The organism is Larsenimonas rhizosphaerae (genome assembly GCF_023700005.1).
Taxonomy (GTDB): Bacteria; Pseudomonadota; Gammaproteobacteria; order Pseudomonadales; family Halomonadaceae; genus Larsenimonas; species Larsenimonas rhizosphaerae.
Genome location: NZ_JAMLJK010000001.1, coordinates 1347096 through 1404766, shown reverse-complemented (window position 1 = coordinate 1404766; position 57671 = coordinate 1347096). Strand labels below are relative to the sequence as shown.

The window sequence follows — 57671 nt, the reverse complement described above, 5'->3', positions numbered from 1 at the left end:
CTGGTATCCAGTGGTGATATCGGCATCTTCGCCATGGCAACGCTGGTGTTCGAGCTGCTCGACAAGGCCAACCAGGGCGAGGAAAACGGCCGGGGATGGGAAAGGATTGATATCCGGGTCATCCCCGGCATCAGTGCCATGCAGATGGCTTCTGCCCGACTGGGCGCCGCCATGGGACACGATTTCTGTGCCATTTCACTCTCGGACCTGCTGACGCCCTGGCCAACCATCGAGCGACGCATCGAGGCTGCTGCCATGGGCGATTTCGTCATTGCCTTTTACAATCCGGTGTCAAAACGCAGGGACTGGCAGCTCAATCATGCCCGTGACGTGCTGCTCACACAGCGCTCGGCGGATACGCCGGTCATCATTGCCCGCGACCTTGGCCGAACCGATGAGGCTGTTACCGTAGTACGGCTGGCAGATCTGGATGCAGCTTATATTGACATGTTGACGCTGGTAATGGTCGGCAGCACTACGACCCGGCACATCCGCTTTGGCCGCAACGAGTGGGTCTATACCCCACGCGGCTACGAACAGAAACGCGCTGGAGCCTCTTCATGACCGTGTTCTTTATCGGTGCCGGCCCCGGCGACCCGGAGCTGATGACCGTCAAGGGGTTACGCCTGATCAAGCGCTGTCCGGTCATTCTTTACGCCGGCTCGCTGGTGCCGGTGGAAATTCTGGGTGAAGCCGCAGAGGGGGCAGATGTCATTGATACGGCCTCCATGTCACTGGACGCCATTATTGCCCGAATGAAGCAGGCGCATGCCGATGGTCAGGACGTGGCCCGTGTGCATTCAGGCGATCCATCCATTTATGGCGCTGTAGGTGAACAAATGCGTCGACTGGATGCATTGGGAATTGCGTGCGAGGTCGTCCCGGGCGTCACCTCCACCAGTGCCTCAAGTGCTGCATTGAAGCGTGAACTGACGCTATCCGGTGTGACCCAGACGGTGATCATGACCCGTTTTGCCGGCAAGACGCCGATGCCCGAAAGGGAAAATCTGGATGCACTCGCACGCCATGGCGCCACACTGGCGATTCATCTGGGCATTACCCGCATTCATCGCATCGTCGAGACCCTGATTCCCCACTATGGTGCCGAAGCGCCGGTTGCGGTCTGTTACCGCGTGGGCTGGCCTGATGAACAACACCTTGTCGGCACCCTGTCGAACATTGTTGAGCAGGTGCGTGCGGCGAAGATTACGCGTACGGCCCTGATTCTGGTCGGTGAAGTGCTCGACCCGCAGGACTTCCGCGACTCCTATTTGTACGACGCCGACCAGGCCCACATTTATCGCCCTAAATTCAGTACGCAGACCCCTCGCCGGGTCAAGCGTTGATACTCCAAGGATTCCCCCATGCATCTCAACAAGATTCCCGCCACCGTGGTAACCGGTTTTCTCGGCAGCGGCAAGACTACCCTGCTGAGCAATGTCCTGCGGCAAGCCAGTGGCAAGCGAATCGCCGTGATCGTCAATGAATTCGGCGAGATGGATGTCGATGCTGATTTGCTGAAGAACTGCCAGCTCGATCATGGTGACGCTGCCTGTGCGGCAGTCGACGATGATGATGGCATTTATGAATTGGCCAACGGCTGCATCTGCTGCACGGTAGAAGAGGAATTTCTGCCTGTCATGAAGAAGCTGGTCGCTCGGCGTGATCGAATTGACCACATCGTGATCGAAACGTCAGGGCTGGCACTACCCAAGCCGCTGGTACAAGCCTTCAACTGGCCGGAAGTCAGGCAGTTCTGCACGGTCGATGCGGTCATTACGGTCGTTGATGGCCCGGCGCTGGCCGATGGGCAGGTAGCCCATGATGAAGCACGAGTGGCCTCCCAGCGTCTGGCGGATGAAAACCTGGATCATGACCCTTCCCTGCAGGAATTACTGGACGACCAGCTCGCCTCCGCTGACCTGGTCGCCATCAGCAAGACCGATCAGATGTCAGAGGAAGATATCGACCGCGTGGAACAGATGCTGTCATCAAAGCTGGCTGATCACGTCAAGACCCTGCGCATCCGTGATGGCCAGGTAGATGCCGAGGTTCTCATGGGGCTGGGGCTCGCCAGCGAAACCCGAATCGAGGATCTATCCACCCATCACGACCATCACCATGATCATGGCCACGAGCATCACCATGCCCACGATGACTTTGACCATGTTGTTGTTCGGCTCGGCCAGGTCGATCCGGTGGCACTGGAGTCTGCCCTTGCGAAGCTGGTTGCAACGCATCGCATCTTTCGGGCCAAGGGCTTTGCCGATGTCGGCAAGCCGATGCGTCAGGTAGTCCACGCCGTGGGCCAGCGCCTGACGCAACACTTTGATCGTCGCTGGCACAGTGACGAACCTCGAGAGACCCGCCTGGTACTGATTGGCAAGGGACTTGATGCCTCGATCCTCGAGGATGCACTAAGACAGGCCGAGTGCTGAACCACCCGGCTCACTGCCTGTGAAAACAGGCAGTGAATTTTCCGAATGAAAGTCTAAAGCCGCTACACGTTATGCCGTTAACTGCACCATGGAACTTCGCTCATGTCGCGCGAAGATAATACAGCCAATCAGTTCTTCATGTGCTGCAGGGGACATCATGCCTTCAATTACATCGCTCGGCGTTGGCTCAGGGCTGGACCTGACCACCCTTCTCAAGGGACTTGAAAGGTCAGAGAGTTCTCGTCTGGAGCCCATCAAGATTCAGGAAAAAAGCTATACCAACAAGCTGGACGGCTACAACCGCCTCTCCAGTGCCCTGGAAGGTTTTCAGGGAGCTGTCGATGCGCTGGCAGACCCGGCGCTTTATGAAAGCAAGAGTATTACCACCACCAGCACCGCCTTTTCCGCTACCAGCGGCACAGATGCCCAGGAAGGCAATTACAGCATCAAGGTTCAGAACCTGGCGTCTGCGCAGTCGCTGGCCACTACAGGTCAGGCCAGCCGCACGGACACCATTGGTACTGGCGGCAACAGCACACTGACGCTGTCGATCACTGATGGCGCTGGCAATGTTTCCAGTACGACAGATATTGCGCTGGACAGCACCAACAGTTCCCTCGAAGGTATCCGGGATGCCATCAATACTGCTGATGCAGGCGTGACGGCCTCGATTATCAATGATGGCAGCGGCACGCCCTATCGGTTGGTCATGACGTCTGACAAGACAGGTGAATCCTCTCAGATCAACATGTCGGTCACCAATGACGATATCCTGAATACAGACACATCACTTCAGGATCTGCTCAATTACAACAGTGCCGATAATAGCGGTAATCTGACGGAAACCAGTGAGGCCAAAAACGCCAATCTTGAGATCAACGGCCTGGCGATTACCAGCGATACCAATACCGTTGAAGAAGCCATTCAGGGTGTGACACTTACGTTGAATTCGGTCAATGACACAGCTGAAAACATGGTGGTGGCTCAGGATGATGGCACGATACGTGAAGCGTTCGAGACGCTGGTCAGCAGCTATAACTCCATGCAGGACCTGATCGATATTCAGACCTCCTATGATGCCGAAAGCAAAAGCAGTAACGGCTCACTTTTGGGGGAATCCACGGTTCGCTCCATCCAGAACCAGATTCGGGGTGCCTTCAATACCAGTGTCAGTGGCGATAGCCTCAACTATCTCACACAGGCCGGTATATCCCTGAACAAGGACGGCAAGCTGGAAATCGACGATACTCGTTTTGACAAGGCCATGACGGATGTCTCCAGCCTTTCTACCCTGATGATCGGAGCAGATGGAGAATCCGGAGTAACGTCAGTATTGAGCACTACACTGGGTAGCATGCTGGATGAAGGAGGGGTACTTGATACGGTCACAGGCAGTATTGATAGCCGACTGGAGTCGTTGAAGGACCGCAAGGAAACCATTCAGAAAAGCATTGACTCTACCGTGGATCGTTACAGGAAGCAGTTCAATGACCTGGATTTGCTCCTGTCGAATATCAACTCCACTAGTAGCTATCTAAGTCAGCAGCTTTCAGCACTGAATACGCCTCAAAATTAAGGGAGAGTTGCAACATGCTTGCACGTACTCGAGCCAGTGCATACGCCGATATCGGCCTTGAAACCGGTGTCATGAGCGCTACGCCACATCAACTGATTGTCATGCTGTTTGATGGCGCCCAGGCGGCATTGATGAAAGCCACCTGGGCCATCGACAACAAGGATATCGCGCTCAAGGGAACATCACTGTCCAAGGCCATTCGCATTATCGAAGAAGGATTGCGCGCCAGCCTCGACAAGGAACAGGGTGGCCCATTGGCGGAGCAGCTCGACAGCCTTTACGATTACATGTCCCGAGAGCTTACAAAAGCCAATGTTCGTAATGATGCTGACGCAATCCGCAGGGTCAGCGCCCTGTTGAGCGATATCAGTGGCGCCTGGAAGGAAATAGGCCAGACCGTCGATGGCGCGGTGTACTCATGAACGACGTGGAAAAAAGCTACCAGGCGCTGGTCAGGATTACCAACAGTGTGCTGGATGCTGCTGATAATGAAGATATGGAGCGACTGGCGGCCCTTCGAACACAGCATGATGACGCCATCCAGGCAGTAAAAGCTGCCGACGAGGCGGCCGGTACAGATGCTGAATTTCCGGACAAGGCACGTGTTCTGGCGTTTCTGATCGCCAAAAACGAGCAGATCGCAGTGCTTCTGAATCAGAGCAAGGACCATCTGACCAGAGAGTCCACACGACAGCAGCAGCAGGGCAAGGCGCAGAAGGCGTACCTGTCACAAAGCATATAATTACCAGATATCGCATTGACGGCCCCCTCCGAGGGGCCGTTTCGGTATGGTATGCTCAACGTTTTGGTGGCCTTCCCCCGCGACGCTGAGAGCACTACTTCCCATGCATCTTTTTGCTGCCCAACCCGGCGGTTTTGGCGACGACGACGGCATTATCGATCTGGCTCAGGAAAGCGCCGAAATCATCATTCTGGCCGCGGCCGACAGCCTTCTTGCCGGCCTGGCCGACTGCATTGATCAATATGATCGCCCCTTGCCGAGCATTCGGCTGGCCAACTGGCTTAACCTCTCCAAACCGGCCTCATTCGATCTTTATGCTGATAATGTGCTGACTCAGGCACGGATCGTGGTCGTTTCCCTGCTGGGCGGCAAAAACTACTGGCCGTACGGTCTGGAGCAGCTCCAGTCATGGCAGCGTGCTCAACCGGAACGCCAGCTGATACTCGTACCCGGTGATGACCAGGATGATCCCGAGCTCTGGGCCGATGGATCGGTACCCATGGAAATGGCGCACACCTTATGGCGGTACTTTCGGGAAGGGGGTGCCTGGAACCTGAATCAGGCCATCGGGTATCTTTGTCATTGCCAGGATAACAGCCTGCCACTACCGCCACCGCCTCGTGCCTTGCCCCCGGCACTGATTTATCATCCCGATCACGCCATGGGAGCCACCTTCAGTGAATGGCAGCAGCACCGGGAGAAGAATCAGGCAACAGCATTACTGATTTTTTATCGAAGCCATCTGCAGGCTCTGGACACCGGGCTGTTCGATGCACTACTCGAGGAAGCTCGGCAACAGTTGCTGACTATCTTGCCGGTGGCAGTTACCTCGCTCAAGCGCGATGACTGCATGGCACTGATTACCGATCTTGCCGAGCGCGCCAACGTGCAGGTTATTATCAATACCACCGGATTTTCCCTCGCCCAGCACGGTAATGCTGCCATGTCTTCGCTGCCTCGAGAGGACCAGCGCGTCTTCAAGGCCGATATTCCTGTTATCCAGGCGATTCTTGCCAGTACCACCAAGGAAGACTGGCAAAGTCAGACCCGCGGGTTACGCAATCGGGATCTGGCAATGCAGGTCGCCCTGCCGGAAATGGATGGCCGGATCATCAGTCGTGCCATGGCCTTCAAGCACGTTGAACGTTATAGCACACGGACACAAAGCCCGGTCATTCGCTTTCGCCTTCAGCCCGATCGCGCCCGTCACGTACTGACTCTGGCCGCCCGATGGGCTGCATTATCCACACTTCCCAATGAAGACAAGCGCATCGGGCTTGTCATGGCCAACTACCCTACCCGGGAAGGGCGCATCGGCAATGGCGTAGGCCTTGATACGCCGGCATCGACTCTGGCCATCATGAAAATGCTGTCCCAGGCAGGCTACAGGACAGGCCACCTTCCTGATGACGGGGATGCGCTGATCCAGCGGCTATGCGAGGGCATCACCAATGACCTCGATACACTCGACCAGCGCCCCTGCTTTCAAAGCATGACCCTTGATGCCTATCACATGCGTTTCAAGCGCCTGCCGGCTGCGCTCCAGCAGGCCGTGAACGAGCGCTGGGGCACACCGGAACAGGACCCTAAATATCGTGCCGGCTGCCTGATGATTGCCGGCCGCCTTTTTGGCCATGTGTTTATCGGCATTCAACCGGCCAGAGGATTTGATATTGACCTTGATGCCAATTATCACGACCCGGATCTGGTGCCCCCCCATGCCTATCTGGCCTTTTATTTCTGGCTGACGGAGACCTGGGGGGCAAACGCCGTGGTTCATGTAGGCAAGCACGGCAACCTGGAGTGGCTGCCCGGCAAGGGAACGGCCCTGTCATCCGAATGCTGGCCGGAAGCCGCGTTCGCTCCCCTGCCCCATCTATACCCTTTCATCGTCAACGACCCGGGTGAAGGCGCTCAGGCCAAGCGACGAACTCAGGCCGTTATCATCGACCACCTGATGCCTCCCATGGCCAGAGCAGAGCTCTATGGCCCCCTTTCGGAACTCGAAGAGCTTGCAGATGAATATTACCAGGCGCTGGGCATGGACGACCGCCGAGCTGAACACCTGAAAAATGCTCTGCTGGACAAGGCCAGGGAATCTCACGTACTGGCAGAGTTATCACCGTCCACTGAAGAAGACGATACGCTGGCAGCACTGGATACCTGGTTGTGCGACATCAAGGAATCGCAGATTCGGCATGGCCTACACCGTCTCGGCACTCTGCCGGAGCGTGACAAGTTGATCGAGACACTGGTTGCCCTGCTCAGATTACCCAGAGGCGATGGCAATGAAGATCAGGGAATCCTGCATGCACTCGCTTCGGACCTGCTGCTTCCCCCCGACTTTGACCCATTGACAGCGACAGCCGCTCCCTGGGCAGGCCCTCGACCGCAACGGCTGAGTGACGTCAGCGGTGCGGCCTGGCGCACCGAATTCGATACTCGGGAACGGCTTGAGCAACTGGCCATTCAGGCGATCGAGGCCTGGCTTGACACTGGCGGGCTATCAGTTGAAACACCCCTGCAGGGGCCGGCAATGACCCATGTAATCCACCTGCTGGAAAAACAGCTGATGCCCGCGCTGGAGCGTAGTGCAGAAAACGAGCTTTACGCCATCAGACATGCGCTGAGTGGAAGATTCGTGCCACCAGGCCCCAGTGGAGCCCCGACGCGCGGACGGCTGGATACCCTGCCAACCGGGCGTAATTTCTTTTCGGTCGACAGCCGCGCCGTGCCCAGCAAAATGGCATGGACACTCGGCCAGCAGTCTGCCGAGCTGTTGATCGAACGACATTTGCAGGAACACGGTGACTATCCGGAACACATTGGTATCTCCGTATGGGGCACCTCGACCATGCGCACCGGCGGCGACGACATTGCCCAGGCACTGGCACTGCTGGGCGTCAAGCCCCGCTGGGCCGCAGGCTCTCAGCGCGTTACCGGTTTTGAAATCATCCCCGGGTTTCTGTTGGGAAGGCCCCGTGTAGACGTTACCCTTCGTGTCTCCGGACTGTTTCGGGATGCCTTTCCCAATCTGATGCATTTAATGGACGCGGCCATACATCAACTGGCCGAGTTTGAGGAGCCACCGGAGCTCAATACGATTCGGCGGCATGTCACGGCTCGAGAAGCGGCATTGAAGGCTACACTCCCTGCTGATCAGGCTCGGGAAACGGCACGCCATCGTGTTTTCGGTTCACGACCCGGAACCTATGGTGCCGGCCTGCAGGGACTCATCGACGAACGTTGCTGGTCGGATCGCAGCGACCTGACCGAGGCATACCTGAACTGGGGGGGCTATGCCTACGGCGAGCACGCCTTTGGAACTCCGGCACGTCAGGCACTGGCCTATCAGCTGAGCCAGTTGGACGCCGTCGTACAGAATCAGGACAACCGCGAGCACGATCTGCTTGATTCCGATGATTACTATCAATTTCAGGGCGGTATGACCAACGCCGTTACCACGCTGAAGGGGAATGCCCCGGCTGTCTATCATGGTGATCACAGCCAGCCGGCCCATCCCAGGATCCGAACGCTCAAGGAAGAGCTTGACCGGGTGCTCAGGAGCCGCGCACTCAATCCAAAATGGCACAGCGCCATGCGTGAACACGGTTACAAGGGCGCCTTTGAAATGGCTACCACGGTTGACTACCTGTTTGCCTACGATGCCACCACGATGCTGATCGCCGATTATCAGTACGAAGCGGTTACCCAGGCTCTGCTGTTTGATACTGACAATCGCCACTTTCTGGAAGCGCATAACCCACAGGCCCTTCAGGAAATGGGCGAGCGGCTGCTGGAAGCCTGCCAGCGAGGCCTTTGGCAGACCCCGGGGATCCGGGAGGAACAACTAGAACACCTACTGCTTACCCTCGATCAACGCCAGGAACAGGCTCAATGACTTCAGATGTATCGAAGACCCGCTTTCGCTCCCCCACCACGCTGATGATTCAGGGAACGACCTCTGATGCCGGTAAAAGTGCGCTGGTCACTGCATTGTGTCGGCTCTTTGCCCGTCAGGGTTACCGCATTGCGCCTTTCAAGCCGCAGAACATGGCGCTTAACAGTGCAGTAGCGATTGATGGTGGCGAAATCGGGCGGGCCCAGGCAGTACAGGCAATGGCGGCGTGCATTGCGCCAACCACCGACATGAACCCGGTCTTGCTCAAGCCCAATTCCGATACAGGTGCTCAGGTCATTGTGCATGGCCAGGCCGTTGGCAATATGAACGCAAAGCGTTATCACTACTTTAAACCCGAACTGCTTACGAAGGTCGTTGAAGCACACGACCGTCTGGTACATCAGTATGACCGGGTATTTGTTGAAGGTGCCGGAAGTGCCGGTGAGGTTAACCTGCGAGAACATGACATCGCCAACATGGGGTTTGCCGAAGCCGTGGATTGCCCGGTAATTCTCATGGCAGATATTGATCGCGGTGGGGTGTTTGCCCACCTCACCGGCACCGTTGACGTACTGTCTGCCACTGAGCAGAAACGCATTATCGGCTTTATCATCAATCGCTTCCGCGGGGATATCAGCCTGCTTGAACCAGGCCTTAAATGGCTTGAAGAACGCACCGGTAAACCGGTACTGGCCGTGCTTCCATTTCTGGAAGAATTTCATCTTGAAGCCGAGGATGGGCTATCCCGGGGTGGCAATACCGGCGACAGTACACGTGCCCTGCAGGTCGTGGTGCCTCTGGTGCCCAGGATATCGAATCATACTGACCTTGACCCGCTTCGTCGCCACCCTGAAGTGGCCGTACGTTTCTGTACTTCACCCAATGAGGCCGGAGAAGCGGATCTGATTATTCTACCCGGTAGCAAGAATACTCGCGCTGACCTTGCGTGGCTCAAAAGTCATGGATGGGAAGAACACATTGCACGTCATTTACGCTATAGAGGAAAGGTCATTGGAATCTGTGGTGGGTTTCAAATGCTGGGGCTTGCCATTGATGACCCTGATGGCGTTGAAGGTACCGCCGGCAGCAGTACAGGGCTGGGATGGCTTCCCCTGCATACGACCCTGAGCAGCAGGAAGGCACTGGCGCGAGTAAAGGGAGCATTCATCCACGACCAGACGCGATGTGAAGGGTATGAAATTCATGTTGGCCAAAGCAGGGCAACCGAGACCATCAGACGATTGATCAAATGCGACGATGGCCATGAAGACGGCATGCTATCAGCAGATAACCAGATTGCCGGCACTTATCTTCATGGCATTTTTGATACGCCCGATGCACTGAATTCATTACTTGCATGGGCAGGTCTAAGGCAGAGAGAACAATACGATTATGAAAAGGAGCGCGAAGCTCAGATTGACAGGATCAGCCATGCCCTGGAACAGGCATGGCCTTCAGCTATAAACGTATTCGAAAATATTGCTCAGGACACGCTTTTACGCAGGAACCGCTGATACACCAGCGCCAGTAACCACTCGGGTGCCAAACGAAGAGGCGCCCGTTTGGCAGCATTCAGAACACACTCACCCGTACTGATGAACCCCATTTTGCGAAACTTGTTCTGCAAGATGACATCCTGCTTGAAATAGTGCCAGCCACGCCGACGCGTAAGCATTCCATTACCTACACGTGCATCAACCAGGATGTCAGCCATGTTATCCATGACCTGACCTGCGACCAGTAGTCTTGCCCACAGATAATAATCCTCCATCCCCAGAAACGGCTGGTAGCCCCCGGCCGCATCAATGGCCGATTTCCGGAACATAACGGTCATGTGATTGACCGGGCAACGTGCCTTGGCAAATTCACGTACCTTGTCCCGACCTACCGGCAACTCACGAATCGCATGAGGCTGTTGAGGCGTCACATTGAATTCGGAGATGGCCCCACCCAGCACATCTGTATCAGGATACTGCTCAAAATAACGCACCTGCTTTTCGAATCTGTCGGGCCGACACAGATCGTCTGTATCCATACGCGCCACCAGTTCATGATGACACTGCGCCAGACCGGCATTCAGGGCAGCGCCAAGACCCACATTGGTTTGAAGTGGCACGGAGACGATGGAAATTCGTTCACGATATTCATCAATGATACGCCGAAGATCGTCACCAATCGGGCCATCTTCAACAATGACAACCTCATCGGCCTTCAGGGTTTGAGCATCAAGACTTTCAAGGCACAGTCGGAGATAATCCGGCTTTTCCTTGACATAAATGGACATTAAAACGGAAAACGGCATTGTTTCAGGCTCCTGCATACTTCTTGATGGCCTCGTCATAGACCGTCTGATAATGACCGGCCATGACGCGGGCACTTAAATGATCCCGAACAATGGAAAGTGCACACCGGGAACGATAATCGACCTGTTCTGCATCAGAAAACAGGCCCTTGTTCAGCGTCTGGACAAGAGACGCGACATTGCCGGTTTCAAAGAGCGCCACCGCGTCGTTATTAAGCTCATGAAGCTCACGATGTGCAGGTATATCAGAAAGAACTGCTGGCAAACCGCAGGCCAGGGATTCGATAACTCCCATGGGCAGCCCCTCCGTAAACGAAGCAGAAAGGTAGGCATCAGCGGCATGAAGCCATTCAATGACATTGGACTGATAACCAACAAACCTTACCTTTTCACCACCATAACGCTGTTCCAATGACTCTCTGAGTGGCCCATCACCCAGGCAGACTAAAATATTATTGCCACTGGATTCAGTAATGGCGCGAGCTGCTGTTTCAGGATCCTTGAGTTCGGTTAGATGCGCGCTGACGATATAAACTGTCGCATCTTCCGGTAACCCCTTGTCACGTCTGAACCGGGTTTTAACATCATGGGTGGAAGGCATGAAGTACGTGTCATCAACTCCATTACGTATAAATGTAAACCTGGGATCATCAAGCTTGTTCAGAAATTTCAGAATACTTCTTGAAACAGTTATACAACGCTGCTTCCTGCTGAAGATACGTAAATGTAACCATGCGAGCCCCCTTCCCTTGACCTTGCCAAAGGAGTAAGGGTAATCGCCATAGGGATAATTATGCACTGTACTGACACAAGGAATCCCGTTCAAAAAAAGCGAGTAAAAATCGCTTCTCAGATCCTGAGTATGAACAAGATCAGGCTCAACTCTTTCTACCGCACTCCTGAGGGAATTTCTTGACACGAAAAAGGATGAATATCTGGACAAGCCCAGGCAGGACATTGTCAACATGAAAGGTTCAAATTTATCCTTTATGGAATTATCACCCTCCTCTGAAAGAGAGATCATATGTAATTCATAACGCTCCGGATCAAGATTTGAAATCAGCTGAAAAAGCTGATTTATAGGCCCAGAGCGTTTCATCGTAGTAACGATGTATAGAATACGGGTTTTCATTTCAGCTACCAGTCAAAAGGAAGTTAAACGCCGATGAAAATAAGAATGATGGTGCAATACCCAACAAGACAAATAAAAGTCGAACGGTTATACGTAATGTTGGTTGCCTGAAAATACCATCAAGCTGGGTAACAAACATAGGCACTATAATGATCAAAAGCATCATGCCAACGCGCTCCCCTTGAGCACCACCCAGGACTGGCCATATCAACAAAAACGAGAAGAATGAGTAGACGATATACGCATACTGAGAGAACAGCTCCTTGACCTTGAAGCGAGCCATGAAGATGGATGCTATAAAAAATGCTGCAAAGAGGGCTGCATAAGCCGGCCCCAGAGAAATGCCGGTACTGTCGGAAGACTTCGACAGATCTGTATCACTAAGAGAGGAATAGTATATACCGCCCACCATGACCACATATGAAAGGGCAAACATCCCCTTCTGCAGGATATTGAGCTTGCCTGTCGGCGATGCCTTTCTAGCTGCATACAAGTACAAAAGTGGCAGGTAAATTATGGCAGAGTTATGGATAAAGAAAGCAACCATGCTCAGCAGGTAAACAACATATTTGTTTCTGAAGCCATAAAAGGCAAAAAGAACGAAGATAGAGGCCAGGAACTGCCGATAAATATTTTGATACCCCATCAATAGAGGAAAAAACACTATCATGAAAGGAGCACAAAACAATGGGATTCTTGAGCTGTTCTTCTTGTTCAGCAACGCATAAAACAGCAATGACACCCAAATAATGTCTACAACAATAAATGTCCACTTCTGATCCTGAACCAGATCAAAAATCTTCGGAAGCCCAAACCAGAAAACAAATTCCCGGACGTAATATACATTGTCAGCACTGAAATCAAGGCCTGCATCCAGCATCCTTGCATACAAGTACATGTCATAGTCATATCCAGCAAATCGTACAGCTATCATATAACCAATAACTGACAGATAGATAAGCAGAATTGACAAAACATTGCGCGTTGATAGTGTTGCAAATATTGTCAGAGCACAGATCAACAGATAGCCTGCCAGTTCAAATGTCATAGCAGTTCCTAGCGATTGGATCGTAGTTGGCGCAGCAAGCCTGAAAACGACGAAAAAAGGCCAAGTTTAAGGCTTGCATCGCCCAAAATCTTGATCGCCTTGAGCTGCGTCGAAAGACAGGACAACGTCATGCGTTGAGTAAAGAAACGGTAGCTTTGCTCATCGTTGCTGACAATGGCGCTCAAAAATTGCCTTTTACAAAACCCTGTAATATGAGCATTCTGAAGCAAATAGGCATCGATGAAAAACTGGCTGGCTTTCGTATTGGCCGAACTACTCATATTGGTTGTTCGGTCGACATACAGAATGACCGTAGGACGATCATCATATACCCATTTGACCTGGGCATCGTCTACATCCAGAAAAAAGCCCCAGTCCTGATGCTTGTCAAGAGAACCATTCATCAATAGGGCATTACTGGCCAAGGATATGGTAGATGTCCTTATGTCGCCATCATGTACGAACAGGTAATCACGCGCAGAACAGTCCTTGTGCCTGTCAATGAAATGACGATCCCTGCTGCCCCGCTCTGTGAAGGCGCCAAAAATAAAATCTGCACCGGTGTCGGCGTGCAGGCTTATGCGGTTCCGAATATGATCCGGTGCAAACGCATCGTCCGAGTCAAGCAGAAAGATATGTTTACCAGTAGCATTCATGATTCCGGTATTTCGTGATACAGCAGCATTCGACTTGCTCTCTTTCAGGATCAATCGAGCGCTGGCATACCCTTGAACCACTTCCTTGAGTTTATCGATATCGTTGGAAAAATCATCGACAAGAATGACCTCAAACTGAAGCCCTTCAGCCGCAACGATGACACTATCGATCGCTTTGTATATAAATTCCGAACTATTATATGTTGGAATAACAACACTGACGTCCATATCAGAAACCCACCCAGAAAAAGTAAACCAACGACAAAGCAATAAAGCCAGCCAACCAACTGATCGTATATTGGAATAGACCCACATTAATCAGTCGATTCAGAAAAAGTCGACGCTGCATTATGGTCAGCACTACCTGAACGGCAAGAATGGCAAAGGCGAAATAGCCAACACCGACAAATACGGTTAGCACCAGCACTGCACAAAGAACGATCGTGGAAATAATATTCCAGTAAAATTCGATATTTGTTTTACCCATGGCCTGAGCAAGTACGCCAGTAGGCAGCCCAAGACAACGCAGATAGGCAATAAGAATAAATATTGAAAAGAACTGATCGGCTTCAATATACTTATCACCATAAATAACACTCAGGAAGAAACCTGAAAATATTATCCCTATGGCAGCAGGAATACCGAATGCTGCCGTAATACCATAGAGTGTAGTGAGATATGACTTCCTAAGCTTATCAGGGGTACTCTGCTGTTCCGCAAAAATAGGCATTACCACTTTCTGAATAACAGGCCGAATAATCATCATGGAACGCAGTGCCAGCTCCTTACCCACTGTATAAAGCCCGAGTGTGTGAGCAGGCAAGAAGCGAGCCGCCAGAAACACATCAAACTGTTTACGGAACTCACCAATAAGCACACTGCCAAGATGATAGCTACCGAACGCCAGAGGCTCCTTGAGATCCGTCAAACAGTCACGGCCAAAATAAAACCGTATCGGATAACTTTTGTTCACCTTGAAAAAGCACAGAAGACTCATGAACAGATTTGCAGCAATCATTCCCAGCAGCTGGGAATAGATACCATAGCCGACAAATAGCAGTGCTACGGTAACACCAAGTCCCAGAAATTTGGCCGACATATCAAACTGGGCCATCGTGTTAAGGGCCTTGCTCTTTATCATCAAGGCCTGAGCCTGGCTACCCAACCCCAATGCCAGAAAATTCAGTGCTCCAACACAAAACAGTGCTGCAAATCCTGGCTTATTAATCAAATCCTCAATAAATCCGGAAGAAGCAATACTCAGACCAAAGAGTAATATACCAAGCAAAATATTCAGGCTAAAAAGGAGATGGCGTTGACGATCTTTTATATCCTGCTTATAAATAAGAAAAGATGAAAACCCCACGTCCTGGAAAATAATACCGATATTTACAATAGCAACAACGACCGACAGCAGGCCCATGTCGGAGACAGCCACATAGTGCCCGACAATCCCCAACTGAACAATTTGAACGATGGAATTGACTATTGTAGCAAGAAAAGTCCATGAGACATTTCCTGCCAGCCCGCCTGCTTTCATGATGCAGCCACCCTGCTCAAGATCTCCTCAAGCTCGTCAATAAGATGCACCTTGTTAAACTCCTTATTGACTTTCTCCCGCGCTGCATCACGAATGATTTCAATCCTGTCCGGAGGTGTATCTACAGCTTCCTGAACAACATTGGCTAGAGAAGCACTATCGTTTTCGATGGCAAGGAACCCGGTAACACCATGCTCAATCAGTTCAGGTATACCGCTATGTGTAGAAGAGATCACAGGCAAACCCAGGCACATGGCTTCCATCAAGGCCACAGGAATACCTTCCATATCACCATCAAATGCAACCTTGCTGGGCAAAAGGAAAAAATGTGCCTTCGCCATTTTTTCCCGAATAACCGTTTGAGTCCGCTCACCAAGAAAGGATACTTCTTCAGACACATTCAAAGAGGCTGCAAGTGTCTTGTAGCGATCCAGCTGGTCGCCACCACCAATCACTTCATATTCAAATGTGTACCCACGCACCTTTAGCTCGGCAAGAGCTTTGATAGCGTCATCAATTCCCTTTTTAGGAGCCAGCCTGGCAACACTCAGAAAGCGAAGAGCTTCCCCCGATTCATGCTTGCAACGATCAATCCAGGCAAAGTTTTCGGGATCAACGCCCATGCGATGAAGCATGATTTTGTCAGGCGGGCAGCCCAGTGACTGCAACCTGTCAGACCAAAGCTGGCTGATAGGTAAAAACAACTCACCTTCTCTGAATAATTTCCTGTACCGCTCCGTGTACGTTTCAAGTACCTGATATCGTGAAATATCATAGCCATGAAAGACGGTAGCCAGTTTACCCGTAAAGAAATCATCCAGCCTGAGATTCAACGCCTGCACGCCAACAGGCCCGAAATGAGCTATCACCACATCATAATTCCCCACCCGGGAATGCTTACCCAGGGCGGCATAATGATTCACGGTTTCCCGAAGGGAGCCCTTGCGTGCTACACCCTTTTTCAACATTCCTGAAAGTGACCAAAAAGCCAGTTTCAGTACTTTCATATACCTGCTTTCACTTTCAGGTAGTAAATACGTCGTTTTTTCAACCAGACCGTATTCTGCGATCGTATCATGTGAAATGCCGTACTCCTTTTCAAAGGAAAGGATACGCACATCATGTCCCTTATCCAGCAAACCTACGATCTGGTTAAGAATAAAAGTTTCTGAAAGCTTGGGAAAGCCAGTAACAAAAAAAGCAATTTTCATCAAAGTACCGTATTTTTTATCGTGCACCGAAGCCGGTCAACATGGTTTTAATTGTGCGCGCAACAATCAAAATATCCAGCCAGAATGAAAAATGCTTGATGTAATAAAAGTCGTATTCAAGTTTCTTGGTCATACCTTCAACTTCGGCGGCATACCCCTGCTCAACCTGTGCCCATCCGGAAATGCCGGGGCGCACTACGTGACGATAATGAAAGAAAGGAACATCCTTTTCGTACCATTCCGCCAGGCTGAGTGACTCGGGTCTCGGCCCAATCAGGCTCATATTGCCCTGCAATACGTTAAAAAGCTGCGGAAGCTCATCGATACGGTATTTTCGAATAACCTTGCCGATACGTGTAATACGTGGATCTTCACCTTCAGCAGTAAAGGTAGTACCTGGATTGACGTACATACTGCGAAACTTATAAACCTTGAAGGGTTTACATTTGAACCCCATACGGATCTGGTTGAAAAAGACAGGGCCCGGATCATCGCGACGAATAAGCCACGCAGTAACCAGCATGACCGGGATTACGGCAGGTAACACCAGCAGCACGGCAATAACGTCAAAGACACGTTTAAGCAACTCGTAATCTTCGCGCGGCAGCAGGCTGCCGAATTTGTTTTCGTACATATGATCAAGATGTACACGGCCGGTCACGGACTCATGGATCTGGCGGGCGTTGTACACGGGAATTCTGTGTATGGCGCATTCAGCCAGAAATTTTTGCCACTCGTCCGGGATTTCAGCACGGAGATCCGCCACGACCCCATCCACTCGCATGGAATGCAGATCAGGAGTTTCAAGGAAGCGCCAGTCAATATCACTACTGACACAAAACTCACTAATGCGTCCAAAGGGAACAACAGCCAGCTTTCTGGACTGATATTTTATTCCAACATAACTACCCGCGAAGCAGTAGATGATCGAGCAGACCAGAGAAACGATAACAACAGACTCCAGCACTGGCAGATTGACGACATAAGCAACCAGATACGCCAAACCAAATGACACCAGAGCCACGGGGAGAATATAAAAGTACGAGCGCGCACCGGGATATGAAGCTATTTGTCGAACAACACTTACAGTGGCCAATAATGCAGCAGCACACAAAAACAACGTTATGAACGTAGCAGATTGCGGACTAGTGGCAAATGAATCCCTGAAAAACCAGAACGGCAGAATGACGCATAACACGACGCCAAGAAGAAGATTCACGCTGCGGCTGAATAAAATTCTTTCGTACCAGAGGGAGTGGCGCCGATTCCTGCCAGGGTTGTCCTTGAACGATTGCATGTCATATCCCTTTACAATTTAAAAAGGCCGGCCCAATGAGCCGGCCCTGATGCTTACTTATAAGAGTAATTATAATAGCTGTACTGATTGCGCATATTCTTTTCAACAGCGTTGAAAATGCACCCTTTCACATCGATGCCATTCTGCTCAAGGCGACGACGAGAGGTATTCACTTCCTTGAGAGAGTTGCCCTCATACTTGACAACCATCATGGTGGTACCTGAGTGCTTGCCAATGACAGCTGCATCAGTGACAGCCAGAACCGGCGGAGTATCAATGATCACGAGATCATAGTTCTTGTTTGCCCAGGCTGAAAACTCAGCAAATCGTTCATTGGCCAGAAGCTCTGACGGATTAGGCGGCGTTTTACCCTTGGAAACAAAGTGAAGATTTTCATGTGATGTTTCCTTGATAACGCTTGCAGGCATGGCTGCACCGCTAAGCACATCACTCAGGCCGTTTTCAGACTTGGTGCGGAAAGCGTGATGGACATGGCCCTTTCGCATATCTGCATCCACCAGCAACACCTTTTGACCGGCCTGAGCACAGACAGCCGCCAGGTTCGAGGTCAGGAAGCTCTTACCGATATCAGGGCTTGCACCAGTGATCATCAAAATGGAGTTGGGTGCTTCCATCATTGCAAACTGCAAGCTGGTGCGCAGAGAGCGAATGGCTTCAATGGACATGTCCGTGGAATCGTGGAATGCGAGCAGACCAGTATCGACCGTGATTCCCTTGGACACCTTGGACTTCTTGACCTTTTTGGTCAGTTGCTGCTGTTTTTCTGCCAGAGGAATAGTGGCATAAACCGGCAGACCAGCCTTTTCAATATCATCTGGATCTTCGATCCCCTTGCTGAGGGCGGACTTGATGAATACGTACAGCACACTCAGCACAAAGCCCAGTACGGTAAAGATAAAGACAATAAGGGTTGAGCGCGGAGCTACCGGACCGGGCCTTACAACCGCATCGTCAATCACACGCACACTACCTACAGCGCCGGCCTTGGCGATATTGAGTTCCTGCAACTTGTTAAGCAGCTGAACATAAATATCCTGCGTCACTGATACATTACGTTGAAGGCGCAGAATTTCCTGCTGTGTTTCAGGCAGGTTACCAATGCGTTTCTGCAGATTCGCCTTTTCATTTTCAAGCTGCTTCTTCTTCTCGAGCAGTGACTGATAGGACGGATGATTCTTGGTGAAACGCTGTGATAGATCTGCCTCATCGAACTTGAGCTGATTAAGCTGTGATTCAACGTTAACCAGCTGATTCAAGGTCGACTGAGTTTCCTGAGTAAGATCAACGGAATCCTGACGGACACGATAATCGTTCAGCTTGTTTTCTGCATCAGCCAGGTTTGCACGCACTTCCGGTATCTGCTTTTTAAGAAAGTCGATACTGTTTTGCGCTTCTGCAGACTGACGGTTGATATTCTGCTCGAGGTAAACTTCATTGATCGCCTGAAGACTGGCTTCCGTCAGGGCCGGATCCGGTCCCAGAAGCGTCAGCTGCAGAATACCTGTTCCGGAGCGACCGGTTTCCTCTACACTAAATCTGCTTTTAAGGCTTCCAACCGCAGACAATTCAGAACGCTTGTACATTATGAATTCAGCACCGGCCGGAGCATCGATATTCATCACTCGCAACTCAACCGTGCCATCAGACGACTGTGCAAGCTTACCGACCTCACCACTCAGTACACGCTGCCCGTTCGACAACAGCTCGTACTTTGTCTTTCCTGTTACACGCAAGGTAAGTGGACGACCTACCAAACGAGAGGGAAGCACCAGTCGAGTTACGTTGATGCCCTCACCACCGAACACATATGACCAGCCATCAGCAAATCCGGGGCGCTTGACACCCTTGCGGATAAGCAACTCACCGATGAGCGGCATTTTCTTCGGACGAACAACCGTTTGCAGATTAACGCGATCCGCAGCAGTACCAAGTACCTTCCGCGACTGAAGGATTTGCATCTCTGCCACTGATTTAGGGCCAGTGTTACCAAAGATATTTCCCATGTCACCAGCAGCATTGCTGGCATTGGGACGAGACTCGATTTCTATCAGCGAGTTAGCCTGATAAATGGGAGTCGAAACAAACGCATATACAATACCGATTACTGCAAAGAGCAAAGTAACCGCAACAATCAGCCATTTCCGATCGAATAAAAGGCCTAATATCCGGCCGATATCCAGATCTTCACCGCCCGCGGCGTTCTCGCTTTTTTCGTATGAAGCCATTTATGCACACCTGGGAAAATTAAAAAAAGCGCTCGCTGCGAAATGCAGCGGGCGCCTTATTATCGTCACGTTAGAAGTCGTTGTTGATACTGGTTCCCTGACGCGTGATATTGGTGCTGGGCAGCAGCAGGCTGATAACCTTGTTCCAGCGCGCCAGAGGCGCTGCCGTCACGTAGACAATATCCTTCGGCTGAAGTTCGAATTCCGTACCCAGAACAAAGGCAGCCGAGTTGGAAATATCCAGCTGATAAACCGTTGCTTCCTTGCCGGATGTATCGGAATCAGCATTACGACGAATGACAAAGATTCCGGAAGGCTGCGCCTGAAGCTCATCAATACCGCCAGACTGGGCGATGGCGTCAGTCAAGCTGAGGTTATAGCCACCCATCGGCAATGCCTGGGGACGATTGACCTCACCCATTACATATACTTTCTGGCTGCCTACATCAGGTACGTGAATAATATCCCCGTCCTGAATAAGTCCGTTGATGCCCTGATAACCGTCTTCGAGCAGATCGTAAAGGGAAATAACCTGGCGCTTGCCATGACGCGTCAGGACAATATGGTGCCAGTCGGCTTCGTTGGTAACACCACCGGCCTGGGTTACCGCATCAACCAGCGTCAGCGGTATGTTGGTAATTGGCTGCGGCCCCGGATTTTGTACTCGGCCGGTAACATACGCCTTCTTGGCACGATAACTGGCAATATTGACATTCACCTGCGGGTCGGCCACGTAGTCCTGCAGTGCAGATGAGATAATGCTGCGCACCTGAGTAACGCTCTTGCCCTCTACGCGAATGCGACCAACATAGGGATAGAAAATGGTGCCATCACGCTGTACCACATAACCGGAGTCGCTCGAGCTACGCTCTGCACCTGCCGGGATAGTCAGTTCCGGGTGATCATATACGATAATATTAAGAATATCACCGCGACCAATCTCATACTCGTATGAACTCAGCTTATTGGCAAAGTCCAGTGAGACGGTCTTGTTGTCGGTTTGCTGAGACTCGACTTTCTTGCGCTCGGCTTCCTGCTGCCGGATCAGGTCAAAGGTAATCCCTTTTACTTCGACATGCTCGTCCATGGACGGGCCCTGATCGGCGCTGTAATCAATATCGCCACCAGGAGCCATCACACAGCCGCCCAGCAGAAGCGCTGAACTCAGTACCGCACAACCGTATATTTTTTTCATTGGGTCAGCTCACTATCCTTTGAAAAGCCATTCAACACACACCCCGAAACTGCGGATATTCACATGGAGATCATAACGGCGCATGGGGATTAAATTTGAGGGTACGATATCAGAAAGGGGTGGCAAGGCATATGCCGTTTCGATCACATCAAAAAAAGGCGCCTGCGGCGCCTTTTTGAACATTCAATCCTGAAGCCAGGACTCTACCGTTTCGGGGCCAAACTCTTCTTTCCATACTTTCAGGGTTTTTTGATTCCCCCCACGAGTTTCAACAACTTCACCCGTATGAGGATTTTTATATACTTTCAGTTTTCTTTTTTTACGCTGGGTAGTGCTGGCCGGTGCCGACTTGGCACTGGCGCCTGCGCCACCCGGGCTGAGCAGCTCGATAACATGCTCGGAGCGCTTGTCATATTCATCCATCAGGGATTCAAGCCGGGACTTGAACTCAAGCTCCTTCTTGAGCCGCTGATCCTGCTCAAGCGAACTGAGCTCATCCTGCAGCTTTTTCAAAAGCTGCTCTTTTTCCATATATTGATTCAAAAGAGACATGATTTTACTCTCAAAGCTCACAGGGTTAATTTTTCAATAATAATATTGCATTGCTTATTGTTGATCAACCCATAGTTTTTAAATTTCCCGGCCAACTTTATTAATCTTTTCCTTATCCTTCTTCTGGCAAACCAGGAAGAATAATTTGCTATAGGAAATAGCGCAGGATTGGATACACCATCAATCAAGTAAAGACGGCACCCTTCTTGATCAGTAAAAACACATACAATATTTCGATCATTTATGTCGGAAGGAACAATCCAGTAGTTCATCAGGAAAACACATAATGCTTCAAAAGCCCTGCAAAAGGCATCGCCCTGGAAAACGTCAAATTGATTGGACCGGTAATGGCGTATGGTTCTGGCGACGCCACCCTCCTTATCGAGAATCAGATCATAGATGAGCCCTTCACCATGATTTCCTACTACCATTGCACCATGATATCGCGGGATATATTCCCAGTAAGGGATGCCACGAGCTTCAAGTCGTTCGAAGTATTTTTTTTCACGTCGACTTTGTTCACTGCCTCGCAAAGGGTAGCGAGGCAGTTTTATACACCGCTCTGGACAGGCTGGTAATCGATATACCACGCGATCATTCCCCTTGCCTATCGGGACGGCAGTACTCAGATATTGTTCAAAAGCAGAAGAATTCAAGACAGGTGCACCAAATCAAGCCACCAATAAAACAGGTCTGTACCTGAAGCTGCTGCCTTGTACCGGCAGGCTGCACGTCCCCATCACTACCTACCCCCCGGTCATGTTCATCATTCGAACAACCTGGACATCACCATCTGTCGTGAAATGGTGGCGCTCGGGCTTGAGCGACATGGCATCGACTATTGTCTGCTTCAGGTATTCAAGGTTGCCTGGATACTCCCTGATCACCTGCTTGAGGTCAACCGAATGCTCATTACCCAGGCATAGTAACAATCTACCCTCGACAGTTACCCGTACCCGATTGCAGTCGGCGCAGAAATTATGCGAGTGCGGGGATATGAAGCCAATCTTGCTGCCCTCGCCGACCAGTCGATAGTATCGCGAAGGCCCCAGCGTTGTTTCAGCCAGGGGAAGCAAGTCATACCTTTCCTCGATACGGGCGCGAACTTCGTCGTTGGACATGAATGTCTCATCACGACGATGGTCTGACACGTCTCCCAGAGGCATCTCCTCGATAAAGGAAATATCAATCCCTTCGTTACAGGCAAACTGCACAAGATCAAGGATTTCATCATCATTGCGATTTTTGAGGATAACGGCATTGAGCTTGATGTGTTCAAACCCGGCCTTTTTGGCCGCTCTCATCCCCGCCAATACCTTGTTCAGATCACCCGTACGTGTGAGTGCCTTGAAGCGATCGGGCCTGAGCGAATCGAGACTGATGTTGAGCCGGTCCAGCCCGCCCTGCCGAAGTTCCTCGGCGTATCGGTCCAGCATTGACCCGTTGGTCGTCATCGCAAGATCGCGCACACCCGGCAACTTGCCGATGCGGCTGACAAGATCACTGACACCGCGCCTGACCAGTGGCTCTCCCCCGGTCAAACGAATCTTTTCCACACCCAGTGATGCAAATGCCTCCGCCACAAAAGCCAGCTCATCAATGGACAACACCTGGCTTCGAGGAAGAAACTCCATCTCTTCGCTCATGCAGTACACACAGCGAAAATCACAGCGGTCAGTAATCGAAATGCGAACATAACGGATCCTGCGATCAAAGCCGTCAATCAAGCTACTCATTTATCTCTCCATCTGGACACGGCCTTGTCATCCAGCTCTTTTGCAGCAACCCAGCAGACCTCTTCCTGCGTGTGCTCTTTTTTCCAGAAAGGCGCCCTGGTCTTCAGATGATCCATGATGTAGTCACAGCTTTCGAACGCTGCGTGGCGATGCGCGGATGCGGTCATGACGAGAACAATATCTTCTCCACGCCCCAGGTAGCCTGTGCGATGAATCACACTGACGCCCTCAAGTGACCACCGGATCATGGCATCGTCAACAAGTTCAGCCAGCACGCTTTCCGTCATGCCCGGATAATGTTCAAGCGTAAGCCCACAGACCTGTTCATCGGCCAGGTCCCTGACACGACCCACGAAACTGACTACCGCGCCAATACTGCCTGTTTCGCCCACCAGTACGTCATACTCATGAGATACATCAAAGGGTTCCTGCTGGATACGGATCATTCAGCCCCCGGTTACAGGTGGGAAAAAGGCAACTTCATCACCCGGGGAAAGGAGATGGTCTTCACTGGTCATTTTTTGATTGACAGCGACCATCAGACGCCCTGCCTGGAGGCGAGAGGGATCAAAGTCCCCCCGAGCGATCAGGCAGGCTTTCAGCCCTGCAACGGTCAATGGCTCGACGGCTTCAATATTGATATCCAGCATGCCGGCCCGAGCATGATCACGCGCCTCACCAAAGAACCGAACACACAGCAGCGCTGTCGACATACTGCTGCCAGCAGCATCCTCCTTTTCCTCGGGTACCGCATTCCCTGGTGCGACAGTATCCTCCCTGCTCCAGCTACCGCTCTTGCCGCCGGTCTTTTCATTTACACGAATGTCACCAATCACCATACGACGATCTACAGCCTTGCACATATCGAACAGGGTAAGACATGTAGCACTGACTGCCGTCAATGCCTCCATCTCAACACCCGTCTTGCCATCAGTACGGCATGTCGCCATCACATGAATACCCCCTTTGGTCATATCGATATCCATGTCGATACTGACATGCGTCAAGGGCAATGGATGACACAATGGAATCAAGTCAGACGTTCTTTTGGCGGCCTGAATGCCGGCAATTCGTGCCGTTGCCAACACATCGCCCTTGGGAAGCGCCCCATCAACCAGCAGCTGTAACGTATTCGGCTGCATGGTTATAAAGCCTGTTGCCGTAGCGGAACGTGAAGTAACCGACTTGTCGCCCACATCGACCATGTGAGCCTCACCGCGGTGATTGATATGTGTCAGGGACATTTACCTACTCATTCGTTGATGTAAAACCTGCCCGCCAGAGCTGAACCCAGCGCGCCACTTCGTCAGGGTTGTCGAGGGGTAATCGTGTCAACGCAGGAAACAATGCGGGATAATCGGTGACTACCGCCAGCGACCTGGCCAGGTACGCTTCTTCCTGCTCGGAAGGCAGATGATTTCCCCGGTGCAGCCACAGCCGTGGCAAACCCGCCACGTCCTTGAACCCTTCGAGCAGTACAAGATCAGGAGCAGATTTGCCAGCATAGTTCAAAAGTTCCTTCAGCGTTGGCAAAACGCCGGGGCACCATTGCCCCTGCTGCTCAAGCCCGTTGGCAGCACTCAAAAGCACATCGCTGGCCCCTGCAGAGCGAAAGCGTTCACTGTCGGAACCAAGCTGAAAGGGAACCACATGATGATGCGAATGCTTGATAACAACGACAATGCAGGATGGCCCCGTCATGCGTGAGATCATTGCTTCGATCAACGTGGTTTTTCCGCTGTTGCTGAATCCCGAAATACCCAGGGTGACTACCGGCGCTGGACTACTGTCATGTGGCAAGACGACACCCCGGCAATATTGAAAGCATGCTAACCATTGTAGCAGATACCTGACTTTTCAACTCAAGTATCTGGCGACCAGCTCGACATCCGCTGGCGTATTCACGTTCATGAATTCATGAGTAGCCGAAACATTCACCTCAATCACGGCATGACGTTCATACCAGGCCAGAATGCGGCGCCCCCCCGCATTCAGGAATTTTTCAAGGTCTTCCACCAGGCAGGAACGCACCATGGCCACGGCAGGGTGGCTACGCTCACTGTCACAGGCATAGGCAATATCGACATGCGACTCGGTTGCTGCGCGGCAAAGCTGTTCGAGAACAGGCGTGGTGATCAGCGGCACGTCACAGGGAACGACCAGTACCCACGCACACTCACTGGCACTGAGTCCGGCATGCATACCCGCCAATGGGCCGGCAGACTCGCCGACACAGTCCTCGACAACATCCAGCCCCAGCGTGTGATAGACATCGATGGAGCGATTGGCACTGACAAGAACATTGTTTACCAGGGGCACAAGCGCGGCTGCAACATGGCGCACCATCTCGCGCGACCCGATCCTGACAAGCCCCTTGTCTACATGACCGAGTCGACGCGCCTGCCCACCTGCCAGGATCAGCCCACTGATAGAATGCGCCGCCGGATCAAATCTCTCGCTCATGGGCTACATCACCTTAAATCAACGCGTTATCCTGTTCGAAAAGAAAAACGCTTTAACATAGCCACCCCTACAGGACATTTCTCTACTCATGCAAGAAAAGCCTCCGGTGATGGACGTTGGCAAACGTCTGAAGCAGCTGCGACAACATCACAATCTCTCACAGCGGGAACTGGCCAAGCGTGCCGGCGTGACCAACAGCACCGTCTCGCTGATAGAGCTCAATAATGTCAGCCCCTCCGTCAGCTCACTGCGCAAGATACTGGACGCCATTCCGGTATCTCTCAACGATTTCTTTACCGATGAACCCGCAGAACACTACCGCTTCTTCTACCATGCCGATGAACTTGCCGAGCTTGGTGATGGTCATTTGTCATTCAGACTGATTGGAGCCTCGAGGCGCAACCGCAAAATGACCATCCTTCACGAGCACTATCCGCCAGGAGCAGACACCGGTGACGACATGCTTGCTCATGAAGGCGAGGAAGGCGGCGTCATCGTAGAAGGCGAAATAGAACTGACCGTGGACGGCGAAAGCCGGCACCTGTCAAAGGGAGATGGCTATTACTTCGACTCTACCCTGCCACACCGGTTTCGCAATACCAGTAACGTCACCTGCATCATTGTCAGCGCCAATACCCCGCCCTCCTTTTCAGAAGGCCTCCGCCATCATGGCAGTGAGTCGACCTGACAAAAAAAAGCGCTCATGACAGGCATGAGCGCTTCTTGACATTCACAACACGCCGAAATCAGCGCGTTCCAAAAATCTTGTCACCCGCATCGCCAAGACCAGGCACGATGTAGCCGGCTTCATCCAACCGCTCATCTACCGAAGCGGTGTAGATTTCGACATCAGGATGGGCCTTCTCTACCCGCTCTATTCCTTCCGGGGCTGCTACAAGTACAATCACCTTGATCTGCGTACACCCCTTGGCCTTGAGCATATCAATGGTGGCAACCATTGACCCGCCGGTGGCAAGCATTGGGTCAATGACAATTGCCAGACGCTCATCGAGATCACTGACGAATTTCTCGAAATAAGGCACTGGTTCAAGCGTGTCTTCGTTACGGTACAGTCCCACGACACTGATACGTGCACTGGGGAGCAATGCCATGACACCGTCCATCATGCCCAGGCCGGCACGAAGTATCGGGACAATCGTGACCTTCTTGCCCTTGATGTGTTCGACTTCGATCTGCTGGCCACTCCAGCCATCCACCATGGTTTTCTCGACTTCAAACCCCTTGGTAGCCTCATAGGTCAGCAGTTCTGCGACTTCGGAGGCCAGCTCGCGAAAGTTCTTGGTACTGACACGAGCTGTACGCATCAAGCCAAGCTTGTGCTTGATCAGTGGGTGATCGATTTCATGTACGCTCATGCGGCGTCCTCTTTAGATATATTTGACGTTAGTATCATGCATAAACGAGATCATGTCCGTGCCGTTCATGCTGTAGTGGCCGTATCGGGCACTGTCGGCAACCGCCAGTCCACTGGCGCAATATCATGCTCAGTCAGAAACTGATTGGCTTTTGAAAAATGCCGGCACCCAAGAAAGCCGCGATGGGCCGACAACGGTGAGGGGTGCGGTGCATGAAGCACGAGGTGTTTCTCCTGATCAACAAAGGCAGCCTTTTTCTGGGCATAGCTGCCCCACAGTATGAACACCACGTGATCACACATTTGGTTGACAGTGCCGATCGCCTGATCGGTAAAGGTTTCCCACCCCTGATTTCGATGCGAAGCAGCCTGCCCCTGCTCTACAGTCAGCACACTATTGAGCATCAGCACCCCCTGCCGGGCCCAGGCTTCCAGAAAGCCATGATTGACCGGCTCGAAATCAACCGCATCCGCCTGCAATTCCTTATAGATATTGACCAGCGACGGTGGCACCCGGACACCTGGCCGCACGGAAAAGCATAATCCATGTGCCTGACCCGGGCCGTGATAAGGATCCTGTCCGAGGATAACAACCTTGACCTGATCAAGCGGCGTAAGGTGAAAGGCATCAAACCAGTGAGCGGAATGCGGATAGATCACCTTGCGAGCCTCTTTCTCTTCGGCCAGAAAATGGCGAAGCGCTTGCATGTAAGGCTTTTCCAGCTCATCTCCAAGATGGCGCTTCCAGCTCGGCGGCAGCGGGTTGGGCATGACTCAGGACTCCGGCTCACCATGCTGGCGAGACACCAGCGGCTCGATATAGGAAAGCCCCATATCCCAGGGAAACTGAATCCAGGTATCCTGCCCCACATCTTCAAGGCAATAATCCACCAGCGGCTTGCCTTCGGGCTTGGCATAAATGGTGGCAAAAAAGGCACGGGGCAGCATGTCACGTACCGCGCGAGCGGTCTTGCCGGTGTCCACAAGGTCATCGATCAGCAGCCAGCCGTCACCATCATGGTCGATGCCTTTCAGTACCTGAAGGCCGCCCTGATCCATATGGTCATAGCTTTTGATGCATATGGTATCGATCAACCGGACATCAAGTTCGCGCGCAACCAGAGCTGCCGGTATCAACCCGCCCCGCGTAATGGCAATAATCCCCTTGAAAGAGGTTTGCCGGGCCAGCAATCCATGGCAAAGAGCGCGTACATCACGATGCAGGCGATCCCATGAAATAGTCAGGTGTGCTTGATAACGTTCAGTACTCATGGACACTCCGCGCCAATGTATCTGTCATGACAATTACTTTTACTCACTTTCCAGAAAACTGCATACCGCAAAGACGTTGTGGCCTTCTTCACGAATCCTGCGGGACCCACCCAGCTCGGGAAGATCTACAATCGTGGCGGTTTCCACCACCTGTCCACCACTGCGCTGTATCAGTTTGGCCGCTGCCAGCATGGTGCCGCCGGTGGCGATCAAATCGTCCATCACAAGGATTCGATCCCCTTTCTGAAAGGCATCAGAGTGCAGTTCAACCGATGAATGGCCATACTCCAGCGAGTAGGTTTCACTGATGGTCTTGAACGGCAACTTGCCTTTCTTTCGTACCGGTACAAAGCTGCAGCCCAGCTCATATGCCAGTGGCGCGCCGATAATGAAGCCACGCGCATCGATCGCAGCAATCGCATCCAGATCAAGCTCCTGATAGCGATGTACAAAACTGTCAATCAGTTTCCTGAAGGCCGAACTGTTCTGCAAAAGCGGCGTAATATCGCGGAAATTGACACCTTCCTGCGGCCAGTCAGGCACGGTACGAATCACCGACTTGATGTAGTCACCGTAAATACTCATTCGTCGAGCACCTTCCCTATATCGATCCATACCGGATGAAAAACCGAGCATACTACCCAAAACGGGCGTTTTAATCGAGCCGATCAAACCATACTGCGTGTCTTGAGCACTCGCTCAACGGTTTCCACGATCGCCTGAGTCTGAGGATCAATTTCGATATTGACCTCATCCCCCATTTCCTTGTCAGCCAGCGTGGTACGCGCCATCGTTTCCGGAATCAAATTGACGCAAAAGGCGCCTTCACGCAGCGCTCCCACGGTCAGGCTGATGCCATCAATACCAATATATCCCTTGTCCAGAATAAAGCGCTGAAATCCGTCCGGCACACTAAACCAGATACGGAGGTTATTGGGCGCCACATCCAGCTCGGTGATGGTGGCACGACATGAAATATGTCCGGACATCAAATGCCCTCCGATATCCTCACCGAATCGAGCCGCGCGTTCGACATTGAGAAGATGACCAGGCTCGCACTTTTCAAGTGTCGTCAGGTGCAGCGTTGCCCGCATCAGATCAAATGTGACTATCGCCCCATTCATCGATGTCACGCTGAGGCAGCATCCATCAACCGACACCGATGCCCCGAGCTCCAGACCCTCCAGCATATGCTCCGGCAGGCGCAGGCCAAGCCGGGAAAGTCCGGGCAGCAACTCAACGCTCACTACCTCGGCACATCCTTGAACGATTCCTGTAAACATCGCACTCTTCCCCGCATGTTTTTGAATAAGGCCTATCCATGTATCCGGCCAGTGACCGCCCTTTAGCCCACTACAACCGTGTATACTTGCCATTCTGCCACGCGTTGACAGGGCGAGACGAGCCTCCTAAGATTGCGCTCCAATTTTAGCGCCGATTTGTACCTGGATTGCGGGGCGCATTATCAAATACTGCTAAAAGGGTGTGTCCAGCGTTGAGCCACCCTTCACGGGTGGCTTTTTTTATGCTCAAACACCCATTCAAGAACAGGGTTTCCCTCAGGCACCATGATACGACTTGAACATCTCAGTAAATTCTATGGCTCCGGCCAATCAGCGGTTGCTGCCCTGCAGGATGTGGAGCTTCACGTCCCCGAAGGAAGTATTACAGGCGTCATTGGAGTATCCGGAGCGGGCAAAAGCACCCTGATCCGCTGCGTCAATCTTCTTGAACGCCCCACCAGCGGCAAGGTATGGGTTGACGGTCAGGATCTGACCTGCCTCGATGAACAGGGCCTTAGAAAGGCACGCCACGATATTGGAATGATATTTCAGCATTTCAATTTGCTGGATTCCCGTACGGTCTACCGTAATATCGCCTTTCCTCTGGAACTCATGGGACTCGACAAGGCGGCAATCCAGCAGCGCATTACGCCCCTGCTTGAGCTGACCGGCCTGACCGACAAGCGTGACAACTATCCATCAGCGCTTTCCGGCGGGCAGAAACAGCGTGTAGCCATTGCACGAGCGCTGGCGAGTCGACCCAAGGTACTGCTGTGCGATGAAGCAACATCAGCGCTTGACCCTCAGACAACAACCTCGATTCTTGAATTATTGCGTGAGATCAACCAGGAACTGGGGCTGACAATCCTGCTGATTACACATGAGATGGAAGTCGTTAAATCGATCTGCGACAGCGTGGCACTGATCAGTGATGGGCGTCTGGTGGAAACCTCTCGTGTCGGCCCCTTCTTTACGCGGCCGGGTACCGAGCTGGGGCGCGCCTTTCTGGAAGACTTTCTGCGTATCGAGCCGCCACGCTCCCTGCGCGAACGCCTGGAAAGCAGCGCGCCGGATAAACCTCACCCCATCGTCAGGCTGGTCTTCAACGACGAGAATGTCTCTTCACCGCTGATCTCGCAGCTGGCACGAGAATTCGAACTCGACATCAGCATCCTGCAGGCAAGAATCGAAGACATTCAGGGCCACACTCTGGGGCTGATGATCGCCGAATTCAGAGGCAGTCCTCACCAGATTCAAACAGCACTCGCCCACCTTGAATCCATGCAACTGACCACGGAGGTACTGGGATATGTCGAGTAGCATGATGACATTGATTGGCCAGGCAACACTGCAGACCCTTTACATGGTACTGATCAGCGGGCTGATTTCCGGCGTACTGGGACTGGCGCTGGGGCTGGCTCTTTATACCACTCGTCCGGGCCGCTTCCTGGCATGCCCACCGGCCTTTTTAATCATCAGTGCCATCGTTAATATCGGGCGCTCCATTCCCTTCATCATTCTCATGGTTGCCATCGTTCCCTTTACGCGACTGATCGCCGGCACCTCCATCGGTACCAATGCGGCAATGGTTCCCCTGACAATCGCTGCCATTCCCTTTGTTGCTCGCCTGATCGAGGGTGCGCTCAACGAGATCCCCTCCGGATTGATCGAGGCAGCCCAGGCAATGGGGGCATCCCCCTGGCAGATAATGACCAAGGTTCTGATTCCCGAGGCAAAGGGTGGCATCATTACCAGCTTCACCATTACTGCCGTGACGCTGATCAGCTATTCCGCCATGGCAGGTGCAGTGGGTGGCGGCGGCCTGGGCGATGTCGGCATTCGATACGGCTACAATCGCTTCGAACCCGTCATCATGCTTATCACCGTGGCCATTCTGGTGATCATGGTCCAGGGCATCCAGACACTGGGTGATCAACTGGTCAAAAAGGCCAGTCATAAGTAGAAGGCGGCAAGCCTTCACCTTTTTACTCGCAGGGAGAGTACTTACTATGCGTTTTCCACTTCGTTCCATGGCACTGGCTGCCGTTACGCTTGGCACCATGACCCTTGCAGGCTGTGGCGGCGATACCGCCAGCGATGACAATGTTGTCAAGGTCGGCACCATGGCCGGCCCCGAAACCAGTGTCATGGAAGCGGCCAAAAAGGTAGCCAAGGAAAAGTACGATCTCGATGTTCAGATTGTTGAATTCACGGACTACAACTCGCCCAATGCGGCGCTGGCTGATGGCAGCCTTGATGCCAATGCCTATCAGCACAAGCCCTACCTTGAAAACATGGTCAACGACCGTGGTTATGACTTCGCCATTGCCGGCAACACCTTTGTGTATCCTATCGGAGCCTATTCCAAGAAATATTCCGATATCAATGATATCCCGGAGGGTGCCACGGTAGCCCTGCCCAATGATCCATCCAATGAAGGACGCACCCTGATCCTGATGGACAAGGAAGGCCTGCTGACGCTGAAGGACAACACGAACCTCAACGCCACGCCGATGGATATCGAAAAGAATCCGCATGACTACCAGTTCCGCGAAATAGACGCTGCTCAGCTGCCACGCACCCTGGATGACGTGGACATGGCCTTCATCAACAGCACCTATTCACAACCTGCCGGCCTGCCACTTAGCAGCGCACTGATTCGTGAAGGCGCAGACTCGCCATACGTCAACCTGATCGTTGTTCGCAAGGGCGATGAGAACAGTGAAAAGATCAAGCATCTGGTAGAAGCCTATCAGACGGATACTGTTGTCGAGAAAGCGAAGGAGCTCTTCCAGGGCGGCGCGGTTGCCGGTTGGAAGTAAGCCTTTAAATTCGAAAAAATGACCAGGCCTGCCTGGTCATTTTTTATTGTAAAGGGAAAGAGTCGTGTCTTATGCCATGATGGAAAAGCAACTTGCCGCGCTGCTTGATACCACTGACGTTACTACCAATGCTGCCCAAATGAGCGCTTTCCTGTTTCAGGAACTCAAAGACGTAAACTGGGTTGGCTTTTATATTCAACGAGAGCCCCGCGTTTTGAGGCTGGGTCCCTTTCAGGGCAAACCGGCCTGCAATCCAATACCGTTCGATCAGGGCGTATGCGGGAAGGCTGCTCGCACCCTGACAACGCAACGCGTTGCCGATGTGCATGACTTCCCTGGCCATATTGCATGTGACGCCGCATCACGCTCGGAGCTGGTGATCCCCATCACACTCGAAAGCGGGCTTTGGGGAGTACTGGACATTGACAGCCCTGAACCTGACCGTTTTTCTGAAGAAGATGCTGCCGGCATCGAAGCCCTGTGCCGCGTATTTATACAGCAGACAGCCTTTATTTCCTGAGCAGAAAAAAGGGCGCCCTCAAGCGCCCTTTCCTTTTGAGAGTACTCACGGCGCAAGCTGGCAGGCATCAATGGATGAGAAACAGGATCCTCCCGTAAAATGACCAGAGCCCCACATCACCTGCCAAAGAGTCACAAATGTTGCAGTGCGGGCATTTTCATCACACGGCACGCCAGCTTCGCCAATCGGACAGGCCAATCGGCATGACATCAAATCATGCGCTTCCACCGGTTTTTTGCCATCGTCACCGGCAATGCATTGCAGCCTGCCTTCCCAGCTCTACATTTCACCTTCAGATGAGCTGATAACCCCGTCATTCCCGCACGCACTACTGCCGTCCTGGATGGCGTGTTCAACAGGTAAACGAGCTATCACCTGCCCGGATCCTGTCATGACGCCACCAATGCGGTTATCGCATCTTTCATCCGAGAAAATACTGACCCATCCATGAATACAGTAATTGGCACAGGCCGTATTATTGAAAAACTGCTGATAATTATCCGCGCTGATACAACTACCATCTTCGGCACCATTACGGCATTCCCACCAGTTACCCTGAAAGTAGCAGTCATGCACCACCCGCCCATGAATGCCCTTGCCGGAAACATGTTCAAAGCTGTTATCTACAAAATTCGAACCAACAAGCTCACCTTCAGCCACAATACAGTCATGCACACACTGGAACCTGTTACGGATAAAGCGACCTGTCATACAAGTGACAGCGCCAGTAATGCGGATAGCCATGCCCGTACGAGTAAAGATGTTATCAACAAGACTGACTTCCCCCCCACCCGGCATGACAACAGCTTCCTTGAAGGAGTTGAAGGTACAATCCTTGATGACATTGCCGTAACCCAGTAAATGCAGCCCGCCTCCCTTTTGATTACAGCCATCGAAGGCAATACCCTGTACGCTCCCGCCCACATTAATGAACATCGGGCCATCAAGGCCTATACCTGCTACCACATTTGAATAGGCAGACCGCTGACCAAACTCATCACACGCCCCACCTAAAAGGCTGACATGGCCAACAAGATCCACGCTTTGCCCTATCCTGTAAAAGCCCTCATGAGGAACAACCACAGTGCGAGCTTCCTCGTCGGCCACTGCTGCCATGAAGGCAGGAGCACTATCCTTCTCGCCTGATGGATCTGCCCCCCAATTCAGAATATTTCCCCGTTCATGGTGCTCTAAAAGGCGCTTCCAGCGGCATCCCTTGCGAGAGACAATCACAAGACCATTGTCATCCCCGCTGGATGTGTCATCGGAAGCCACAAATCGCCCACCACCGTGGCAGAAGTAGGTGTGATAAAGCACTTGCACCACCTGACCGCCCAACAACGGTTCATGGGCGCGCAGCGCCTCGATGTGCTCGATCGTAACAATCGTGTCGAATGCAGTCTGATCAGTCACGAGCGCTCCTCAGGTAATTACTTGAAACAGGAAAATGCAAAAGAATGAATCGATGCTTAAATCCATAGTTTTAACAAACCAGCACTTTTCTGCCTTTAATACTGCGGGTTTCAGAGAGGCTTACACCCCGCACCGCGATTAATAGCGGTCTGCAACTTGTGGAAGGGGTTAAAAACAAAAAAAGCCCGATCCATAAGGATCGGGCTTTTAATATTCTGGTAGGACCGAGCGGATTTGAACCGCTGACCTCCACGATGTCAACGTGGCGCTCTAACCAACTGAGCTACGGTCCTTCACTTGTCATTACTTCCAGCATGGTAGGACCGAGCGGATTTGAACCGCTGACCTCCACGATGTCAACGTGGCGCTCTAACCAACTGAGCTACGGTCCTGCTGCCGGGTCATGCCCAAGTAACGATGCGCTATTCTACGGATTTTTTCTTTTCATGCAACCGTTTAGCGCAAAATAATCACATCAGTTGCATCCACATGTAGGCACCAATGCACGCACCGAGTACAGGACCCACAATTGGCACCCAGGCATAGCCCCATCCGGATGCGCCCTTGCCTGCAATGGGAAGTATGGCATGGGCAAGTCGCGGCCCGAGATCACGTGCAGGATTGATCGCATAACCGGTAGGGCCACCCAGCGACAGACCGATTGCCCATACAAGCCCGCCCACAAGAAACGGCAGCATACCGCCAGCGATATCACCGGCACTTACAATCGCCCCGATCCCCACGATCAGTGCAATCGTGCCGATGACTTCACTGATGATATTGCCGACCGGATGGTTGATCGCCGGTGCCGTACAGAAAACGGCCTGCTTGAGTCCGGGATCATCGGTTACCTTCCAGTGAGGCAGATACATCAGCCAGACCAGCACACCACCGGCAAAACACCCGGCTATCTGGGCCAGAATGAAACCACCCACAACGGCCGGATCCGTATACATGCCCATGACCCACTTTGCTACGGTTACCGCCGGATTGATATCAGCGCCCGGCGATCCCATCGCATTGGCCACAAAGACCGCCACCATGACCGCCAGCCCCCAGCCCGTGGCAATCACCATCCATCCTCCATCCTTTCCTTTCGAGCGCTGCAGCAGCACGTTCGCTACTACCCCATCGCCGAAGAGAATCAATGTCATGGACCCAAAAAACTCACCTATAAACGCATGCATGAAGCTCGCCCCTTTTTTTAATTATAAGGCCGCTGGCACGCCTGGGTCGGCGTGCCGAACCGAATTGGAAGGTTGCTCAGTCGTTATGGTCTGATTTGACGCGAGCCACCGCATCAAGCCAACCGTCATAGAGCTTTTCACGGCGGTCTTCGGGCAGACGAGGTGTAAATGACCGATCCTTGTGCCACAGGGTGGCGATCTCTTCGAGCGAGTCGTACCAGCCCAGCCTGAGACCGGCCAGATAGGCCACGCCCAGTGCAGTGGTTTCAAGTACAGTGGGGCGATCAACCTGAACCCCCAGGATGTCGGATAAAAACTGCATGACCCAGTTGTTGCTTACCATGCCACCGTCTACACGCAACGTGTCAGTGGAGGCCTTGACGTCACGGTTCATGCATTCCTGCAGGTCACGCGTCTGATAGCACACGGACTGCAGGCCGGCCGCCACCAATTCAGGAATACCTGAATTGCGGTTCAGACCGAAAATGGCCCCGCGTGCATTGGGATCCCAGTGAGGCGCACCCAACCCGGTAAAGGCAGGCACCAGATAAACACCATGATCTTCACTGGTTGCACGGGCCAGCTTCTCGGTCTCGGAAGCATTGGAAAACAGCTTCAGGCCGTCACGGAGCCACTGAATGGTGGCACCAGCCATGAAAATACTGCCCTCCATCGCATAAGTAACCTTGCCATCGATACGATAGCCTACCGTGCTCAACAACTTGTTATGAGACGTTTCGGAGTGCTCACCGGTGTTCATGATCATGAAGCAGCCGGTACCGTACGTACTCTTGACCATACCAGGTTCAAAGCATGTCTGGCCGATCAGTGCTGCCTGCTGATCACCAGCCACCCCGGCAATGGGAAGACTCGCGCCCAGCAACTGTGCTTCGCTGCGTCCAAAGTCATCGCTGCAATCCATGACCTCTGGCAGCATCGACTCGGGCACACCAAACAGATCAAGCAGCTCCTTGTCCCAGGTCTGATCATGAATGTTGAACAGACAGGTGCGTGACGCATTGGTGGCATCGGTACGATGAACCGCCCCGCCTGTCAGTTTCCAGATCAGGTAACAATCGACGGTGCCGAAAAGCAGATCGCCCTTTTCAGCCCGCTCGCGAGCGCCGTCCACATTATCAAGAATCCACCGCACCTTCGTGGCCGAGAAATACGGATCGATCAACAGACCGGTCTTGGCCTGAATCATATCCGTATGGCCCGCATCACGAAGGGATCGGCAATAATCACCGGTACGGCGATCCTGCCAGACGATGGCGTTATAAACGGCTTCACCGGTATTCTTGTCCCAGATCAGCGTTGTTTCGCGCTGATTGGTAATACCGATACCAGCCACGGAATGAACCGTCTTGCCACTGTTGGTAATGGCCTGCTTGACGGTCCTGAGTGTGGATCCCCATATATCATCGGGATGATGCTCTACCCAGCCACTATTGGGAAAATGCTGCGGAAATTCTTCCTGCGCAAGGGAAACAATATTCCCTCCCTTGTCGAACAGAATAGCGCGAGAACTGGTAGTGCCCTGATCTATAGCTAGTATTAATGAAGTCATACGGGGATCCTTGATAGCGACAAAGACATGTTCACTTATTTTCGATTCCGAACATTGGCTACAGTACTGGCTCGCCTCGCTGAATAACAAACAAAATATGTCTCATTGTCGTTAGACATTGGTATCGTCAAGACACGCCTTACTACAACAGGTATGTAATCCCCGGAACACGCAGATCAGCACAATCAGGTAAGGAAGCGCGTGAAATGGCACAGTTGAAACGTCAGACCGAGATGGTCAATCTGATCGAACAGCAGAAGTACGTCAGCATCGAACAGCTGACAGCCCGCTTTGATGTCACCCCGCAGACACTGCGACGAGATCTCAATGCGCTGGCCGAGCGCGGCCTAATTCGCCGCGTACACGGCGGTGCCGGTGCCGTTGAATCAAGCACGGTGAATACTGCCTACACGACGCGCAAGACCCAGCACTACAATGAAAAGAAGGCGATCGCGGAAGCGCTGGCAGCCTGCATCCCCGATCGCAGCTCACTGTTCATCAATATCGGCACCAGCACCGAGCTTGTGGCTGAAGCGCTATTGAATCATCAGGGACTGGAGATAATCACCAACAACCTCAACGTCGCCGCCATGCTGCACAAGAAGGAGGACTTCAACGTAATCGTCGCGGGTGGCGTCGTCAGATCACGAGACGGCGGCATCATCGGAGAGGCAGCCATCGACTTCATCAATCAGTTCAAGGTCGACTTTGGCATCATTGGTATCAGCGGCATAGATCAGGATGGCGATCTGCTTGAATTCGACTATCAGGAAGTACGAGTTGCCCAGGCCATTATCAATAACTCCCGCAATGTGTTTCTCACGGCAGATCACTCGAAATTCATGCGCAATGCCGTAGTACGCCAGGCCCATATCAGCCAGATCACAGCGCTTTTTACCGACCAGCACCCACCTGAATCCCTGTGCAGGATCATGGAGCAGCATGATGTCCGCCTGACCATAGCCACACCGGCAATATAGGCCAAAGACCTATTGATGTTCGAACGAACATCAATTATGTTCTATTCCGAACATTCGTGGACAGCCGCTCCAGCGCGCGTCCATGTACACCTATTTTTCGGCGGAGAACGTCATGTCAGATCAGGCAACGCCCTTATTGGACCTCTATGTCATCGGCGGAGGGATCAACGGCACGGGCATCGCATGCGATGCAGCAGGACGCGGCATGACTGTAGGCCTGTGTGAACAGGCAGACCTGGCCAGCGCGACGTCCTCCGCATCCAGCAAATTGATTCACGGCGGCCTGCGCTACCTGGAACATTACGAATTCAGGCTGGTGCGTGAAGCATTGCACGAGCGTGAAGTGCTGCTTAAAAAAGCCCCGCACATTGTATGGCCGATGCGTTTCATCCTGCCCCACCAGCCCCATCTGCGCCCCGCATGGATGCTGCGTGCAGGTCTGTTTCTTTATGACCATCTGAGCCACCGCGACAGCCTGCCCAGCGCCAAGAAAATCAAGTTTGGCCCGGATACACCGCTGATCCCGGCCATCACCACGGGATTCGAATATTCGGACTGTTGGGTTGATGATGCGCGCATGGTCGTACTGAACGCACTTCAGGCTCAGGAAAAGGGCGCTGAAATCCTGGTACGCACCCGGTGTGAAGCCGCCACGGTCAACAGCGATGGCCACTGGGAGCTGACCCTGAAAAATACCCTGAGCGGCGAGACGATAACACGTCGCGCGAAGGCTCTGGTTAACGCAGCCGGGCCGTGGGTGGAGTCCTTTATCAAGAAGGGAACCAGCCGCAAGCCGCGTTACGGCATAAAGATGATCAAGGGAAGTCACCTGGTCACCAAACGCATCAATACAGATGACCGGGCCTATATTCTTCAAAATGAAGATAATCGGATTGTTTTTGTCCTGCCCTACCAGAACGATTACAGCCTGATCGGCACCACGGACGTTGCTTATGAAGGCGATCCTTCCAAGGTGGTTATCAGCGAGGAAGAAACCAGCTACCTCCTGAAGGTATTGAACAGTCACTTCCGTGCCGAGATCACAGAAGATGATGTGGTCACCAGCTATTCCGGCGTACGCCCGCTGTGTGATGACGAATCTGACGATCCCTCAGCCATGACTCGGGATTACACACTGCATCTGGACACTGAAAACGCACCGCTGCTGTCAATCTTCGGTGGCAAGATCACGACGTTCCGCAAGCTGTCTGAAGCCACCATGAAGGAACTATCACCCTACTTCCCGAAGATGAAGGAAAGCTGGACGGCAGAGGCTGTCATGCCTGGCGGGAACATCGAAAGTCGTGCAGCGTATGCACGAACACTCAAGAGCCAGTACCCGTTCCTGACGGAGGAACAGGCATCTCGCTACGCGTCAAGCTACGGCCGCCTGTGCGAGATCTTCCTTGAGAAGGTTAAAAGTCAGGATGAGATGGGGCAGGATTTTGGTGCCGGCATGACGGCCTGCGAAGTGGACTACCTGATGGACCATGAGTGGGCCAGAGAGCTTGAAGATGTCATCTGGCGCCGAACCAAAATGGATCTGCGTTTGAGCGCAGCGGAAAAGAAAGTGCTCGAAAGTTATATCGATGCCCGTTGCGCCGATTACAGAAACAGCACTGCGTCCGCTGAAAGCACAATATCCTGAGACTCATGCAGCATGAAAAAAGCCCCGAAAGGGGCTTTTTTCATGCCGGGTACAGGGCAGTTACTGAAGACCGCCATCGGTCAGGCGTGCCGGGTCCAGATAACGCTCAAGCTCTTCTCGTGACAGCTCTGTCTCTTCTTCTGCCACGTCAATGATGGGACGGCCATTTTGATAGGCTTTTTTGGCAACCTTTGCCGCAGCATCGTAACCAATGACCGGATTGAGCGCCGTCACCAGAACCGGATTTTTTGATAACGGCGATTCAATGTTGTCTCGGCGCACATTAAAGGTCGCAATGGCCTTGTCCGCCAGCAGGCGCGAGACATTACTCAACAGCGTCATGGATGAAAGTACATTGTGCGCCATCAACGGCAACATCACATTAAGCTGGAAATTTCCGGACTGCCCGGCAACGGTAATGGCGGCATCATTTCCTATTACCTGAGCAGCTACCTGAGCCGCGGACTCGGGGATAACCGGGTTCACCTTGCCCGGCATGATGGAGCTTCCCGGCTGCAATGCCTCCAGCTCGATTTCGCCCAGTCCGGCCAGAGGGCCGGAGTTCATCCAGCGCAGATCATTACTGATTTTCATCAGAGCACAGGCAAAAGCCTTCAAATGACCGGAAAGCTCTACCGTGGCGTCCTGAGACCCGAGCCCGGCAAAGAAACTATCCGCGGGTGAATACTCAAGTCCGGTCTGCTCGCTCAATTCGGCGGCCACACGGCCTGCAAACTCTGGATGGGCATTAATCCCTGTTCCAACCGCCGTACCGCCCTGAGCAATACGCAACAGGCGTTTCTGAACATCTTCCAGACGCTCCACCGACTGCTGGACCTGAGCGGACCAGGCGCCCAGCTCCTGACTCATGCGTACCGGCATGGCATCCATCAAATGCGTACGGCCGGTTTTGACCACGTCATCCAGTGAAGCCGCCTTGTCATCAATGACCGACTTCAAATGCGCCAGTGCCGGCAACAGGGACTGGTGAAGCGCAAGTGAAGCAGACACATGCAGCGCTGTCGGAATGGTGTCATTACTGCTTTGCCCCATGTTGACGTGATCATTGGGATTGACACTCAACGCACCGGTAGAGGCCAGATGAGACAGCACTTCATTTACATTCATGTTGGTCGATGTGCCGGAACCGGTCTGAAAGACATCGACGGGAAACTGATCCGTGTGCTTGCCGGCAAGCAACGTATCAGCCGCCTTGATGATGGCATTGGCACGAGCATCATCAAGTAGCTCAAGATCCAGATTAGCCTGGGCAGCAGCCCGTTTTACGCGGGCTACGGCCTGAATGAAGGCAAAGGGCAGTGGCTGTCCGCTCACCGGGAAATTATTGATCGCACGCTGGGTCTGCGCGCCGTACAGTGCGGATTCAGGAACCTCAAGTTCACCCATGCTGTCACGCTCGGTGCGTGTATTGGCCATGATCTATTCTCCCGTACAATGAAGGTACATCGCGTGTCGGCCCTAGGATAGACCGAATACGGGAAGCATGCCGAAAAGTATAATTCGTCTCATTTGCAAATGGAGTCATTATGTGGAAACAGGACACGCTTGAGCTGCAGCCCAGAAAACGTGGCTTTCATCTCATTACATCAGAGGTGATCGATTTCCTGCCGGAGCTACGCAAGCTGAAGGTGGGCCTGCTTCATCTGCAGCTGCTGCATACCTCTGCCTCATTGACCCTGAACGAGAATGCAGACCCGGACGTGCGTCATGACATGGAGGCATTCATCAATGATCGAATTCCCGGCAACCTGCCCTACTTTCGCCACACATTGGAAGGCGACGACGATATGCCAGCCCATATCAAGGCCAGCTTCCTTGGAACGGAACTGACACTGGCGGTACGAAACGGTGGACTGGCAACCGGTACCTGGCAGGGAATCTGGCTGGGAGAACACCGCGACCACGGCGGGTCAAGGAGGCTGATGCTGACGCTTAACGGTGAATGAGCCAGCACAACGCGTACACACCACTGGGCCGTCCCTACGGACGGCCCAGTGGTGTAGTACTGAAGAAGCCAACGCGCTAACCACCTGCCCGACGCGTTTGCTTCCACCGGTCAAACATGACCGCCAGCAACAGGATCGCTCCTCGTACGAGATACTGATAAAACGTGGGAACATTCAAAAGCCCCATGGCATTTTGCACACAGCCCATGATCAATACACCCACCAGCACACCGGTGATCGAGGCCACACCGCCCGAGAGGGAAACTCCCCCCAGCACGCAGGCTGAAATCACTGCAAGCTCAAGCCCCTGTGAAGTATTGGGATCACCCAGTCCCATGCGGGACGTCAATAGCACACCCGCGATACCAGCGATCAGCCCCTGCAGGGCAAATACCGTAATCTTCAACTTGCGTACGTTCACCCCGGCCAGGCTCGCTGCCTCGGCGTTGCCACCGGTAGCCAGCGTATTGCGGCCGAAGCTTGTCATGTTGAGGATAATCCCGAAGACGATGAAACAGGCAATCATCGTCCACACCGGTAACGTCAACCCAAGAAATACTGCACTGCCAAGATCAAAGAATTCAGGCACGGTAATCATGACCGCATCACCACCTGACGTGATGTAAGCCAGACCGCGCACGAACTCCATGGCTGCCAGAGTGGCAATCAGCGAATTGATTCCAAACCGGGCTACCACAAAACCATTGAAGGCACCGACGGCCGCACCAGCGGCAATCCCACCCATGACCCCGATCGTGACACTGCCACTGGCCGAGGTTACGACCGCAGCGACCACCCCTGCCAAAGCCACTATAGAGGCTACCGATAGATCTACCTCCCCCAGGGCCAGAACCATCATCATGGTGGTGGCAATGGAGCCAATCAGCGTGACCGAAAGCAGCAGACCTACAATGTTACGGCCGGTCAGGAAGTCCGGCACGAATATGGCCAGCCCTGCAAACAGCAATACAAATACTGCAATAAGCCCGGAAGTATCCAGCAGGGTACGAAGTGGCTTGGGCAAACCACTCCGGGCAGGTTCTACTGGCGCCATGGAGGCTATCTTGTCCTGAGACATGGGTTATCCCTTTGTTAGAATAAGGCTCTTGACTGGTTGTATGAGCTGAATCAGGCGGGCAGTGCCAGCCCCAGAAGCCGCTCTGGTGTGGCCTGCTCACGAGGGATGATCTCCAGCAACTCCCCGCCTCTCATGACCCCAATTCGGTCGCAGATCGAACTTACCTCGGCCAGATCGCTTGAAATCACCAGAACACTTTTGCCCTGCTCCGCCAGATCATAGAGCAACGAATAGATGTCTCGTCGCGCCCCGACATCGATGCCGCGGGTTGGCTCATCCATGACAAAAAGATCAATATCTTCGGACAGCCAGCGCGCCAGAATTACCTTTTGCTGGTTGCCTCCGGAGAGGTTCGCAATAGGCGTTCGAGGCCCGGGCGTCTTGATACTGAGCTCCTGGATGTATTTCCGTGTGTTCTCCGTTTCCCGACGCGGGTGACGAAACAGGCCAAGGCGCTTGAAGAAGCGACGACAGCTGATATTGAGATTGTCGGATACACTGGCTACCGGAAAAATACCCTGTGTCTTGCGATCTTCCGGGCACATGGCAATACCGGCCCGAATCGCCGCCTGAGCCGATTCAAAGCGGCAGGCCGCCCCCTTGAACACCACGGCCCCTTCACTGGCATGCTCAGCCCCACAGACCAGTCGCATCAGCTCACTGCGCCCCGCCCCGACCAGCCCGAACAGCCCCAGCACTTCACCGCGGCGAATATCCAGACTGGCAGGCGCGGTAACGCCGCGCCCCTTGATACCGTCCAGACGAAGCAGTACATCTCCCTGTTCACGGGGGCGATAGCCATACACATCATTGATGTCACGCCCTACCATCTCGCTGACCAGCGCATCGTGATCGAGGCCTTCCAGCGTGTCGTGGGTGCGAATATGGCGACCATCACGAAATACCGTGACGGCATCACACATCTCAAAGACTTCTTCCATTCGGTGGGTGACATAAAGCACCACCTTCCCCTCGTCACGAAGGCGGGCCACAATCCGCTTGAGATGACGCGTTTCCTGAACGGACAGTGAACTGGTGGGCTCGTCAAAGGCGATGATGCGGGCATTGCGCAGCAGTGCCCGACCGATTTCAATCATTTGCTGCTGACCAACAGACAGCTCTCGCACCCTGGTGGACGGGTGAAGCTTGCCCTCCCCGAGCTCCTCCAGAATGGCCAGCGCCTTGTCACGCAAACGCCGCCGATCCACAAACCCGTGATGGGCAGGCAGCTGACCCATCAACAGGTTTTCTGCCACCGACAGATTCGGCGCCAGCGTCAACTCCTGATAGATGATGGCAATACCGCTCTTGAGGGCTTCGCGGGCATTGCTGAACGCGTACGACTCGCCCCCTATATAAAGACAGCCTTCGGACAATCGGTTTACGCCACTCAACACCTTGAGCAGCGTTGACTTTCCGGCCCCATTTTCCCCCATCAGGGCATGTACCTGCCCCTCATGAGCAGAGAAGCTGACACCATCAAGAGCCTTTACACCGGGAAACTCTACCGTGACGTTTTCAACACGCAGATATGCATCCGTCATGAACCTACTCCCACTTCATGTAATGCCCGGTGGCAGACCAGGCCCCGTATCACAGCCCGAGGTCAGCACGCACCTGTTCCCAGTTATCACGGGTCATCAGCGTACCGGTGGTTTCAGTATTGTCCCGGGGCTTTTCTCCCTCCTTGATCCAGGTGTACAGATTGTCGGCAGTCTGACGGCCATGCATGGTTGAGCTGACAGCCATCGTGCCGTAGAAGCCGGTAGGTTTCTGGCGAGAAAATTCGGCAAAGGCCGCACCGGAGCCATTGATACCCACTCCGATCACTTGATCAGGCGACAGACCATACTGTTCGCTGGCACGTACGCCACCCAATACGCTTTCTTCATTCAGCGCATAGATCACCCAGTGATCGAAATCACCATGCTTGGAAAAAATGGGGGATGCGGCGGCAAAGGCGCTGCTGGTATCCGTATTCTGCTGAGGGGCATCATAGATATTGCCTTCGACAAATCCGGACGCCAGCAAGGCCTGGGTCGCGCCATCAGTGCGCTCCTTGGCAGTAGGCAGCTCATAATTGCTGATACGCAGTGCCGCGACGGTCTCAGGATCCCATCCGCGCGCCTTCATTTCTGCTGCAATCGCCTCACCGACCTGCTGCCCGATCTTGTACCCGGACATGCCAAGATGCGGCACGGAGGCAATGGGCTCGCCATCCGAACCGACAAAACGATCATCGACCGTAACCACCTTCATGCCATACCGTTCAGCCCGGTTGACGATGGCCGGCCCAAGACGAACGTCCGGCGGGCAAATGACAAACCCCTGCGCCCCCTGAGAATGCAGATTATCAATGGCGCTCAATACCTGCTGACCATCCTCACCGGCAAGCCGTACGACTGAAAAGCCCTTTTCCTCGCCCAGCTGACTGGCCGCCTTCTGCTCATTGATGAACCAGGCCTGCTCGGGTTTTTTAACGATAAACCCGATTTTCACATCATCCTGCGCCTGGGCGGCACTCAAGCCTGCGCCCAGACTGATACCCAGCGTCAAAAAGGAAGTGGTAATAAAGCGAATCATTGGCAATCTCCGGCCCAGAGAGGCTCAGTTGTTATTGGCAGGAAAATACAGAAAGTTCATGTCACGACATTAATCTGCAAAGTGATAACCGACTAATAGCGTTTAGGCCTGCTACTCATATCATTTCTGATATCAATGAAGTGCAAGACCATACTCGGTGCGTACAGGGGCGCAGGAAGGAAATTCCGGGCTATGACTAAAGTTGCTTTCGACTTACGCGAAAGTTCTATCAGCAGCAGGGAAAAAGGAGGTTATTCGATGCAGGCAGTTGATATTACAGCAGGACTGCCACCCCGGGCGGGGCCGATATACCATGGAAGAAAGAGAAAAGCGGCGCAGAAAACAGTAGAGACCTACCACTCAAGCGCCTGTTTGACAAACGGGATAGTCAGCTTGCGTTGCGCTGAAAGTGACGCATCATCCAGCCGAGCCAGCGTTTCAAACAACGATGACAGCCGTCTCGGGCCACGGTGAATCAAATACCGCCCCACTTCGTCGGGCAGAAACATGCCGCGCTCTCTGGCGCGGAGTCTCAACGCACCCAGCCGCTGTTCGTCATCCAGCGGGTGAAGGTGAAACGTGGCTCCCCAGGTCAGACGAGATGCCAGATCCGGCAATTTGACCGGTAACTGGCGAGGCGGTCTTTCCGACGCAATGATCAATCGACGCCCCGCATCCCTCAGGCGATTGAAGCAATGAAACAGCCCCTCCTCCCACCGCTTGCGCCCTATCACCACATCCAGATCATCAATGGCGATCAGTTCAAGGTTTTCCAGATCCTCAAGCATCAACGGCGGGAAGTGGCCGATATCAGCGAGCGGCAGATACAGGGTAGACACGCCATTGATACTGGCAGCATGACAGGCGGCCTGCAGCAGGTGGCTTTTGCCGGATTCCGACGCCCCCCACACATAAAGAAAGGGTTCCCCGGCGGGAGTCAGCTGGCACTCGAGCTGATTGACCAGCGGAAGATTGCCCTCGCCCATGAAATTGGCAAAGGTCGCATCATCGCGAAGCCCGACGCCCAGAGGTAACTGTGCAGGCCCTGAAATCATGTCGCTATCAGTCCTGATCGATATAAACGGAAGTTTTGGACGTATACATGCGGCTCGCCTTGTACTGTGTAAAGAGATAGCGCAATACTACCATGAGCATGGCGGCCACCGGCAGTGCCAGCAACACCCCCACAAAGCCGAACAGCTGGCCTCCCGCCATAACGGAAAAAATCACTATTACCGGGTGCAGACCGATTCGATCTCCCAGCAGCAATGGCTGGAACACGGTGCTCTCCAGAATCTGACCGAGCACAAATACGCCCCCTACGGCGGCCAGTGGCCAAAGTGCCTGAAACTGGAAAAATGCCACCAGCTCCGCCAGCACCACGCCAAAGATGACACCAAGATAAGGCACGATACTGGCAAGTCCTGCCAATACACCGATCAAAAAGCCGAACTTGACCCCCAGCAGCGTCAGGCCGGTCGCGTAAACAACCCCAAGACCCAGCATGACCAGTAACTGCCCTCGCATGAACGCGCTCAATACCTCATCACACTCGTGGGCCAGCCCGGTAACGGTACCCACCCAGTCGCGCGGGATAGCGTCACGTATCCGTGCCTTCATCCGATCCCAGTCCAGCAGCAAATAAAAGGTTACCACGGGAATAATGGCCAGATTGCCCAGCCAGAAGGCCAGCGCCAGACCGGAACGAGACAGTTGTGCGAGAAGCTGCGCGGCCACGGAGCCGGTTTCCTTCCAATGGCCGGTAACCATATCACGCACCTGATTAAGATCGGCGGTAAAGTCGGAACCGGTCCATTCCTGAATCCGGGGCAACACCGTTTGCTGCGTCCAGTTGATCATCATTGGAACAGCGTCAGCCAGCTGCACCAGCTGTCGCCACATCACCGGAATGACAATGATGGTCAACCCGATCACCACTACCGACAACAGCACAAATACGACCGACACCGCGAGGCGCCGTGAAAGGCCTCGCGCTTCAAGTCTGTCTGCGAGCGGATCCCCCAGGTACGCCAGAATCATGCCCACGAAAAAGGGCATCAAAATAGGTGTCAAGGTAACAAACAACCACAGCGCCGCCAGTGAACTGACGATTCCCCACCAGAAACGCTTCGACATACGGGTTTTCCTGAAAACGATGAATAAAGCCTGCTCTGCATTCTAGGGACTTTCTCTGCAGCTGCCATCCCTCCATTTGCATGGTGACCCCATGCGAGCCACAAGAGGCAGTGATATACTCCCGCTTTCTTTCCAGGTCGCTCAGACCACGGCCATCGCTTAGTACAGGAACGCACATGACTTCGCACTCTTCCGATGCTCCCCTCAGCTACAAAGACGCCGGTGTCGACATTGATGCCGGCAACGCACTGGTTGAGCGCATCAAGGGCGTCGCCAAACGCACCCATCGCCCTGAAGTCATGGGCGGTCTGGGTGGCTTCGGGGCTCTTTGTGAGCTGCCGGCCGGTTACCGGCAGCCGGTACTGGTCACCGGCACCGATGGCGTCGGCACCAAACTTCGTCTGGCCATGGAGCTTGGCCGTCATGACACCATCGGCATTGATCTGGTCGCCATGTGTGTCAACGACCTGGTGGTTGCCGGGGCCGAACCACTTCAATTTCTGGATTATTACGCCACGGGGCGTCTGGACATCGATATCGCCGCGGATGTAGTTACCGGGATCGGTGAAGGATGTCTGCAGGCGGGCTGTGCACTGGTCGGTGGCGAAACTGCTGAAATGCCTGGCATGTATGAAGGCAGCGATTACGACCTGGCCGGCTTTTGTGTCGGTGTTGTTGAAAAGGCCGATATCCTGGATGGCAGCAAGGTAGCCACCGGCGATGTGGCCCTGGGCCTGGCCTCCAGTGGCCCGCATTCCAATGGTTACTCCCTGATCCGCAAGATCATCGAGCGCAGCGGTGAATCGCTGGAGCAGGATCTTGATGGCACCACCCTTGGTGATGCACTGATGGCGCCCACGCGCATCTACGTCAAGTCTTTGCTGTCGCTGCTCAGGGACAGCGATGCCCGGGTACATGCCCTCTCCCACATTACCGGCGGCGGCCTGCTTGAAAACCTGCCGCGGGTGCTTCCGGCACATGCCACATTGCAGGTCGATACCAGCGCATGGGCACGTCCTGCCGTCTTTGACTGGCTGCAGGATCGGGGCAAGGTTGAAGAGCGTGAAATGTACCGTGTACTCAACTGCGGCATCGGCATGGTGGTAGTGGTCCCGGCCGAAGATGCGGACAAGGCCCGTGCCCACCTCGAATCCTGCGGCGAAACGGTTTATACACTTGGCTGCATTACCGAGCGTCAGAGTGATGAGGAACAGGTTCAGCTGGGGTCTGTGAAGGCATGAGTTTTGAAGCAGAAACAGCCGACCCTAGCCGGGTCGTGGTGCTGATTTCAGGCAGTGGCAGTAACCTGCAGGCCCTGCTTGATGCCCAGGAACATGATGAACTGGGCGGTAACATCATTGCCGTGATCAGCAACAAGGCCGATGCCTACGGTCTGGAGCGCGCACGCGAGGCTGGCGTCATCGCAGAAGTCGTCGACCCGGCCCGGTTTCGTCATTTCCATGACGAGCGTGACCGCGACCTTTACGATGCCGAACTGATTCGTATCATTGACCATCACCAGCCTGATCTTGTCGTGCTGGCCGGTTTCATGCGCATCCTGTCAAAGGCCTTCGTGCTTCGCTATCACGGTCGCCTGCTGAACATTCATCCATCACTTTTACCAGAGTACCGCGGACTGCATACACACCGGCGGGCGCTGGAAGAAGGTGCCACACTGCATGGTGCCAGTGTGCACTTCGTCACCGAAGAACTGGATGGCGGCCCGATTGTGGTACAGGCTGCCGTACCGGTGGAGGCCGATGACGATGAATCAACTCTGGCAGAGCGCGTCTTGACGCGTGAACACCTGATCTATCCGATGACAGTGCGCTGGTTTCTCGACGGCCGCCTTCAACTGGCTGACAAGGGACCAACGCTTGATGGTCACCCGCTTCCGGCCTCAGGGCTGCGCCTTGCTCCGGAAGATGTGTCGGACGAGGATTTGTAAAAATCACGCTCCCACTAAAAAGCCGCCTTTCGAGGCGGCTTTTTAGTGGGAATAGAACAGAAAAGGCAGGTGGCAACTCCACCTGCCGGCCATGTCAGGCTTGATCCTGCGCGTTATTGCCACGACCGAACCGTTTGGCCATTTTCTCCTGTGCCGTCATGATGAAGACATAGGACGCCGGAACAAACACACTGGCCAGAATGGTAATCGTCAGCATGCCCCCAACCACCGGGGTGCCGATGTGGTGGCGGCTGGCAGCACTCGCGCCTGAAGCCAGCGCCAGTGGCAGAGTACCGCCAATGAAGGCCAGTGAGGTCATGACGATAGGACGAAAACGCATGCGGGCCGCCGTTGTCGCAGCATCGACGATGCTTTTACCTTCATCACGTTGCTGCTGGGCAAATTCCACGATCAAAATCGCGTTTTTCGCCGCCAGCCCCACCACAACCAGCAGGCCGATCTGCAGATAAACACTGGTTTCAAGCCCCCGCATCCATACCGCCAGAACCGAACCGACAAAGGCAAAGGGCACGGCAGATACTACGGCGATCGGCAGCGTCCAGCGCTCATACTGAGCAGCCAGAATCAAAAAGACCATGATCAGACCAAAGACAATGGCCAGTGTTGATGCGTCGCCAGCGTTCTCCTGCTGATAGGCTTCACCGGTCCAGCCCATCTTGTACTGGCTGCCCAGCGTCTCGTTTACCACCTGTTTCATGGCCTGAACTGCCTGACCCGAACTATAGCCAGGTGCAGGCTGCCCCTGGAACTGAGCGGCAGGATACACATTGAACCGGTCCACAACGGTCGGTGCATGTGTGCGCTCGAGGGTTACCAGAGTGGACAGCGGAATACGGCTGCCATTGCCGCCACGAACAAAGACCTTGCTCAGATCATCCGGCGACCGGCGGAACTGATCCTCGGACTGCAGGTAAACCTGGAAGTTACGACTATTGCGCGTAAAGTAATTGACAAAGCTGCTGCCGAACGTGCTCGACAGCGTTGTATTCAGGTCATTGAGGTCGACGCCAAGGCTCTTGGCCTTGTTTTCATCCACATGCGCCCGATAATTGGGAATGCTGACATTAAGCGTTGTGAAAACCTGCGCCAGTTCCGGCCGTTTACCAGCCGCCTGCATGACCTTGAGTGATGCCTGATAAAGCTGCTGTGGAGAGTCCCCTCCCAGGGATTCAAGATAACCGGTAAAACCACCGGTGGTGGACAGCCCCTGAATTGGCGGCAGGTTGAACGCAATGGTCTTGCCCCCGGGAATACTGGCACCAGCCTGCATGACATTGCCAATCATCTGAGTGATATCTATATCGCGCCCACCCCATGGTTTCAGCAGCACAAACACACTGGCCTTGGCGGTATTCGACGCGCTGGTCAGGATATCGAACCCGGTAATCGACGTCGTATATTCCACCGCCGGGTTTTTCTGTATCTCGGCATTGAGCTTCTGCACATACTCATCGGTACGCGCCACCGACGAGCCGGCCGGCAGGGAAACGGAAGCTACCAGCACCCCCTGATCCTCCGCCGGAATAAGCCCGCCGGGCAGTCGCATGTATACCCAGGCTGACAGAACACAACATCCCACCAGAAGAGCCAGTGACACGATGACATGGCGGATCAAAAAGCCGACTACCACCATGAAGGCGTTGGTCAGCTTGTCAAAGCCACGGTTGAACCACTCGAACGGCTTGTGAAGCACTTTTGCAAGACGCGACTGCTTGAGATCATCCTTGCGCTTGATGAAGATCGCTGACATGGCCGGCGTAAAGGACAGGGCTACCAGCGCCGAGATACTGACCGAGATTGCAATGGTAATGGCAAACTGCTGGTACATTTTCCCGGTCAATCCAGTCAGGAACCCAACCGGCACAAATACGGCAGCCATGATGAATGCCGTCGCCAGTACCGGACCGGTTACCTCCCTCATGGCCTCGAACGCCGCCTCCATGGGGCTGACATCCGGATTATGCTCGAGAATACGTTCAACGTTCTCGATGACCACGATGGCGTCATCCACCACGATCCCGATAGCAAGAATCATCCCGAACAGCGACAACAGGTTGATCGAGAAGTCGAGCATATACATGCCGGCAAAGGTACCTACCACCGAGATGGGCACTACCGACATTGCCACCAGGGTCGAGCGCCAATTCTGCAGGAAGATAAAGACAATCAGCGCCACCAGAATCAGGGCTTCGACAAAGGTATGGACAACCGACTCGATCGAGGCATTGATAAACAGCGTAGTGTCATAGGGAATGACATAGTCGAGGCCCGCCGGGAAGCGCGTTTTCAGCTCCTTCATGGTGGACTTGACTTCCCTGGCCACCTGAAGCGCATTGGCGCCGGGTTGCAGATAGACCGCGATCGGTGCAATCGGATTATTGTTGGTACGCGCCTGGATACCATACTGGGTCGACCCCAGCTCGACGCGGGCAACATCCTTCAGATAAAGCGAGGAACCGTCCGACTTCGTGGTTAATAGAATATTTTCAAACTGACCAACGCTCTTGAGACGACCCTGAGTGGTAATGGTATAAGTATTGGCCACCGGCGTACGCTGAGGCTCTCCACCCAGCTTGCCCGCCGACACCACGGTATTCTGGGCCTGAATGGCCGCTGATACTTCAGCGGGAGTGATATCGTACTGGGCCATCTTGTCAGGGTTGAGCCAGATCCTCATGGCAAAGCTCTGATTACCCAGAACTTCTGCCTTGCCCACACCGTTGAGCTGATTAAGCTCATCGACAACATTAATGTTGGCGTAGTTATTCAGATAAAGAGAGTCATACTGATTGTTCGGCGACAACAGGGCCGCAAACAACAGGATACTGCTGGATTGAAGCTCAACCGTAACACCCTGACTTTGAACGGATGATGGCAGCTGTGACAGCGCTCGCTGGACTCGGTTGTTAACATTGATGGTGGCTATATCAGGGTCGGTACCAATCCTGAAGTACACCTTCATGTTCATGACCCCGTTATCTGCACTTGCCGAGGTCAGGTAGATCATGTCCTGCACACCATTGACCTGCTCGGCCAGAGGTGAGGCCACAGTCTCAGACACCGTCTCTGCATCTGCTCCGGGAAACGTGGCCTGAACGGAGACGGTGATGGGTACTACCTGCGGATACTGCTCAATGGGCAGCGTCCGCATCGCCATCAAGCCTACCAGCGTGATGATGATAGACACCACCGTCGCAAAGATAGGCCGGTTTATAAAGAAGCTGGATATATTCATCGATTAACCCGCTTACTGATCCTGTTGCTGTGATGGCGCATCTTTTTGAGTGTCCTGGCCACTGATACTGGTCCCCTGCATCGCCTGATGCGTCGACGCACCATTCTTGCCGGACGGATCCGTTGGAGTGGTGGCAGGCTGACCATCAAATGCCTGAGGTTTGATCTTGTCACCCGGCGATACACTGCCTATGGCTGACACAACGACCCTGTCACCCTTTGCAAGACCATCACTGATCACCACCCAGCCGCCGGCCTGCTCGCCGAGTGATACAAAGCGATTTTCGATTACGTCCTTGTCATTGAGGATATAAAGCTGAGGCCCCTTGAGCCCCTCGGTAACAGCAACTTCCGGTACAGCCAGCGCACTGTAATGCTTCACACCAAGCAATTTGACACGGACGAACAGCCCGGGAAGGAACAGGTCGCCCGGGTTTTTGAATACCGCCCGCGCCTGCACTGTGCTGGTTGTATCGTCAACCCGCGACCCAAGGAAGTTCAAGGTTCCCTTGAGACTGGTATCGGTGCTGCCACTCTGGTCGGCATAGGGAAACTCGAGGCTGGCCTTAATGGACTCAGGGTCATCAGTGCGCTGTCGTCTCAGGGCGAAGGCGTCGGACTGAGGTAACGCAAACCGCACTTCAAGAGGATCAAGAGGAGTGACCGTCGTCAATTCAGTCTGGACCGCTACATAATTGCCGACGTTGACCTCATTCAGCCCCACCCGGCCACTGACCGGTGCCTTGACCGTCGTATAGTCCAGACTGATCTGAGCATCATCAAGGGCGGCCTGAGCCTGAGCAACCGAAGCCCTGGCCGTACGGTAGGCACTCAGCGCTGAATCCCGCTGCTGCTGGCTGACAGAACGCTGCTTGTAAAGCTCATTGTAGCGCTCGTAATCCCTGCGATTGTTTTCAAGCGTGGCCCTGGCACTTTCAACATCCGCTCGAGCCTGTTCAACAGCCGCCTTGTACTGAGCCTGCTCGATAATAAAGAGGGTCTGCCCCTTCTCTACCGTATCTCCGGGAGTGTAAAGCTGCTTTTCGAGCACGCCACTGACCCTGGCCACGATATCTGCTGAAAGATCACTACGAATCTTGGCCGGATACTCACGCTCAAGCGTTAAATCCATCGGCGCAACCGTTTCCACCTGAGCCGGCTTTGCAGACGCTGCGCTGGCCTGGTTCTTCTGCGAGGATTTCTCGCCGTCACCACAGCCCGCCATCAGCAGGCCGATTACGCATAGCACCCATACAGGCCGCCCTGGCCAGGCACGTACTTTTCCCAAGCTCATGTTGGCTTACACTCCGATCATAAAGGATAACAGCCAGTTTAGATGCATTCATGTATGTATGTAAACTGACTATTCTGCCTTATACTATAGCCGCTTATTCATGGAGATTTATCGTTAATGGCGCGACGAACAAAAATCGAGGCGGAAGAGACTCGTCAGGTATTGCTGGATGCTGCGGAAAACCTGTTCTATGAAAAGGGGGTTTCACGCACGTCTCTGGAGCAGATCGCTCAGCGTGCCAACATGACGCGCGGCGCTGTGTATTGGCATTTCAAGAACAAGGCCGACCTGTTCAATGCCCTGCTGGACCGCGTCAAACTGCCATTGAATCAGTTGATCCAGGACCTCGAGGAATCCGAACATGCAGGCCATCCCCTGATTGACCTTGAGCGGGCCATCAACGTCGCATTTCAACGAATAGTCCAGCCACGCTATCGCCGCACTTACACGATCCTTCTTTACCGGTGCGAGCAGACCGATGACATCGACCCCCTCAAGACGCACACCAGTATCGTGCGTGAAAGCTTTGATCATATGCTCAAGATGATGGAACAGGCTGCCAGTGAAGGCCGGCTTAAATCCTGCATATCACCTCACTGCGCAGCGCGCCTGATACATGTTGCACTTCAGGGCATCATTTATGACTGGCTGAGAGAACCCACCGCCTTTGATCTGAAGGCTGAAGGTGCCAGCATGCTGAATATGCTGTTCACTGTATTGAAGGCTGAATAAGTCGCAGAGCGCGCATTGATATAAAAAAGGCAGCCTTGAAGGCTGCCTTTTAGTATCTGGAGTCGCCGCCATTTATTCCAGCGGGATAGTCAATGTCATGGCGCTTTCACCGTTGGCGTCTTTCTGGCCGTCGTGAAAGGTAATGCGTGAATGGTCCACCTTGATCTGCTCGCCATGGGTCAGGGCCCAGTCCAGTGCCATATGCTGAAATGTTGATTCCAGCTGATCCCAATGCGTCAGGGTAGTGTGCATTTCACGACCAGCTTCTACACGCAGCCAGCGAAGCGGCAGCGGCGGATTCCACGTTTCACGGCGAGACATCCGGTAACCGACGTCCTTGCGAGTACGATGCTCCGGTGTAATGCGCGGATCATCATAGACAAAGCAGACAGGCTCCAGAATACTTTCACGCGTACCGTGCGGGCACAGATCCAGCAGATGGCGACGAATGCTTTCATCACTGCCCTGCTCATTACCAAAGGAGCGCATGACAAGAAAGAAGGACTCTTCCGTACTTTCTACAACACTCACCGGACGCACGGACTTCTGTGCAGAGGCGCCAGCACCCAGTGTCATGCGCACCGTGTCGCGGTAGGCCCGCGGAGACATTTCAAAGTGGCGGCGGAAAACCCGGCTGAACGCCGCGTGATCCTGATAACCACACTCCAGCGCCACTTCCATGATGCTCTTGCGTGTATAAACAAGAAGCAGTGCAGCGCGATCAAGACGGATCGTGGCATGATAGTCAGTAGGCGTCACGCCGAACGATTGCTTGAACTTGCGGCGCAGGTGGGAAGTAGATAGCCCGACCTGTTTTGCCACAACCGTCATCGGTAGCAATTCGCTGGTATGTTCGTGAAGAATGACTTCTGTTGCAGCAACATCGAATTCTTTGCAGTTCATATCGTTTCCCATCCCTTAGGCGATATTTTTTATGGTTCGGATCGTGGTCATTTGATTGGGGACGCGAAGCCATCCTTGCCCTCTCACTGAAGCCGCCCGTTATCCCTTGCAGGGCGTCAGCAGTGGTCACCAATCCCGAACTTGTGCAAAGCCTATCGTTGCCTATGAGACAAAGGAAGAATGAATCCTGGTATGCTTATAAAAATGGCGCTTTGAGGGGTTGTTTAATGGACTAATAATAAGTCTATTCGCCAACAAAGAACCAAAGAAAGGTAAATAAAAAGTACTAGAAGTCTAATTTTATTTATACGATACAAATAAAAAAACCTTTAAATACAAAAACATAACAATTTTACTTTAAAAACATAAAATTCCATTTTTAAAACAAAAATATATCCAACGTTACTTTCTGGATATAAAAAACAACCTTAATGGCGATATTTACTAGCCATGTATCCATTCACCATTACCTGGCAATGATATGAAGGGCAGAATATGGAGGCATAAAAAAACCCGCCTGAGCGGGTGTTTTTTCAAACGCCACTTAATAGAGTCAGGCAAACTGCTCCACCATACTCACACGCAGCCTGGCGACCGCCTGGCTGTGAAGCTGACAAACGCGAGATTCACTCACGCCCAACACCGCGCCTATCTCCTTGAGGTTCAGCTCCTCCTGATAATAGAGACTCAGCAACAGCTTTTCCCTCTCGGGCAGTAGATCAATTGCTTCTGTCAGCTGCTGGCGATCAGCATTGGCAAAACAGGCATCCTGAGGTGTATCCATGAAAGCCACATCCCGGGAAACATGAGAAGCCTCGCTTTCATCCGTGCTGGTATCTTCAAACGGCAATAGATAGCCGTTATTGGTATCTGTCAGCACCTTGCGATAGTCCTCCAGGGACATATCCAGTGCGGTTGCTATTTCACGCTCCGTTGCAGCCCTTCCGTTCTGTTGTTCGAGTTGATGAATGGTTCGATCAATATCACGACTGGTACGACGAACGCTCCGGGGCAACCAGTCACGACTTCGAAGCTCATCAATCATCGAGCCACGAATACGTTGAGATGCATACGTGGAAAAGGTAGCGCCCTGCCCGGAATCGAATCGATTATAAGCATCCAGCAGACCCACCATGCCCGCCTGTATCAAATCGTCCAGCTCAACGCTTGAAGGAAGTCTCACCTGAAGTTGAAGTGCCTGCCGTCGAACCAGAGGCATATACTGTTCGACCACATTCGACTGACTCAATTTGCCTTCGGCGGTATACATAATGAGGTACTCTGCAAGCCTGCCCGATTGGTCCTGAAGTGCTGATGCCACTGAAAACCAAAGCACTCCCCATGCAGGCTATCTTACGTCCATCCATGAAACCTGATTCGCTGATAAACCCCACCTTGAGCCCGCTCTTTCCCTTTTTGCGACACACACGCGTAGCACAATGATACATTTGGATACAAACATTTTTATTCTTGGACTAAAGCAAATACTACCTGCGTCGATAACTTCACCAGCGGCGAGAACAGCCGCACCAAAAATGGCGAACCACCGCCATTTCCATAACACAGCGTTAAGGAATCGACATCATGGCAATGGTCATCAACACCAATACCCTGTCTCTCCAGACTCAGCAGAACCTGAACAAGTCCCAGTCCAGCCTGAACAGCGCCAT

The 57671-nt window shown here is 53.2% G+C and carries 54 protein-coding genes and 2 tRNA genes (1 of these 56 only partly in view); 19 read left to right on the top strand and 37 right to left on the bottom strand.

All coding sequences use genetic code 11. The features are described from left to right. From cobJ to NAT21_RS06310, 8 genes are all read left to right on the top strand, one after another. On the top strand, positions 1-564 hold the 3' portion of the coding sequence (gene cobJ, locus NAT21_RS06345; protein WP_250936514.1) for a precorrin-3B C(17)-methyltransferase. 228 nt of this gene lie to the left of the window's left edge; 564 of the gene's 792 nt are visible here — the last part of the coding sequence; the start codon falls outside the window, past its left edge; it ends in the stop codon at positions 562-564. Beyond that, entirely contained in the window at positions 561-1346 is a 786-nt protein-coding gene (cobM, locus tag NAT21_RS06340; RefSeq protein ID WP_250936513.1) for a precorrin-4 C(11)-methyltransferase, read from the top strand. The genes cobJ and cobM overlap by 4 nt, the downstream gene beginning before the upstream one ends. A gap of 18 nt (positions 1347-1364) precedes the next feature. Continuing rightward, complete coding sequence (gene cobW, locus NAT21_RS06335) at positions 1365-2438, top strand: cobalamin biosynthesis protein CobW (protein WP_250936512.1); 1074 nt, start codon at positions 1365-1367, stop codon at positions 2436-2438. 157 nt (positions 2439-2595) lie between these two features. Continuing rightward, positions 2596-4014: a flagellar filament capping protein FliD gene (fliD, locus tag NAT21_RS06330; protein ID WP_250936511.1), complete on the top strand. Its 1419-nt coding sequence runs from the start codon at positions 2596-2598 to the stop codon at positions 4012-4014. Positions 4015-4028: 14 nt separating this feature from the next. Beyond that, positions 4029-4436 (top strand): flagellar export chaperone FliS, encoded by a 408-nt coding sequence (gene fliS, locus NAT21_RS06325; RefSeq protein WP_250936510.1) that lies wholly within the window; start codon positions 4029-4031, stop codon positions 4434-4436. After that, positions 4433-4756: a flagellar protein FliT gene (gene fliT / locus NAT21_RS06320; RefSeq protein WP_250936509.1), complete on the top strand. Its 324-nt coding sequence runs from the start codon at positions 4433-4435 to the stop codon at positions 4754-4756. Before fliS ends, fliT begins: the two co-directional genes overlap by 4 nt. A 103-nt stretch (positions 4757-4859) precedes the next feature. After that, entirely contained in the window at positions 4860-8657 is a 3798-nt protein-coding gene (gene cobN, locus NAT21_RS06315) for a cobaltochelatase subunit CobN (RefSeq protein ID WP_250936508.1), read from the top strand. Beyond that, positions 8654-10171 (top strand): cobyric acid synthase, encoded by a 1518-nt coding sequence (locus tag NAT21_RS06310; RefSeq protein WP_250936507.1) that lies wholly within the window; start codon positions 8654-8656, stop codon positions 10169-10171. The genes cobN and NAT21_RS06310 overlap by 4 nt, the downstream gene beginning before the upstream one ends. Here the strand turns inward: NAT21_RS06310 and NAT21_RS06305 are convergent. The 16 genes from NAT21_RS06305 to mobA form a co-directional block, all read right to left on the bottom strand. Beyond that, the gene (locus tag NAT21_RS06305) at positions 10141-10959 is read right to left on the bottom strand and encodes a glycosyltransferase (RefSeq protein WP_250936506.1); all 819 of its coding nucleotides are present in this window, start codon (positions 10957-10959) and stop codon (positions 10141-10143) included. The two genes, NAT21_RS06310 and NAT21_RS06305, sit on opposite strands and share 31 nt — an antisense overlap. Positions 10960-10963: 4 nt before the next feature. Beyond that, positions 10964-12091 carry a glycosyltransferase family 4 protein gene (locus NAT21_RS06300; protein WP_250936505.1) on the bottom strand — a complete coding sequence of 376 codons (1128 nt, stop codon included), beginning with the start codon at positions 12089-12091 and terminating at the stop codon, positions 10964-10966. 1 nt (position 12092) lies between these two features. Further along, a complete protein-coding gene (locus tag NAT21_RS06295) occupies positions 12093-13139 on the bottom strand; it encodes an EpsG family protein (protein WP_250936504.1) in 1047 nt (348 codons plus the stop codon). Positions 13140-13147: 8 nt separating this feature from the next. Continuing rightward, entirely contained in the window at positions 13148-14023 is an 876-nt protein-coding gene (locus NAT21_RS06290; protein WP_250936503.1) for a glycosyltransferase family 2 protein, read from the bottom strand. A 1-nt stretch (position 14024) separates the two neighbouring features. Further along, positions 14025-15335: an oligosaccharide flippase family protein gene (locus NAT21_RS06285; RefSeq protein WP_250936502.1), complete on the bottom strand. Its 1311-nt coding sequence runs from the start codon at positions 15333-15335 to the stop codon at positions 14025-14027. Continuing rightward, positions 15332-16546: a glycosyltransferase gene (locus NAT21_RS06280; protein ID WP_250936501.1), complete on the bottom strand. Its 1215-nt coding sequence runs from the start codon at positions 16544-16546 to the stop codon at positions 15332-15334. The genes NAT21_RS06285 and NAT21_RS06280 overlap by 4 nt, the downstream gene beginning before the upstream one ends. Before the next feature lie 16 nt (positions 16547-16562). After that, the gene (locus tag NAT21_RS06275) at positions 16563-17843 is read right to left on the bottom strand and encodes an exopolysaccharide biosynthesis polyprenyl glycosylphosphotransferase (RefSeq protein WP_250936500.1); all 1281 of its coding nucleotides are present in this window, start codon (positions 17841-17843) and stop codon (positions 16563-16565) included. A gap of 53 nt (positions 17844-17896) precedes the next feature. Beyond that, on the bottom strand, positions 17897-20089 hold the full coding sequence (locus tag NAT21_RS06270) for a polysaccharide biosynthesis tyrosine autokinase (RefSeq protein ID WP_250936499.1): 2193 nt from the start codon (positions 20087-20089) through the stop codon (positions 17897-17899). Positions 20090-20159: 70 nt separating this feature from the next. Further along, positions 20160-21284, bottom strand: coding sequence for a polysaccharide export protein (locus tag NAT21_RS06265; protein ID WP_250936498.1), 1125 nt, complete (start codon positions 21282-21284; stop codon positions 20160-20162). Between the two features lie 183 nt (positions 21285-21467). After that, positions 21468-21836 carry a histone-like nucleoid-structuring protein, MvaT/MvaU family gene (locus NAT21_RS06260; RefSeq protein ID WP_250936497.1) on the bottom strand — a complete coding sequence of 123 codons (369 nt, stop codon included), beginning with the start codon at positions 21834-21836 and terminating at the stop codon, positions 21468-21470. A gap of 17 nt (positions 21837-21853) precedes the next feature. Next, entirely contained in the window at positions 21854-22492 is a 639-nt protein-coding gene (locus tag NAT21_RS06255) for a YrbL family protein (RefSeq protein WP_250936496.1), read from the bottom strand. 90 nt (positions 22493-22582) lie between these two features. Beyond that, complete coding sequence (moaA, locus tag NAT21_RS06250; RefSeq protein ID WP_250936495.1) at positions 22583-23572, bottom strand: GTP 3',8-cyclase MoaA; 990 nt, start codon at positions 23570-23572, stop codon at positions 22583-22585. After that, positions 23569-24018 (bottom strand): molybdenum cofactor biosynthesis protein MoaE, encoded by a 450-nt coding sequence (locus NAT21_RS06245; RefSeq protein WP_250936494.1) that lies wholly within the window; start codon positions 24016-24018, stop codon positions 23569-23571. Before NAT21_RS06245 ends, moaA begins: the two co-directional genes overlap by 4 nt. Continuing rightward, on the bottom strand, positions 24019-24816 hold the full coding sequence (moaC, locus tag NAT21_RS06240) for a cyclic pyranopterin monophosphate synthase MoaC (protein WP_250936493.1): 798 nt from the start codon (positions 24814-24816) through the stop codon (positions 24019-24021). 4 nt (positions 24817-24820) lie between these two features. After that, a complete protein-coding gene (mobB, locus tag NAT21_RS06235) occupies positions 24821-25372 on the bottom strand; it encodes a molybdopterin-guanine dinucleotide biosynthesis protein B (RefSeq protein WP_250936492.1) in 552 nt (183 codons plus the stop codon). Positions 25373-25429: 57 nt separating this feature from the next. Then, entirely contained in the window at positions 25430-26035 is a 606-nt protein-coding gene (gene mobA / locus NAT21_RS06230) for a molybdenum cofactor guanylyltransferase MobA (protein ID WP_250936491.1), read from the bottom strand. Between the two features lie 88 nt (positions 26036-26123). On the opposite strand from mobA, the gene NAT21_RS06225 reads away from it, so the two are divergent. After that, positions 26124-26723, top strand: coding sequence for a cupin domain-containing protein (locus tag NAT21_RS06225; protein WP_250936490.1), 600 nt, complete (start codon positions 26124-26126; stop codon positions 26721-26723). A gap of 58 nt (positions 26724-26781) precedes the next feature. Here the strand turns inward: NAT21_RS06225 and upp are convergent, their stop codons facing one another. From upp to NAT21_RS06200, 5 genes are all read right to left on the bottom strand, one after another. Next, complete coding sequence (gene upp, locus NAT21_RS06220; protein WP_250936489.1) at positions 26782-27411, bottom strand: uracil phosphoribosyltransferase; 630 nt, start codon at positions 27409-27411, stop codon at positions 26782-26784. A gap of 65 nt (positions 27412-27476) precedes the next feature. Then, positions 27477-28181, bottom strand: coding sequence for a uracil-DNA glycosylase (gene ung, locus NAT21_RS06215; protein WP_250936488.1), 705 nt, complete (start codon positions 28179-28181; stop codon positions 27477-27479). Between the two features lie 3 nt (positions 28182-28184). Then, positions 28185-28682 (bottom strand): xanthine phosphoribosyltransferase, encoded by a 498-nt coding sequence (gene gpt / locus NAT21_RS06210; protein ID WP_250936487.1) that lies wholly within the window; start codon positions 28680-28682, stop codon positions 28185-28187. Between the two features lie 39 nt (positions 28683-28721). Further along, complete coding sequence (locus NAT21_RS06205) at positions 28722-29267, bottom strand: adenine phosphoribosyltransferase (RefSeq protein ID WP_250936486.1); 546 nt, start codon at positions 29265-29267, stop codon at positions 28722-28724. An 83-nt stretch (positions 29268-29350) separates the two neighbouring features. Continuing rightward, entirely contained in the window at positions 29351-29965 is a 615-nt protein-coding gene (locus NAT21_RS06200; protein WP_250936485.1) for a riboflavin synthase subunit alpha, read from the bottom strand. A gap of 285 nt (positions 29966-30250) precedes the next feature. Between NAT21_RS06200 and NAT21_RS06195 the strand changes: the two genes are divergently transcribed. The 4 genes from NAT21_RS06195 to NAT21_RS06180 all read left to right on the top strand — a co-directional run bounded on the left by NAT21_RS06195 (position 30251) and on the right by NAT21_RS06180 (position 33307). Further along, positions 30251-31285: a methionine ABC transporter ATP-binding protein gene (locus NAT21_RS06195; RefSeq protein ID WP_250936484.1), complete on the top strand. Its 1035-nt coding sequence runs from the start codon at positions 30251-30253 to the stop codon at positions 31283-31285. Further along, positions 31275-31928, top strand: a complete 654-nt coding sequence (locus NAT21_RS06190) for a methionine ABC transporter permease (RefSeq protein WP_250936483.1) — start codon at positions 31275-31277, stop codon at positions 31926-31928. The genes NAT21_RS06195 and NAT21_RS06190 overlap by 11 nt, the downstream gene beginning before the upstream one ends. A 97-nt stretch (positions 31929-32025) precedes the next feature. Further along, a complete protein-coding gene (locus tag NAT21_RS06185; RefSeq protein WP_284732724.1) occupies positions 32026-32787 on the top strand; it encodes a MetQ/NlpA family ABC transporter substrate-binding protein in 762 nt (253 codons plus the stop codon). A 76-nt stretch (positions 32788-32863) separates the two neighbouring features. Then, complete coding sequence (locus tag NAT21_RS06180; RefSeq protein ID WP_250938010.1) at positions 32864-33307, top strand: GAF domain-containing protein; 444 nt, start codon at positions 32864-32866, stop codon at positions 33305-33307. A gap of 279 nt (positions 33308-33586) precedes the next feature. On the opposite strand, the gene NAT21_RS06175 is transcribed toward NAT21_RS06180, so the two are convergent. The 5 genes from NAT21_RS06175 to glpK all read right to left on the bottom strand — a co-directional run bounded on the left by NAT21_RS06175 (position 33587) and on the right by glpK (position 37477). Continuing rightward, positions 33587-34720, bottom strand: a complete 1134-nt coding sequence (locus tag NAT21_RS06175) for a putative phage tail protein (protein WP_250936481.1) — start codon at positions 34718-34720, stop codon at positions 33587-33589. A gap of 216 nt (positions 34721-34936) precedes the next feature. Then, a tRNA-Val gene (locus tag NAT21_RS06170) sits at positions 34937-35013 on the bottom strand. 22 nt (positions 35014-35035) lie between these two features. After that, positions 35036-35112 (bottom strand) — tRNA-Val (locus NAT21_RS06165). A 78-nt stretch (positions 35113-35190) separates the two neighbouring features. Then, positions 35191-35907, bottom strand: coding sequence for an MIP/aquaporin family protein (locus tag NAT21_RS06160; RefSeq protein WP_250936480.1), 717 nt, complete (start codon positions 35905-35907; stop codon positions 35191-35193). 76 nt (positions 35908-35983) lie between these two features. Beyond that, a complete protein-coding gene (gene glpK / locus NAT21_RS06155) occupies positions 35984-37477 on the bottom strand; it encodes a glycerol kinase GlpK (RefSeq protein ID WP_250936479.1) in 1494 nt (497 codons plus the stop codon). 206 nt (positions 37478-37683) lie between these two features. Between glpK and NAT21_RS06150 the strand changes: the two genes are divergently transcribed. Both NAT21_RS06150 and glpD read left to right on the top strand, forming a co-directional pair. Further along, a complete protein-coding gene (locus NAT21_RS06150) occupies positions 37684-38457 on the top strand; it encodes a DeoR/GlpR family transcriptional regulator (protein WP_250936478.1) in 774 nt (257 codons plus the stop codon). Positions 38458-38569: 112 nt separating this feature from the next. After that, complete coding sequence (gene glpD, locus NAT21_RS06145; protein ID WP_250936477.1) at positions 38570-40105, top strand: glycerol-3-phosphate dehydrogenase; 1536 nt, start codon at positions 38570-38572, stop codon at positions 40103-40105. A gap of 60 nt (positions 40106-40165) precedes the next feature. Here the strand turns inward: glpD and NAT21_RS06140 are convergent, their stop codons facing one another. Beyond that, positions 40166-41542: a class II fumarate hydratase gene (locus tag NAT21_RS06140; RefSeq protein ID WP_250936476.1), complete on the bottom strand. Its 1377-nt coding sequence runs from the start codon at positions 41540-41542 to the stop codon at positions 40166-40168. A gap of 110 nt (positions 41543-41652) precedes the next feature. Between NAT21_RS06140 and NAT21_RS06135 the strand changes: the two genes are divergently transcribed. Next, complete coding sequence (locus NAT21_RS06135) at positions 41653-42072, top strand: secondary thiamine-phosphate synthase enzyme YjbQ (protein WP_250936475.1); 420 nt, start codon at positions 41653-41655, stop codon at positions 42070-42072. 76 nt (positions 42073-42148) lie between these two features. Here NAT21_RS06135 and araH read toward each other — a convergent pair whose 3' ends face one another. The 5 genes from araH to NAT21_RS06110 all read right to left on the bottom strand — a co-directional run bounded on the left by araH (position 42149) and on the right by NAT21_RS06110 (position 47869). Next, positions 42149-43150 carry an L-arabinose ABC transporter permease AraH gene (gene araH, locus NAT21_RS06130; RefSeq protein ID WP_284732665.1) on the bottom strand — a complete coding sequence of 334 codons (1002 nt, stop codon included), beginning with the start codon at positions 43148-43150 and terminating at the stop codon, positions 42149-42151. 50 nt (positions 43151-43200) lie between these two features. Further along, complete coding sequence (gene araG / locus NAT21_RS06125; protein ID WP_250936474.1) at positions 43201-44694, bottom strand: L-arabinose ABC transporter ATP-binding protein AraG; 1494 nt, start codon at positions 44692-44694, stop codon at positions 43201-43203. A 49-nt stretch (positions 44695-44743) separates the two neighbouring features. Continuing rightward, positions 44744-45733 carry an arabinose ABC transporter substrate-binding protein gene (locus NAT21_RS06120; RefSeq protein ID WP_250936473.1) on the bottom strand — a complete coding sequence of 330 codons (990 nt, stop codon included), beginning with the start codon at positions 45731-45733 and terminating at the stop codon, positions 44744-44746. Positions 45734-46086: 353 nt separating this feature from the next. Continuing rightward, positions 46087-46788 (bottom strand): DnaA regulatory inactivator Hda, encoded by a 702-nt coding sequence (hda, locus tag NAT21_RS06115; RefSeq protein ID WP_250936472.1) that lies wholly within the window; start codon positions 46786-46788, stop codon positions 46087-46089. 7 nt (positions 46789-46795) lie between these two features. Continuing rightward, a complete protein-coding gene (locus NAT21_RS06110; protein ID WP_250936471.1) occupies positions 46796-47869 on the bottom strand; it encodes an AI-2E family transporter in 1074 nt (357 codons plus the stop codon). A gap of 176 nt (positions 47870-48045) precedes the next feature. Between NAT21_RS06110 and purM the strand changes: the two genes are divergently transcribed. Together purM and purN are read left to right on the top strand one after the other, a co-directional pair. Beyond that, complete coding sequence (gene purM / locus NAT21_RS06105; RefSeq protein ID WP_250936470.1) at positions 48046-49110, top strand: phosphoribosylformylglycinamidine cyclo-ligase; 1065 nt, start codon at positions 48046-48048, stop codon at positions 49108-49110. Beyond that, complete coding sequence (purN, locus tag NAT21_RS06100; RefSeq protein WP_250936469.1) at positions 49107-49817, top strand: phosphoribosylglycinamide formyltransferase; 711 nt, start codon at positions 49107-49109, stop codon at positions 49815-49817. The genes purM and purN overlap by 4 nt, the downstream gene beginning before the upstream one ends. Before the next feature lie 94 nt (positions 49818-49911). Here purN and NAT21_RS06095 read toward each other — a convergent pair whose 3' ends face one another. Both NAT21_RS06095 and NAT21_RS06090 read right to left on the bottom strand, forming a co-directional pair. Next, positions 49912-53073, bottom strand: a complete 3162-nt coding sequence (locus NAT21_RS06095; RefSeq protein ID WP_250936468.1) for an efflux RND transporter permease subunit — start codon at positions 53071-53073, stop codon at positions 49912-49914. A gap of 12 nt (positions 53074-53085) precedes the next feature. After that, complete coding sequence (locus NAT21_RS06090; RefSeq protein ID WP_250936467.1) at positions 53086-54366, bottom strand: efflux RND transporter periplasmic adaptor subunit; 1281 nt, start codon at positions 54364-54366, stop codon at positions 53086-53088. A 117-nt stretch (positions 54367-54483) separates the two neighbouring features. On the opposite strand from NAT21_RS06090, the gene NAT21_RS06080 reads away from it, so the two are divergent. Continuing rightward, entirely contained in the window at positions 54484-55098 is a 615-nt protein-coding gene (locus NAT21_RS06080) for a TetR family transcriptional regulator (protein ID WP_284732664.1), read from the top strand. Positions 55099-55170: 72 nt separating this feature from the next. Here the strand turns inward: NAT21_RS06080 and NAT21_RS06075 are convergent, their stop codons facing one another. From NAT21_RS06075 to NAT21_RS06065, 3 genes are all read right to left on the bottom strand, one after another. Next, positions 55171-56001 (bottom strand): helix-turn-helix domain-containing protein, encoded by an 831-nt coding sequence (locus NAT21_RS06075; protein ID WP_250936466.1) that lies wholly within the window; start codon positions 55999-56001, stop codon positions 55171-55173. A 553-nt stretch (positions 56002-56554) separates the two neighbouring features. After that, the gene (locus tag NAT21_RS06070) at positions 56555-57271 is read right to left on the bottom strand and encodes an RNA polymerase sigma factor FliA (RefSeq protein ID WP_250936465.1); all 717 of its coding nucleotides are present in this window, start codon (positions 57269-57271) and stop codon (positions 56555-56557) included. A gap of 194 nt (positions 57272-57465) precedes the next feature. Then, the coding region (locus tag NAT21_RS06065; protein WP_250936464.1) for a hypothetical protein at positions 57466-57671 on the bottom strand (206 nt) is incomplete at its 5' end.

Excerpts from the sequence above, each read along its gene's own strand:
- fliT (WP_250936509.1), top strand. The coding sequence starts at position 4,433 with ATGAACGACGTGGAAAAAAGCTACCAGGCGCTGGTCAGGATTACCAAC.
- NAT21_RS06195 (WP_250936484.1), top strand. The coding sequence starts at position 30,251 with ATGATACGACTTGAACATCTCAGTAAATTCTATGGCTCCGGCCAATCA.
- NAT21_RS06305 (WP_250936506.1), bottom strand. The coding sequence starts at position 10,959 with ATGCCGTTTTCCGTTTTAATGTCCATTTATGTCAAGGAAAAGCCGGAT.
- NAT21_RS06070 (WP_250936465.1), bottom strand. The coding sequence starts at position 57,271 with ATGTATACCGCCGAAGGCAAATTGAGTCAGTCGAATGTGGTCGAACAG.
- mobA (WP_250936491.1), bottom strand. The coding sequence starts at position 26,035 with ATGAGCGAGAGATTTGATCCGGCGGCGCATTCTATCAGTGGGCTGATC.
- ung (WP_250936488.1), bottom strand. The coding sequence starts at position 28,181 with ATGCCCAACCCGCTGCCGCCGAGCTGGAAGCGCCATCTTGGAGATGAG.
- NAT21_RS06140 (WP_250936476.1), bottom strand. The coding sequence starts at position 41,542 with ATGGCCAATACACGCACCGAGCGTGACAGCATGGGTGAACTTGAGGTT.
- NAT21_RS06260 (WP_250936497.1), bottom strand. The coding sequence starts at position 21,836 with ATGTCTCTTTTGAATCAATATATGGAAAAAGAGCAGCTTTTGAAAAAG.
- araH (WP_284732665.1), bottom strand. The coding sequence starts at position 43,150 with ATGTCTCAGGACAAGATAGCCTCCATGGCGCCAGTAGAACCTGCCCGG.
- NAT21_RS06075 (WP_250936466.1), bottom strand. The coding sequence starts at position 56,001 with ATGAACTGCAAAGAATTCGATGTTGCTGCAACAGAAGTCATTCTTCAC.
- NAT21_RS06180 (WP_250938010.1), top strand. The coding sequence starts at position 32,864 with ATGATGGAAAAGCAACTTGCCGCGCTGCTTGATACCACTGACGTTACT.
- NAT21_RS06090 (WP_250936467.1), bottom strand. The coding sequence starts at position 54,366 with ATGAGCTTGGGAAAAGTACGTGCCTGGCCAGGGCGGCCTGTATGGGTG.
- NAT21_RS06295 (WP_250936504.1), bottom strand. The coding sequence starts at position 13,139 with ATGACATTTGAACTGGCAGGCTATCTGTTGATCTGTGCTCTGACAATA.
- purN (WP_250936469.1), top strand. The coding sequence starts at position 49,107 with ATGAGTTTTGAAGCAGAAACAGCCGACCCTAGCCGGGTCGTGGTGCTG.
- NAT21_RS06275 (WP_250936500.1), bottom strand. The coding sequence starts at position 17,843 with ATGCAATCGTTCAAGGACAACCCTGGCAGGAATCGGCGCCACTCCCTC.
- araG (WP_250936474.1), bottom strand. The coding sequence starts at position 44,694 with ATGACGGATGCATATCTGCGTGTTGAAAACGTCACGGTAGAGTTTCCC.
- NAT21_RS06150 (WP_250936478.1), top strand. The coding sequence starts at position 37,684 with ATGGCACAGTTGAAACGTCAGACCGAGATGGTCAATCTGATCGAACAG.
- NAT21_RS06225 (WP_250936490.1), top strand. The coding sequence starts at position 26,124 with ATGCAAGAAAAGCCTCCGGTGATGGACGTTGGCAAACGTCTGAAGCAG.
- upp (WP_250936489.1), bottom strand. The coding sequence starts at position 27,411 with ATGAGCGTACATGAAATCGATCACCCACTGATCAAGCACAAGCTTGGC.
- NAT21_RS06200 (WP_250936485.1), bottom strand. The coding sequence starts at position 29,965 with ATGTTTACAGGAATCGTTCAAGGATGTGCCGAGGTAGTGAGCGTTGAG.
- NAT21_RS06310 (WP_250936507.1), top strand. The coding sequence starts at position 8,654 with ATGACTTCAGATGTATCGAAGACCCGCTTTCGCTCCCCCACCACGCTG.
- moaC (WP_250936493.1), bottom strand. The coding sequence starts at position 24,816 with ATGTCCCTGACACATATCAATCACCGCGGTGAGGCTCACATGGTCGAT.
- NAT21_RS06135 (WP_250936475.1), top strand. The coding sequence starts at position 41,653 with ATGTGGAAACAGGACACGCTTGAGCTGCAGCCCAGAAAACGTGGCTTT.
- NAT21_RS06285 (WP_250936502.1), bottom strand. The coding sequence starts at position 15,335 with ATGAAAGCAGGCGGGCTGGCAGGAAATGTCTCATGGACTTTTCTTGCT.
- purM (WP_250936470.1), top strand. The coding sequence starts at position 48,046 with ATGACTTCGCACTCTTCCGATGCTCCCCTCAGCTACAAAGACGCCGGT.
- glpK (WP_250936479.1), bottom strand. The coding sequence starts at position 37,477 with ATGACTTCATTAATACTAGCTATAGATCAGGGCACTACCAGTTCTCGC.
- NAT21_RS06110 (WP_250936471.1), bottom strand. The coding sequence starts at position 47,869 with ATGTCGAAGCGTTTCTGGTGGGGAATCGTCAGTTCACTGGCGGCGCTG.
- NAT21_RS06080 (WP_284732664.1), top strand. The coding sequence starts at position 54,484 with ATGGCGCGACGAACAAAAATCGAGGCGGAAGAGACTCGTCAGGTATTG.
- NAT21_RS06095 (WP_250936468.1), bottom strand. The coding sequence starts at position 53,073 with ATGAATATATCCAGCTTCTTTATAAACCGGCCTATCTTTGCGACGGTG.
- NAT21_RS06120 (WP_250936473.1), bottom strand. The coding sequence starts at position 45,733 with ATGATTCGCTTTATTACCACTTCCTTTTTGACGCTGGGTATCAGTCTG.
- fliS (WP_250936510.1), top strand. The coding sequence starts at position 4,029 with ATGCTTGCACGTACTCGAGCCAGTGCATACGCCGATATCGGCCTTGAA.
- NAT21_RS06280 (WP_250936501.1), bottom strand. The coding sequence starts at position 16,546 with ATGAAAATTGCTTTTTTTGTTACTGGCTTTCCCAAGCTTTCAGAAACT.
- NAT21_RS06245 (WP_250936494.1), bottom strand. The coding sequence starts at position 24,018 with ATGATCCGTATCCAGCAGGAACCCTTTGATGTATCTCATGAGTATGAC.
- NAT21_RS06270 (WP_250936499.1), bottom strand. The coding sequence starts at position 20,089 with ATGGCTTCATACGAAAAAAGCGAGAACGCCGCGGGCGGTGAAGATCTG.
- cobM (WP_250936513.1), top strand. The coding sequence starts at position 561 with ATGACCGTGTTCTTTATCGGTGCCGGCCCCGGCGACCCGGAGCTGATG.
- NAT21_RS06190 (WP_250936483.1), top strand. The coding sequence starts at position 31,275 with ATGTCGAGTAGCATGATGACATTGATTGGCCAGGCAACACTGCAGACC.
- NAT21_RS06290 (WP_250936503.1), bottom strand. The coding sequence starts at position 14,023 with ATGGACGTCAGTGTTGTTATTCCAACATATAATAGTTCGGAATTTATA.
- cobW (WP_250936512.1), top strand. The coding sequence starts at position 1,365 with ATGCATCTCAACAAGATTCCCGCCACCGTGGTAACCGGTTTTCTCGGC.
- NAT21_RS06205 (WP_250936486.1), bottom strand. The coding sequence starts at position 29,267 with ATGAGTATTTACGGTGACTACATCAAGTCGGTGATTCGTACCGTGCCT.
- NAT21_RS06185 (WP_284732724.1), top strand. The coding sequence starts at position 32,026 with ATGACCCTTGCAGGCTGTGGCGGCGATACCGCCAGCGATGACAATGTT.
- NAT21_RS06160 (WP_250936480.1), bottom strand. The coding sequence starts at position 35,907 with ATGCATGCGTTTATAGGTGAGTTTTTTGGGTCCATGACATTGATTCTC.
- glpD (WP_250936477.1), top strand. The coding sequence starts at position 38,570 with ATGTCAGATCAGGCAACGCCCTTATTGGACCTCTATGTCATCGGCGGA.
- cobN (WP_250936508.1), top strand. The coding sequence starts at position 4,860 with ATGCATCTTTTTGCTGCCCAACCCGGCGGTTTTGGCGACGACGACGGC.
- NAT21_RS06300 (WP_250936505.1), bottom strand. The coding sequence starts at position 12,091 with ATGAAAACCCGTATTCTATACATCGTTACTACGATGAAACGCTCTGGG.
- fliD (WP_250936511.1), top strand. The coding sequence starts at position 2,596 with ATGCCTTCAATTACATCGCTCGGCGTTGGCTCAGGGCTGGACCTGACC.
- NAT21_RS06265 (WP_250936498.1), bottom strand. The coding sequence starts at position 21,284 with ATGAAAAAAATATACGGTTGTGCGGTACTGAGTTCAGCGCTTCTGCTG.
- hda (WP_250936472.1), bottom strand. The coding sequence starts at position 46,788 with ATGATTTCAGGGCCTGCACAGTTACCTCTGGGCGTCGGGCTTCGCGAT.
- moaA (WP_250936495.1), bottom strand. The coding sequence starts at position 23,572 with ATGAGTAGCTTGATTGACGGCTTTGATCGCAGGATCCGTTATGTTCGC.
- gpt (WP_250936487.1), bottom strand. The coding sequence starts at position 28,682 with ATGAGTACTGAACGTTATCAAGCACACCTGACTATTTCATGGGATCGC.